General features: G+C 29.6%; 52 protein-coding genes (2 of these 52 cut by a window edge). 39 read left to right on the top strand and 13 right to left on the bottom strand.

Annotated features, from left to right (window positions below):
* The 4 genes from malQ to DB313_RS00815 all read left to right on the top strand — a co-directional run.
* On the top strand, window positions 1-1,199 hold the 3' portion of the coding sequence (malQ, locus tag DB313_RS00830; RefSeq protein ID WP_174220829.1) for a 4-alpha-glucanotransferase. 289 nt of this gene lie to the left of the window's left edge; only the last 1,199 of its 1,488 coding nucleotides appear in the window; its start codon lies off the left edge, out of view; it ends in the stop codon at window positions 1,197-1,199.
* A 78-nt stretch (window positions 1,200-1,277) separates the two neighbouring features.
* Window positions 1,278-3,122, top strand: coding sequence for a putative glycoside hydrolase (locus DB313_RS00825; RefSeq protein ID WP_174220828.1), 1,845 nt, complete (start codon window positions 1,278-1,280; stop codon window positions 3,120-3,122).
* Between the two features lie 23 nt (window positions 3,123-3,145).
* On the top strand, window positions 3,146-4,123 hold the full coding sequence (locus DB313_RS00820; RefSeq protein WP_120103973.1) for a calcium/sodium antiporter: 978 nt from the start codon (window positions 3,146-3,148) through the stop codon (window positions 4,121-4,123).
* A 76-nt stretch (window positions 4,124-4,199) separates the two neighbouring features.
* A complete protein-coding gene (locus DB313_RS00815; protein ID WP_120103972.1) occupies window positions 4,200-5,960 on the top strand; it encodes a hypothetical protein in 1,761 nt (586 codons plus the stop codon).
* Here DB313_RS00815 and DB313_RS00810 read toward each other — a convergent pair whose 3' ends face one another.
* Window positions 5,961-6,128 carry a hypothetical protein gene (locus DB313_RS00810; protein ID WP_120103971.1) on the bottom strand — a complete coding sequence of 56 codons (168 nt, stop codon included), beginning with the start codon at window positions 6,126-6,128 and terminating at the stop codon, window positions 5,961-5,963.
* Window positions 6,129-6,204: 76 nt separating this feature from the next.
* Between DB313_RS00810 and DB313_RS00805 the strand changes: the two genes are divergently transcribed.
* The gene (locus DB313_RS00805; RefSeq protein WP_174220827.1) at window positions 6,205-7,803 is read left to right on the top strand and encodes a hypothetical protein; all 1,599 of its coding nucleotides are present in this window, start codon (window positions 6,205-6,207) and stop codon (window positions 7,801-7,803) included.
* On the opposite strand, the gene alr is transcribed toward DB313_RS00805, so the two are convergent.
* The 6 genes from alr to DB313_RS00775 all read right to left on the bottom strand — a co-directional run bounded on the left by alr (window position 7,795) and on the right by DB313_RS00775 (window position 12,941).
* On the bottom strand, window positions 7,795-8,895 hold the full coding sequence (gene alr / locus DB313_RS00800) for an alanine racemase (RefSeq protein WP_120103969.1): 1,101 nt from the start codon (window positions 8,893-8,895) through the stop codon (window positions 7,795-7,797). The two genes, DB313_RS00805 and alr, sit on opposite strands and share 9 nt — an antisense overlap.
* A 57-nt stretch (window positions 8,896-8,952) precedes the next feature.
* Complete coding sequence (locus DB313_RS00795) at window positions 8,953-9,621, bottom strand: BB0158 famile outer surface lipoprotein (protein ID WP_238614505.1); 669 nt, start codon at window positions 9,619-9,621, stop codon at window positions 8,953-8,955.
* Between the two features lie 363 nt (window positions 9,622-9,984).
* Window positions 9,985-10,710 carry a S2/P23 family protein gene (locus DB313_RS00790; protein ID WP_120103968.1) on the bottom strand — a complete coding sequence of 242 codons (726 nt, stop codon included), beginning with the start codon at window positions 10,708-10,710 and terminating at the stop codon, window positions 9,985-9,987.
* A gap of 228 nt (window positions 10,711-10,938) precedes the next feature.
* Window positions 10,939-11,355 carry a hypothetical protein gene (locus DB313_RS00785; RefSeq protein ID WP_120103967.1) on the bottom strand — a complete coding sequence of 139 codons (417 nt, stop codon included), beginning with the start codon at window positions 11,353-11,355 and terminating at the stop codon, window positions 10,939-10,941.
* Window positions 11,356-11,358: 3 nt separating this feature from the next.
* Window positions 11,359-11,781 carry a hypothetical protein gene (locus tag DB313_RS00780; RefSeq protein WP_120104639.1) on the bottom strand — a complete coding sequence of 141 codons (423 nt, stop codon included), beginning with the start codon at window positions 11,779-11,781 and terminating at the stop codon, window positions 11,359-11,361.
* Window positions 11,782-11,804: 23 nt separating this feature from the next.
* Window positions 11,805-12,941, bottom strand: a complete 1,137-nt coding sequence (locus DB313_RS00775) for an LIC_12708 family protein (protein ID WP_120103966.1) — start codon at window positions 12,939-12,941, stop codon at window positions 11,805-11,807.
* A gap of 62 nt (window positions 12,942-13,003) precedes the next feature.
* Between DB313_RS00775 and secA the strand changes: the two genes are divergently transcribed.
* On the top strand, window positions 13,004-15,700 hold the full coding sequence (gene secA / locus DB313_RS00770) for a preprotein translocase subunit SecA (protein WP_120103965.1): 2,697 nt from the start codon (window positions 13,004-13,006) through the stop codon (window positions 15,698-15,700).
* A 13-nt stretch (window positions 15,701-15,713) separates the two neighbouring features.
* The gene (locus tag DB313_RS00765; RefSeq protein WP_120104638.1) at window positions 15,714-16,325 is read left to right on the top strand and encodes a superoxide dismutase; all 612 of its coding nucleotides are present in this window, start codon (window positions 15,714-15,716) and stop codon (window positions 16,323-16,325) included.
* 90 nt (window positions 16,326-16,415) lie between these two features.
* Here the strand turns inward: DB313_RS00765 and nagB are convergent, their stop codons facing one another.
* Together nagB and nagA are read right to left on the bottom strand one after the other, a co-directional pair.
* Window positions 16,416-17,219, bottom strand: coding sequence for a glucosamine-6-phosphate deaminase (gene nagB / locus DB313_RS00760; RefSeq protein ID WP_120103964.1), 804 nt, complete (start codon window positions 17,217-17,219; stop codon window positions 16,416-16,418).
* A 32-nt stretch (window positions 17,220-17,251) separates the two neighbouring features.
* Window positions 17,252-18,457: an N-acetylglucosamine-6-phosphate deacetylase gene (gene nagA, locus DB313_RS00755; RefSeq protein WP_120103963.1), complete on the bottom strand. Its 1,206-nt coding sequence runs from the start codon at window positions 18,455-18,457 to the stop codon at window positions 17,252-17,254.
* A 180-nt stretch (window positions 18,458-18,637) separates the two neighbouring features.
* Between nagA and fliD the strand changes: the two genes are divergently transcribed.
* The 5 genes from fliD (at window position 18,638) to DB313_RS00730 (ending at window position 24,837) form a co-directional block, all read left to right on the top strand.
* On the top strand, window positions 18,638-20,638 hold the full coding sequence (gene fliD / locus DB313_RS00750; protein ID WP_120103962.1) for a flagellar filament capping protein FliD: 2,001 nt from the start codon (window positions 18,638-18,640) through the stop codon (window positions 20,636-20,638).
* Window positions 20,639-20,752: 114 nt separating this feature from the next.
* A complete protein-coding gene (locus DB313_RS00745; protein ID WP_120103961.1) occupies window positions 20,753-21,763 on the top strand; it encodes a flagellin N-terminal helical domain-containing protein in 1,011 nt (336 codons plus the stop codon).
* Window positions 21,764-21,896: 133 nt separating this feature from the next.
* The gene (locus DB313_RS00740; protein WP_120103960.1) at window positions 21,897-23,015 is read left to right on the top strand and encodes a quaternary amine ABC transporter ATP-binding protein; all 1,119 of its coding nucleotides are present in this window, start codon (window positions 21,897-21,899) and stop codon (window positions 23,013-23,015) included.
* A 6-nt stretch (window positions 23,016-23,021) separates the two neighbouring features.
* The gene (locus DB313_RS00735; protein WP_120103959.1) at window positions 23,022-23,921 is read left to right on the top strand and encodes an ABC transporter permease; all 900 of its coding nucleotides are present in this window, start codon (window positions 23,022-23,024) and stop codon (window positions 23,919-23,921) included.
* Window positions 23,922-23,955: 34 nt separating this feature from the next.
* Window positions 23,956-24,837, top strand: coding sequence for a glycine betaine ABC transporter substrate-binding protein (locus DB313_RS00730; RefSeq protein ID WP_120103958.1), 882 nt, complete (start codon window positions 23,956-23,958; stop codon window positions 24,835-24,837).
* Here DB313_RS00730 and yidD read toward each other — a convergent pair.
* Window positions 24,826-25,119, bottom strand: coding sequence for a membrane protein insertion efficiency factor YidD (yidD, locus tag DB313_RS00725; protein ID WP_120103957.1), 294 nt, complete (start codon window positions 25,117-25,119; stop codon window positions 24,826-24,828). The genes DB313_RS00730 and yidD overlap by 12 nt on opposite strands.
* Window positions 25,120-25,276: 157 nt before the next feature.
* Between yidD and DB313_RS00720 the strand changes: the two genes are divergently transcribed.
* From DB313_RS00720 to DB313_RS00700, 5 genes are all read left to right on the top strand, one after another.
* Entirely contained in the window at window positions 25,277-26,488 is a 1,212-nt protein-coding gene (locus tag DB313_RS00720; protein WP_120104637.1) for a TolC family protein, read from the top strand.
* Between the two features lie 12 nt (window positions 26,489-26,500).
* The gene (locus tag DB313_RS00715) at window positions 26,501-27,463 is read left to right on the top strand and encodes an efflux RND transporter periplasmic adaptor subunit (RefSeq protein WP_120103956.1); all 963 of its coding nucleotides are present in this window, start codon (window positions 26,501-26,503) and stop codon (window positions 27,461-27,463) included.
* 18 nt (window positions 27,464-27,481) lie between these two features.
* The gene (locus tag DB313_RS00710) at window positions 27,482-30,715 is read left to right on the top strand and encodes an efflux RND transporter permease subunit (RefSeq protein WP_120103955.1); all 3,234 of its coding nucleotides are present in this window, start codon (window positions 27,482-27,484) and stop codon (window positions 30,713-30,715) included.
* A gap of 68 nt (window positions 30,716-30,783) precedes the next feature.
* Window positions 30,784-31,017: a PG0541 family transporter-associated protein gene (locus DB313_RS00705; protein ID WP_420808983.1), complete on the top strand. Its 234-nt coding sequence runs from the start codon at window positions 30,784-30,786 to the stop codon at window positions 31,015-31,017.
* A gap of 212 nt (window positions 31,018-31,229) precedes the next feature.
* Window positions 31,230-33,122, top strand: a complete 1,893-nt coding sequence (locus tag DB313_RS00700) for an AMP-binding protein (protein WP_120103953.1) — start codon at window positions 31,230-31,232, stop codon at window positions 33,120-33,122.
* 1 nt (window position 33,123) lies between these two features.
* Here DB313_RS00700 and DB313_RS00695 read toward each other — a convergent pair whose 3' ends face one another.
* On the bottom strand, window positions 33,124-35,001 hold the full coding sequence (locus DB313_RS00695; RefSeq protein ID WP_120103952.1) for a penicillin-binding protein: 1,878 nt from the start codon (window positions 34,999-35,001) through the stop codon (window positions 33,124-33,126).
* A 132-nt stretch (window positions 35,002-35,133) separates the two neighbouring features.
* Between DB313_RS00695 and hisS the strand changes: the two genes are divergently transcribed.
* Window positions 35,134-36,504, top strand: coding sequence for a histidine--tRNA ligase (gene hisS / locus DB313_RS00690; RefSeq protein WP_120103951.1), 1,371 nt, complete (start codon window positions 35,134-35,136; stop codon window positions 36,502-36,504).
* Window positions 36,505-36,547: 43 nt separating this feature from the next.
* On the opposite strand, the gene DB313_RS00685 is transcribed toward hisS, so the two are convergent.
* Window positions 36,548-37,678, bottom strand: coding sequence for a tetratricopeptide repeat protein (locus DB313_RS00685; protein WP_120103950.1), 1,131 nt, complete (start codon window positions 37,676-37,678; stop codon window positions 36,548-36,550).
* Window positions 37,679-37,860: 182 nt separating this feature from the next.
* Here DB313_RS00685 and DB313_RS00680 point away from each other — a divergent pair, with 182 nt between their 5' ends.
* The 16 genes from DB313_RS00680 (at window position 37,861) to rseP (ending at window position 53,204) form a co-directional block, all read left to right on the top strand.
* Window positions 37,861-38,805 (top strand): tetratricopeptide repeat protein, encoded by a 945-nt coding sequence (locus tag DB313_RS00680; protein ID WP_120103949.1) that lies wholly within the window; start codon window positions 37,861-37,863, stop codon window positions 38,803-38,805.
* Between the two features lie 30 nt (window positions 38,806-38,835).
* Window positions 38,836-41,538, top strand: a complete 2,703-nt coding sequence (gene greA, locus DB313_RS00675; protein WP_120103948.1) for a transcription elongation factor GreA — start codon at window positions 38,836-38,838, stop codon at window positions 41,536-41,538.
* Between the two features lie 10 nt (window positions 41,539-41,548).
* A complete protein-coding gene (gene recA / locus DB313_RS00670) occupies window positions 41,549-42,655 on the top strand; it encodes a recombinase RecA (protein ID WP_120103947.1) in 1,107 nt (368 codons plus the stop codon).
* A gap of 114 nt (window positions 42,656-42,769) precedes the next feature.
* Window positions 42,770-43,513: a pseudouridine synthase gene (locus DB313_RS00665; RefSeq protein WP_238614503.1), complete on the top strand. Its 744-nt coding sequence runs from the start codon at window positions 42,770-42,772 to the stop codon at window positions 43,511-43,513.
* Entirely contained in the window at window positions 43,510-44,175 is a 666-nt protein-coding gene (gene cmk, locus DB313_RS00660) for a (d)CMP kinase (RefSeq protein WP_120103945.1), read from the top strand. Before DB313_RS00665 ends, cmk begins: the two co-directional genes overlap by 4 nt.
* Window positions 44,176-44,177: 2 nt before the next feature.
* Window positions 44,178-45,839, top strand: a complete 1,662-nt coding sequence (locus DB313_RS00655) for a 30S ribosomal protein S1 (protein ID WP_238614502.1) — start codon at window positions 44,178-44,180, stop codon at window positions 45,837-45,839.
* Window positions 45,832-46,434 carry a tetratricopeptide repeat protein gene (locus DB313_RS00650; RefSeq protein WP_174220826.1) on the top strand — a complete coding sequence of 201 codons (603 nt, stop codon included), beginning with the start codon at window positions 45,832-45,834 and terminating at the stop codon, window positions 46,432-46,434. Before DB313_RS00655 ends, DB313_RS00650 begins: the two co-directional genes overlap by 8 nt.
* Before the next feature lie 21 nt (window positions 46,435-46,455).
* Complete coding sequence (locus DB313_RS00645) at window positions 46,456-47,217, top strand: hypothetical protein (protein ID WP_120103942.1); 762 nt, start codon at window positions 46,456-46,458, stop codon at window positions 47,215-47,217.
* Window positions 47,218-47,230: 13 nt separating this feature from the next.
* Entirely contained in the window at window positions 47,231-47,509 is a 279-nt protein-coding gene (locus tag DB313_RS00640; protein ID WP_120103941.1) for a hypothetical protein, read from the top strand.
* Window positions 47,499-48,098, top strand: coding sequence for a Maf family protein (locus DB313_RS00635; RefSeq protein WP_120103940.1), 600 nt, complete (start codon window positions 47,499-47,501; stop codon window positions 48,096-48,098). The genes DB313_RS00640 and DB313_RS00635 overlap by 11 nt, the downstream gene beginning before the upstream one ends.
* Window positions 48,099-48,133: 35 nt before the next feature.
* Window positions 48,134-48,907 carry a 30S ribosomal protein S2 gene (gene rpsB, locus DB313_RS00630; protein ID WP_120103939.1) on the top strand — a complete coding sequence of 258 codons (774 nt, stop codon included), beginning with the start codon at window positions 48,134-48,136 and terminating at the stop codon, window positions 48,905-48,907.
* 12 nt (window positions 48,908-48,919) lie between these two features.
* A complete protein-coding gene (gene tsf / locus DB313_RS00625) occupies window positions 48,920-49,756 on the top strand; it encodes a translation elongation factor Ts (RefSeq protein ID WP_120103938.1) in 837 nt (278 codons plus the stop codon).
* Between the two features lie 38 nt (window positions 49,757-49,794).
* Window positions 49,795-50,349 carry a ribosome recycling factor gene (frr, locus tag DB313_RS00620; RefSeq protein WP_120103937.1) on the top strand — a complete coding sequence of 185 codons (555 nt, stop codon included), beginning with the start codon at window positions 49,795-49,797 and terminating at the stop codon, window positions 50,347-50,349.
* Between the two features lie 4 nt (window positions 50,350-50,353).
* Entirely contained in the window at window positions 50,354-51,046 is a 693-nt protein-coding gene (gene uppS / locus DB313_RS00615) for a polyprenyl diphosphate synthase (protein WP_120103936.1), read from the top strand.
* On the top strand, window positions 51,036-51,899 hold the full coding sequence (locus tag DB313_RS00610) for a phosphatidate cytidylyltransferase (protein ID WP_120103935.1): 864 nt from the start codon (window positions 51,036-51,038) through the stop codon (window positions 51,897-51,899). Before uppS ends, DB313_RS00610 begins: the two co-directional genes overlap by 11 nt.
* 18 nt (window positions 51,900-51,917) lie before the next feature.
* Window positions 51,918-53,204, top strand: a complete 1,287-nt coding sequence (gene rseP, locus DB313_RS00605; protein ID WP_120103934.1) for an RIP metalloprotease RseP — start codon at window positions 51,918-51,920, stop codon at window positions 53,202-53,204.
* 2 nt (window positions 53,205-53,206) lie between these two features.
* On the opposite strand, the gene trhA is transcribed toward rseP, so the two are convergent.
* The gene (gene trhA / locus DB313_RS00600; protein ID WP_120103933.1) at window positions 53,207-53,893 is read right to left on the bottom strand and encodes a PAQR family membrane homeostasis protein TrhA; all 687 of its coding nucleotides are present in this window, start codon (window positions 53,891-53,893) and stop codon (window positions 53,207-53,209) included.
* A gap of 248 nt (window positions 53,894-54,141) precedes the next feature.
* On the opposite strand from trhA, the gene DB313_RS00595 reads away from it, so the two are divergent.
* From DB313_RS00595 to rplI, 5 genes are all read left to right on the top strand, one after another.
* Window positions 54,142-55,833, top strand: coding sequence for a PTS transporter subunit EIIC (locus DB313_RS00595; protein ID WP_174220825.1), 1,692 nt, complete (start codon window positions 54,142-54,144; stop codon window positions 55,831-55,833).
* Window positions 55,834-56,055: 222 nt separating this feature from the next.
* Complete coding sequence (gene rpsF, locus DB313_RS00590; RefSeq protein WP_120103931.1) at window positions 56,056-56,448, top strand: 30S ribosomal protein S6; 393 nt, start codon at window positions 56,056-56,058, stop codon at window positions 56,446-56,448.
* A 10-nt stretch (window positions 56,449-56,458) separates the two neighbouring features.
* Complete coding sequence (ssb, locus tag DB313_RS00585; RefSeq protein WP_120103930.1) at window positions 56,459-56,896, top strand: single-stranded DNA-binding protein; 438 nt, start codon at window positions 56,459-56,461, stop codon at window positions 56,894-56,896.
* 12 nt (window positions 56,897-56,908) lie between these two features.
* Window positions 56,909-57,199, top strand: coding sequence for a 30S ribosomal protein S18 (gene rpsR / locus DB313_RS00580; protein WP_120103929.1), 291 nt, complete (start codon window positions 56,909-56,911; stop codon window positions 57,197-57,199).
* 26 nt (window positions 57,200-57,225) lie between these two features.
* Window positions 57,226-57,671 carry the 5' portion of a 50S ribosomal protein L9 gene (gene rplI / locus DB313_RS00575; protein ID WP_120103928.1) on the top strand. Its footprint extends 49 nt past the window's final position, so only the first 446 of its 495 coding nucleotides appear in the window; it begins with the start codon at window positions 57,226-57,228; its stop codon lies beyond the right edge, outside the window.

Here is a 57,671-nt window from a genome sequence, read left to right as displayed (position 1 = left end):
AGCTTAGAAGTGTTAAAGACGCTGTTTTAAAAGAGGCTGCTTTAAACTTTTTACATAGGGCAACTGAGGATGAGATGAAAAAGTTTGAAAAATTTAGAAAATCTGCTTCTTATTGGCTTTTGGATTTTTCAAGCTTTGTTGTTTTTAAAGAGTATTATTCTAAATCCGAATCTTCAGAGACTTTTAATGTTTTATTTAGTAGAGAAATTCTTAAAAGAGATAATAGGGCTTTAGCTAAGCTTAGAGAAGATCTTGATGTTGATATTAAAGTACAACAAGTTTTACAATATTTCTTTTTTTCACAGTTTAGAGCTTTAAAGAGGTATGCTAATGCTGCTGGGGTTAGCATAATAGGAGATATTCCTATTTTTGTTTCTTATGATTCTGCTGATGTTTGGGCTCATCAGAAGTATTTTAAGTTAAAGTTTGATGCAAGTAAAGATAAGGTAACGGGTGTTCCGCCTGATTATTTTTCTAAGGAAGGACAGCTTTGGGGTAATTCAGCTTACAACTGGAAAGCTTTAAGAAAGGATAACTATGAGTGGTGGATTAATCGTATTGATTTTTTACAGAAATATGTAGATATTGTTAGGATTGATCATTTTAGAGGATTTGTATCGACTTGGGAGATAGATGCTAGAGAGTCTACCGCTGTTAAGGGGCATTGGGTTAAGTGTCCTGGGAAAGATTTTTTGAAACATCTTTTAGGCGAAATTAATAATTTGAAAATTTGGGTAGAGGATCTTGGAGAGGATCTTGAAGATACATTTAAATTAAGAGATTATTTTAATTTTCCAGGAATGAAAGTAATGCAATTTGCATTTGATTCTGATGCTAAAAATCCATATCTTCCTCATAATTATATAAGGAATTGTATTGTCTATACAGGGACTCATGATAATAATACTACTCGTGGGTTTATTAGTTCTCTTGATGATAAGCATAAGAGGTATATTTTTGATTATTTTAATACCAATGAAGATTCTGCTGTTTGGGATATGATAAGAGGCGCTATGGCTAGTGTTGCAGATAGTGTTATAATCCCAATGCAAGACTATCTTGACTTAGGGGCTGAATTTAGGATGAATATACCTGGTACAATTTTTAACAATTGGACTTTTAAAATGCTTAATAGTGATTTGACAGATAATTTAAGCAAGAAGATAAGTGATATTACAAAACTTTATGGGAGAGTTTAATAACAACTCCAATTATTTGTTAAAATAGTATTTGTTTTGAAACAGTGCTTATTTTAAAAAAGGTTGGATGTTGTTTGTATGAAGTTTGAGATATATAGAATATTTTTTTGTCTGATTTATTTTTTTGTTTTTTGTTTTTTATTATGCTTTCATTTGTATTCGTTAGACGCTGGGTATTTTAAGAATAATGATTTATTTTTTGTACATAAAGGTGCATTGTACAAGAAGCATAATAATACAATATTTAAAGTTGAGCCGGAGGGGTTGGAGACTAGATGGGTGTATCCTTTTGCAAAACCTGTTCCTAAAAGGATAACTTCGGTTTATGAGGATTTTTATTCATCAAATGCTCTTTTAACAACGAGTGATTCTGTTTATTTTTCTCATAATTATTTTAAAAGCTTTATAAAATTGTTTGGAAGAGATAGCTTTAATAAAAATTCTTATATTACGTCAAGTGCATTATCTCAAGGAGAAAATAAGCATGTTGCTATTGGAACTTCTAATAGCGGAATCTATTTGAGTATGAATGGTAATTTGAATTTTAAAAGCTTAAATTCTTTAATTTCTAAAATTTATTTGAGTGCTGGTTATTATGATATTATTAGTGCAATAGAGTTTTCTAGGCGCAATCAAGGTGAATTATATTGTTCCTATGGAATTTATGGGGATATTATTTTAATTAATGTTTCTTTAGGAATTGTTAAAAAGTTAGAGTTTCCTTTTAAAAAGCAGATAGTTCGAATTATTGATTTGTCTAATTCAAAAGTCGAAAAATTGTTGGTTAGAACTTATGATAATCATTTTTATTCTTATGTTAATGGTAAATGGACTTTTGATGGTCAATTTTCTGTTTACAGAGAAGATTCTTTTGAAAAGTCAAAGAGAATGAATCTTGCTTCTAATAAAGGTTCTATTTATTTAACAGCTTATACTCTTAAAGATAAGTCTGCTGTTGATGCTAGGTTTGAATTTATAAAAAAATTAGGGATGAATGCTGTTATAATTGATTTTAAAGATGATACCGGTATTCTGACTTATTCAAGTGAACTGGTCCTTCCAAATAAGATAAAGGCTGTTAAAAATTTAATTGATGTACCCTATATTTTAAAGAAGGCGAGAGAGCTTGGCATATATGTTATTGCTCGCGTTGTTGTATTTAAAGATAAAAAACTTTATTCTTATAATAATTTTGAGTATGCTCTTTGGAATAAAACAAATAATCAACCTTGGGCAAATATAATAAGGATTGATGATGGTGATTCTTTTAAATATATTCAAAAGGAATATTGGGTAGATTTATTCTTAAAAGATACATGGGATTACAATATATCTATCGCAAAAGAAATTCAGTCTCTTGGGGTTGATGAAATTCAGTTTGATTATATTAGATTCCCAACGGATGGGCCTGTTTCTCTTATATCTTCGAGATTTAATAAGCATAATATGAGAGCAATTGATGCTCTTGAGTCTTTTTTAATTATGGCTAGAGAAAATATTTCTATTCCTATTTCGATTGATATTTACGGAAATAATGGGTGGTTTATTACAAATAGTATTGGACAAAATGTTTCTATGATTTCAGATTATGTTGATGTTATTTCTCCAATGTTTTATCCTTCCCACTATACTAATGATTTCTTAAATAATGAATTGTATTACACTACCCGTGCTTATAAGATTTATAAGGAGGGGAGCAATAGAGCTGCTGTGTTTTCTTTCAATAAAACTATAATTAGGCCTTATGTACAAGCTTTTTTGCTTGGTCAAGAACGATATGTAAGTAAGGAAATATATTTAGGATATTTTTCTAATCAGTTAAGAGGAATTAAGGAGTCCTTAGGCAATGGATTTAGTCTTTGGAATGCATCTAACATTTACTATATGGTTAAGAATGATTTAAGTGAATTCTTAACCAATTAATGTGATTTTAAAAGGAGATTATTTTGGAATACATGCATTTTTTTTATGTAGCATTTGGTATATTTTTATTGTATCTTGGTGGAGACTATCTTTTAAAGAGTTCTGTAAGTATTGCCACTTATTTTAAAGTTCCTAATCTTTTAATTGGTGTTACTATAGTATCGTTCTCAACGAGTGCACCAGAGCTTTTTACAAGCTTAATAGCATCCTTTAAAGGTAAAAATGAAATTATTGTTTCCAATATTATTGGAAGTAATATTATTAATATGTTACTTGCACTTCCCTTAACGGGGATTTTTTTGAGTATTGAAACGGAGTTTAAGAGACTTAAGCTTTCTTTTATAATTTTATTTTTATTAATGTTTCTCCTTTTAGTGCTTTCTTTTGATATAAATGCTTTAGCTTTTTTTAAAATGCCTTATTATAAGACTAGTTCATTAATAATTTTCATTTTCTTTTTATTTTATCTATTTTTATTTTACAGAGAAGAAAGGAAGTACAATTTTGTTTCAAAAGAAACAGAAGAAATTAATTGTAATTATGGTGTCAAATTTTTATTTTTAAATGCATTTTCATTAGTTTTAAGCATGTATTTTTTGTATTTAGGTTCAAAATTATTAGTAGATAGTTCAGTCTATATTGCAAACAATATTTTTAATGTTAGTGAGAAAGTTATTGGGATTATTCTTGTAGCTTTTGGAACTAGCATACCAGAGATTGTTGTTTCTTTATTTTCTGTGGCTAAAAAAGAAACAGAGATTGCTATTGGAAATATTATTGGGAGTAATATATTTAATATTGGATTGATTTTAGCTAGTAGTAGTTTTGTAAGACCAGTATTGATGAGTGATATTTATTTTGTTGACTTTATTATAATGGTTTCTGTATCTTTAATTTTATTATTAATAGTTAAATTTAAAGGAGTTTTTAGCAGGGGACCTTCTATTCTTTTTTTATTTTTGTATGCTTTATATAACATGTTTTTGTTTGTAGGTGTTTAACTCCCTTTAATTATTTTGTTAATGTGGTTATTATATGCTATTATTGTTTTTCATATGAGGAGATTGAAAGTATAAAATGAAAAAATTACCAGAAATTTTCTATCTCAATGATAAAGATCTGGATATTTTAATATCTCAGATAGGAATATCTTCAGATACTCAGAAGATGATTTTAAGAATTATTGTAGAGCATAAGCAAAATGGTATAGATTATGCTGGATTTATAGAGGATTATTCTGTTAAGATTCGTAGCCTTAAGGGAGAGCTTGATTTTTTATTTCGCAAGCTTTATGAGGTGAGAAGAGGAATTATTATTAATAGAGTAACGCCAGACGGGGAGTTTTTGCCTTATCGGATGATCATAACAGAAGAGGGGAGTTATGATTTTTATTATTATGCTATTGAGGATTTATTTTTAAAACATTATGTAGGAATAGAACTTTTTAGTAATTTGCTTACGGTTAAGAATATAGATGCAAATTTATTGGCTTTTGAGGAAAAATTTGTTACTATTTCCAATTCAGATATCAACTTAAGATACTTTCAAGAAAATGCTTCATTAAACAAGATTTTTGTTTTAAATTCTTTAATAGTTCCATCAGGGAAAGCTTTGTATTTTATTGAATTTATGAAGAAAATTTTATTTAGCATTGCTTCCAATAGTATGGTTAAAGATATTTTTGTTAAGGCTAAAAATTTAAAACTTAGCGAGTATGATCGAATTTTAGAAGATAGTATAAGTGGTGTTGGGGTTGTTTATAATCTTCTTTTGGGAATCTTGGAGAATAAGGATGAGATTCTAAATAAGAAGGGAGTTAATATTTCTAAAAATTACTTTACTTTCTTAGAAATATTAAATATTTATATCTCTAATGAAAAAAATTTAGAAGAGCTTAAGACTGTAGAAAGTATTAAGATAGATGAAACTTTAAAATCAATTGAAAAAACAATGGAGTTTAGGCCTGGATTTATTAATATAGATGAATTTAGAAAGATTCTTAAAGAGCATTCTGAGGAATTATCGGAACCTGAGTACTTTTTAAAAGTTGCCAATGAATATTTTTTTGAATCCAAGATTAAGGATGTTTTACCTAAAGTATTTAGCATTAAGTCTGGTATTTATTTATATAAACCATGTGTTTATTCTATGTTTTTAAAAGAATTTGATCGAATTTTAATTGATATTAAGGATGAATTAAGGAGTGAATTGTTTAAAATTCTTAAAAGTGGTAAAAATTCTTCTTCTATTCTTACGGAAGAAGGACTGGATAAAACTTTAAGAGAGTTTATTTCTAATTATGATATTAATGATTACTGTTTTAAAAATAAAGTTTCATTTCTTGATTTTATTGTCTCTCATTATAGGAGAGTTTCTAAAACACAGAATATACAGACGCATCTTAAAGATATAATAAAAACAGAGGCAGCTAAATATTTTAAGAATAGTAATGAATTTTTACCACTTTATAGGATATATAAAATAGACTTGTCTAGTATTTTAAATTCTGCTTACAAGGATTTGGGTTTGCTAAAAAAGATTGTTCTGTTCTTGACAGGGAAACATCAAAGCTATAAAGAGGCTTTATCTAGATTAGATATTAAGGTGGGGGTGAAAAGTGCAGGTCTTTTTGACCCAAATGAAAGAATGCAAAGGCAATTGGACAAGAGACGAAAACAAAGAGAAGATAAAAAAGAACAGATTAGGAATTCTTATGTTAGAAAAGGTAAAGAGAAGGAAAATTTGACTTCTAAGGAAGCAAAATTGAATAAGGACTATAGTAAAACAGAACAAGATGAAGCTTGGACAAAGTTTGGAGATAGACTTAATAAAAAATAACTAAAATAAATCCTTAGGTCTTCTTGCTATGTTCTTTGAAGACTGGCATTCAGCATAATGTCTTACCTTACCATTTTCAAATTTAGATTTCATGATAATTTTCCCACCCCATCTACTTAATAATTCCTTAGAACCACCTCTTTGAGCATTCTTGGAAAGTTTTGCCATCTTAAACTCCTCATCATGATATTAATTGTTGTATAATAAATTTATCAAAATAAGGTTAATTTATCAAGGAATAATTATGTTTTTTATAATGTTTTTTATGGCGTATAATCTTTTTTCCAAAGAAGTTTACTATAGATTTGTTGATTATGATATTAATTATAAAATAAAAGGAAAATATAAGATAAGTAAAGAAGAAGCTGAAGAAGAATGTGGATATAAGTTTACTTATAATAATGAAGGCAAGCTTGTATTTGTAGATTATATTGGCAAGCTCAATATCTTAATACCCTCTTTTTTTTGTGCAAATCAGATTAAAATAGAACATTCTAAGAATATAGAAAGGCGTTTGTTTTTAAATAGAGGTTTTGCTGTGCGGAATGCAAAGGATGTTTATGTTGAGCAAATAGAATATCTTCCAGGGGGCAGAATTAAGAATATTTTTAATTATAATAAATCTAATGAAATCATAAGGGATAAATATGGAGTTTTTTATTATTATTTTGTTTATCATGATAATAATAGCTTTGATGTTTATAGGTTTAGTGAAGCTGGTTTTCAAATTAAGGATTTAAATGATGTGCATTATACTAGGGTTGTCTATGATGATTCTGCTCGTACAAAAACGGTTTTGTATTATGATGATAATAACTATAATATAAAAGCTAAAAATGGAATATATGGGTTTAGATTAACTTATGATAGCGAACATAATATTATAAAGGAAGAATACTTAGACCAGGCATCTTATTTGTATGCAAATCCTTTTTCTGTTGCAATAAAGACATATCGTTATGATGTTGAAGGCAAGATTATTGAAATTTTAAATTATGATCTTAAGCACAATCTGACTCCTGATGAGAATAATGTAGCAATATATAGGTATGATTATAATTTAAAAGAAAAAGATTATTTTCATAAAGAATATAATTATGATCCTAATAATAATTTAACTATTAGTCAAAATGGTTATGCTATGAAGAAAACCATTTTTTATATACAAAATAATGAAAAAAGAGTAATAAATTATAGTAATAAAATAAATAAAAATTATAATAGTGATGTTCCTGCTAATTATGAGGAAAAATATGAGATAATGGATAATTTCAGGGGTATTGCGGTTTATAGTTATAAGTACGATAGTAATTTTTATTTGATTGAAAGCCTTTTTTTTGATAAAAATTTTAATTTAATAAATGATTTAAATGGTGTTATGATTTATAAGTATTCTTATAATGAGGATGGTCTTCTTGCAACCCAAGAGCATTATGGAGATTTTGATAATCCTATAGAAAATGTTGAAGGTGTTTTTAAGTATAAATTTGCTTATGATGTTAATGGAAATATGACTTTTAAGAGTAATTATTCTAAGAATGGAGTTTTGGTTGCGGATCTTAGTTCTGTTTTTGAATATGCTTATGAGTACGATAAACAAAATAGGCTTATTAGTCAGAAAAATTTTGGAAACTTGGGTCAGTTACAAGATGATGTTCATGGGGTTAGTATGTATAAATATGAGTATAATAAATTTGGGAAGATCGCTAAGAAGACAAATCACGGCCCGGACTTAAGATTAAGAGATGACATTGGAGGTATTTCGATTTGTAAATGGATCTATGATAGTAAAGGGAATTTGGTTGATTTTCAAAAATTTGATTCTTTGGGTAATTTAATATAAATATTTTTTGTTCTCGTGTTTTCCCATTGAGCAGAGTATTTCATAATTACTTATTCCAGATGCTCTACTAAGTTCATCTAAGGGTAATTTCTCAGAGACTATTTCTACTTTTTCTCCTATATTGATTTTTAGATCTTTAGGTATTTCGATTATTGTTATGTTCATACATACTTTTCCTCTAATTGGGCATTTTCTGTCTTTTATTAGAAAATAAAAATTGTTAGATGTATTTTGCGGAATACCATCAAAGTACCCAACAGGCACAAGTCCAATTTGTATGTCTTCTTTTGCGGTAAATAGACCAGAGTATGATACTTTTTCTCCTTTACTTATATTTTTCAGAAATATAACTTTTGAATATAAACTTAATACAGGCTTGAGATGTAAATTGTTTTTTGATCTATTTGGATTTGAATGGTATCCATACAAAATAAGTCCAGGTCTTACCATATTAAATTTTTCACATATGGTATAGTTTTCTGTGTGTTCTGAGTTGGATGCATGGATAAATTTGGGGTTTATGCTGTTTTGGTTAAGCTCATTTATGAAACATATAAATTTTTCTGTATGTTCTTTAGTAATTTTTATATCTTCTGTTGTAGGCAAATGAGTACAAACCCCTTCTAATTCTATGAATTTTGAGTTCTGAATTTGTCTAGCTAAGCTTAAAGCATTTTCTATCTTAATGCCATATCTATTCATGCCAACATCAACTTTTAAGTGAACCTTTATTTTTTTATTTTGTCTTAAGCATTCTTGTTCTATTAATGATAAGTATTGAGAATCAGCAACAAAGGGTATAATATCGTACTTTACCAGGTTTTTTATTTCACTTTTATCTGTGTTAATATAGAGTAATATTTTTGCATTTTTGTCAATTTTTTTAAGCTTTAAGGCATCATCTATCCAAAAAAGCCCAAAGTAATTTATTCCTTTTTCTTTTAAAAAGTTAAATGTTTCAATAAGTCCATGTCCATAAGCATCAGCTTTCAGAGTGGCTATTAGTTCTCTCCTTTGAATATGGTTTTTGATTATCATTAAATTATGTTCTAAGTTTTTAAAGTTTATTATGATTTCTTTGTGTCTGTTCATTTTTTATATTATATATTAGTGGGTTTGAAATAAAACTTTTTATGTTTTTAAGTTGATTTATTCTACTGGTATTGGGAAATGTTTGAAATTTTGATCTTTATAAACTGTTCTTAATTCTTTTTGAAAGTCGTTATATATCTTGGGATTGATTCTTATCTTATATTTTTTTTCTATCCCATTTTTTTTATTTTTTACTGTTATTCTTGCAATGATATAGTACCAATGCGGATGCTTATAATATCCAGTAATCGTTTTTGCAAGTGTGGGTGTTTTTATTACTCCAAAAGAATATGCATCCGTGCAGCCTTCTTTTTGTGAATTTTGTTTGCCGGTTGCCATGCTATTTAAGTAATATATAAAATTTCCATCATCAGGAGTTAAGAATTCTAATTGGGTTATTTCATATTTTTGAGAAGCTTCATTCGACAAATCAAATGAAATAGTAGCTGCTGAACCAATAATGACAAAAGCATTTACAAATGAATAAGTTATTCCTTCAAGTTCTTTTATTTTTTGACCTTCAGGGTTTGTTAATTCCATATAAGGTGCGCTAACTGCTACTTCAGCTGGTACAAAAAAGATACTTTGTTGTAATTTTTTAACATCTACTTTTATATTTTCTTTTACAATATATTTAGTACCTTGAAATAGGTCTATTTTATCTGTTGCAAACAGGAATTGACTTAATCCTATAAAGAGAAGAGATAAAATTGATTTTTTTGACACTAGTACTTGTATCCTTTTTAAGTAATTTGTTATTTTAAAGATAAAATTATAAAATTTATCCAATTATATCATATGAAGAAACTTTGATAAATATTATGATCTTAAGGATTAGGTTAGCTCTAGTAGTGATTCATGGCTTTTGTTTAAAGGCTAAATCTTCTGGATTTGGCTTTTTAAGGATATAAATTTTTTGAATTATTATTTAAAAATAATAAGTTAATAATGGGATTATATGAGTATATAAAGTTTAATAAAAATAATATTTCATCGAATGGAAAATTATGTAAGCAATCTAAAGAAAGTATGGATTTTTGTTTTCGATACCGAAACTAAAAGGGCACAAAAAATAATGCGCTATGCACATTATTTTAAGTCATTAAATAAATCAAAAGCTAGTTCTTTAATATCTGGATATAATCTGGCCACTTCTTTTAATAGATCATGTACAAATTTTGAGTTTAAAGATATTTCATAGGTTTCTAATCTTTGAGTTTTTTTGTTTTTTAAAGTTAGTTCAGCAATCATATAGTTCCATTCTCCATTTATATATGTATGGTCAAATGCCAATCTAACTTCATCACTTATTAGCATTCCAAAAGGATAGGATGTTACATAACCGTATTCCCTTGATGGCTCAGGTGGGAGTAACACAGAGTTTTTAATCTCTAGGTCATCACCTGCTGTTTTTAGTTTTAGGTCGTCAACTATGTATTCTAAGTCACCTTTTGCAGTTGTTTCAACAAGAATTAAAAACGATACAGTATCACTCAATTCTCCATTCATCTTAATAGGAGAAACTACATAAGAATAACCTATCTTTCCCCTAAGAGCAGAAATTTGTTTTCCTTGTTTATCAAGAATTGGCATTGCTTTTGTCTTTTTCCAAGACACAGTTGCACTTTTAGATATTACAGGTAATTCTTTTATGTATTTTTCTCCATCGATGAATTCTAGTGTATGATTTCCTGTTTGTATCCCAACTTCTCCACTTAATTTAACTTCCTGATGTTTTCTGAAAAAAGCACATCCTGCTATTAAAAAAAATAACGTGGGAAATACGAAGAATTTTATATTTATTTTGTTTGGCATAATATTTTTCTCCTTTTATGACATATGTCTACCTTTAAGCAATGATGTTAAATATATTTGATGGGAATTACACATGCATAAATTGAGTTGACATATTCTCCTTCTTTTATAATGATATTACCATTTTAAATTTATCCAATAATGTTATCATTTTTTAGTGATATTATTACATGTTTTTAATTATTTTTTAGAAATTAATTAAAATTGTAGATAGTATATTGATTTGAATTATAGTAAAGGTACTTTTGCTGCAAAAAAGTGAATTATTCCAATAATTATTGAAAAGACTCCTATTAATTTCTTATTGCTTTCAAGTAAAGATTTAAATTTTCCATATTCTTTATTGTTTTGAATGTTTGTTGGAATCTTTTGGCTTAAGAAAAAAATAAATCCTATAAAAAATAAACTAATAGCAGGAAGTAAATTTCCAATTATTGGTAAACTATAAGGTGTAATTATTTCAAAGATGCTAGCTACTAGAAATACTGATCCGAAAATGCTTCTTATATTTTTGTTATCATTAATTAAATTTACAAATTCTTCAAATATAATGAAAAACTTAAATTTTTCTCTTAAAAATGGGAATGCTAGTACTATGCCTCCCAATATATTAAGTAAGACTGATATAAAATACATTTGCAACATCGCTCACCCTCCAAAATCTAGTGTTTTACTAAAGTAAGCCTTATTTCCTTTTTGATTTATTAGGATTACATTTAATAAACTCTCATTTCTATATGCAACATTAGTATATAATGTATAGTTAATCTTGTCTATGTAAATCATATTATTTTCAATAAGCTTATTATCTAAGTATACTTCTAAGCTAGCTTTTCCTAAGTCCTTATTTTGACTTTGAATATTGATTTTAAGATGTAAAGTTTTATTTTTTTTTGTGTGTTCTATTACTACTACAGGTTTATAACTTAGTTCAGATTTTGTAAATGCGGGAATTAATGCTATTTTTATAATAAATAGCATTATGACAAAAATTATTCCGACAATTAAGTGTTTAGTTAATCTTTGTTTGTACTTTCTTTGTTTTTTTGTTATGCAATCTTTGTTTCGCATAGATGTTAATCTAATAATAGGGGTCATAATTTAAGCAAGGTGTTTAAATTCCACCAATAAACACTTGCCCCACTTTTTTCTCCATAAAGTATGCTAAGTATTCCATCCCTAGATAGACTTTCAGCAAGAAATGTAAGGTGTGGAGGTTCAATTAAAACCATTTGTTCCTTAATTTGTCCCTTGTTATCCAAGCTCCATATTAAAGTATTAAGCAGATTTTTTATGTTAGTAGATGCTATTATTTTATCTTTTTGAATTCCAATGATATTGATAAAACTTTCTTGTTGGTCGTCTAATAAATTTTTGGGTAAGATAATTTTGTCCTTTATTTCAAATTCTTTATTGTTGTTTAAACTTATTTTGTGGAGATATTGATTTTTAATCCTTACGCCAAGATCGTTAATATTTTCATTAGTTCCAATGTTTTCATAATAGGTTGTCTTTACATAAATAATTTTTTTACTTACTTCAAAAAATACTTTATCTATTGATATGTTATATTTTTTAGTTTCTTCTTCAGGTATTTGTAGCATATGTTTATTAATATAAATCTTGTAAAGAGGCAATAAATTGTTATCATAAGAATATATGATATACCCTTCACTATATATAGTTATTATTGCTATATGATTTCCATCATCAATATTTATGTCATAAACTTGTGGAAATGGTGTTCCATTTTGGCCCTCTTGCCCTAGCACTTCTACAGATAAATCTTTATTTAAAATAAATATTTTCGTAAAGTATGCAATATTTTCCTTCTCATCAAATTTAGCTTTTCTGTTGTCAAGTTTATCTGACACTACAATAAAATCTTTTGATGGATAGATGGCTTGAATGTTTTCAAAATCTACTTTTTTGATTTTAAGGTCATGATTTGTTTTAAATATTCCATTTTGGTAAGCTTGAATTAATTTCCCATAAGAATTAAAAATCATTAATTTGTTTGCTTTTGCTTCTACAATGTACACGAGTCCGTTGTATGTTTTAATATCAAAGCTTGAATTGTTAAATTTGTTCTCAAGTGGTGCAATTTCTCCGGGTAGTGTTCCAAATGGTATTTTAAATTGCTTCTCTCCTAGTTCGTTTAAAGTTTTAGGGTTACATGATATAATTACAAAAAGTAAACTTAGTATGTAAATTTTATAAAACTTTCTCATGTTTTAGATGGTATTATTTTAAATGGTTAAAAGTCAATTATTTGGGAGAATTGATACCTAATATGTTAAAAGCGATATTTGAGACAGCTATTGGTTCGAAAAGCAAGAGAGATTTGAAAAATTATCTTCCTGCTTTAAGAAATATCAATAAGCTTGAATCTTGGGCACTTTCTTTGTCGGACGAAGACTTTAGTAGAGAGACAGATAGATTTAAAAGTGAACTTAAGGAAGGTAAAACTTTAGAAAATATACTAGAGAGAGCTTTTGCTCTTTCTAGAGAAGCTGCTAGGAGGCGCCTTAAGGAGAGACCTTATGATGTTCAACTTATTGCAGGACTTGCACTTCATCAGGGGAAAATAATAGAAATGAAGACGGGAGAGGGTAAAACTCTATCTTCCGTACAGGCTGCATATCTTAATAGTTTAACGGGTGATGGTGTTATTATTGTTACTGTTAATGATTATCTTGCTGAGCGTGATTCAAATTGGATGAAACCAGTTTTTGAGCTTTTGGGAGTTAGTGTTGGTGTTGTGCTTTCTAACATGGATTATGATAGAAGAAAATTGGAATATGGCAAAGATATCACTTATGTTACAAATAATGAACTTGGATTTGATTATTTAAGAGATAATATGCGCTTTGATTTAGCGCAGAAATCTTTAAGAAATTTTAATTATTGTATTATTGACGAAATTGATTCTATTTTAATTGATGAAGCTAGAACCCCTTTAATTATTTCAGGTTCTACTGAGGGGGATACTAAGGCTTATCTTGAAGTTAATTCTTTGGTATCTCTTTTAAAGGAATGTTCTAAGGATCCAAAAACTGGGGATTATCCTTTAGAGATTGATGACCTTGATGGAGATTATACGGTTGATGAGAAGAGTAAGAGAATATCTTTTACGGTAAATGGGTTAAATAATCTTGAGAAAATTTTAGTTTCAAGAGGCATAATTAAGGGGTCTATGTATATTGACTCTAATTTTAATTATGTTCACTATATGACGCAAGCCTTAAAAGCTCATTTGCTTTTTTTAAAAGACAGGGAATATATTGTAGGAGAATCTGGAGTTGAGATTGTTGATGAGTTTACGGGTCGTATTTTAACGGGACGAAGATATTCTGATGGATTACACCAGGCTATTGAAGCTAAGGAGGGTGTTAGGGTTGCTAGTGAAAATAAAACTATGGCAACAATTACATTTCAGAATTTATTTAGAATGTTTAAGAAGATTTCTGGGATGACAGGTACGGCTGATACGGAGGCTAAGGAATTTCATAGAATATATAACCTTGATGTTGTAGTTGTTCCTACAAATAGATTGGTGGCAAGGATAGATGAGGATGATGTTATTTATTATACTGAAGAATTTAAGTTTAATGCGATTACTGAAGAAGTTTACGAGGCTTATAAGAGAGGACAGCCTGTTCTTGTTGGGACGGTATCTATTGAGAAATCTGAGATTTTGTCAAACATGTTTAAAAATAAGGGAATTAGACATGAGGTGCTTAATGCAAAGAATCATTTCCGTGAAGCTTTAATTATTGCTGAAGCTGGTGCAAAGCATTCTGTTACTATTGCTACTAATATGGCTGGTAGAGGTACTGACATTAAGCTTGGGGGTAACCTTGAACACCGAGTTCGTAAGAAAATTGGAACAGGAGCAAGTCTTGAAGAGTTTCAAAAGGCTGTTTGGGAAGAAAGGGAGCTATATCTTAAAGATTATGAGGAAGTGAAAGAGCTTGGTGGACTTTATGTTATTGGTAGTGAACGACATGAGTCAAGAAGAATAGATAATCAACTTAGAGGGCGAGGGGGAAGACAGGGAGATCCAGGACGCTCAAGGTTTTATGTATCTCTTGAAGATGACTTGATGCGTCTTTTTGCAGGCGACAGTTTAAGGTCATTAATGGGAAAACTTGGAATGGCTACAGGAGAGCCTATTGCACATTCCTTGCTAACAAGATCCTTGGTTAATGCACAAAAGAGAGTGGAAGATAGAAATTTTGAAATTAGAAAACATCTTTTGGAATATGATGATGTTATAACAAAACATAGAGAGTTTATTTATTCTCAAAGAGATTCAATACTTGCTGATAATAACATTAAGGAGCGCCTTCTTCTTTCTTTAAGGGAGTATCTTGATTTTTTGTTTGATAAGGTTAAGGGTGATGTGGTTACGGGTTCTGTATTGAGTGAAATAAATTCAATTTTTGCTTACATGATGGAGAATATTGGTTCTGTTGAGGGCATTAGTATTTTAGATTTAAAAGATAAATTAATGGAAATTGCAAAGGCCAATTTAGGTGCAAAAGAAGATTTAATTGGACCTGAGCTTTTAAATGAATTTTTAAGATATGAATATTTAAGAAATATTGATTTTAAATTTCAAGAACATCTTGCAAATCTTGATTCTTTAAGAGAGTCTGTTTATCTTAGATCTTATGCTAATAAGAACCCTATTACTGAATACAAGGAAGAGGGGTTTGCAATTTTTAGTGAACTTGTTAAAGATATTAAGGTTGAGACTTTAAGACGAACTTTGCAGATGAAAGTTGATGTTGATTCTAGTGATTATAAAAATAAACCTCTTAAGAAAATAAATGCTACTCATAAAAAGATTACAGATTTCGTTTCTGGAGAAGGAGATAATGCTAGAGGAATACAAATAGTTAGAAGTAGCCCAAAAATTGGAAGAAATGAGCCTTGTCATTGTGGAAGTGGTAAAAAATATAAAAATTGCCATGGAAAAGGCTAAAGAGGAGGATTTTATGTTTAAGTTGCCAGAACTTGGTTATGCTTATGATGCTGTAGAGCCATATATTGATGCTAGAACTATGGAAATTCACCATAGCAAGCATCATAATGCGTACACAGTAAATTTAAATTCTGCCCTTGAGAAGACAGAAATAAATTATTCTAAAGATATTGAAAGTATATTAAAAAATATCCAGCGTTTTCCTCAGGAATTGCAAACACCAATAAGAAATAATGGTGGTGGTTATGTTAACCATAATATGTATTTTAGAATCTTGAGACCTGGAAATAAAGATAATATTTTAGAAAATTTTGAAGAACATGTGAATACTACTTTTGGAAATCTTGATAAGCTTAAGATGGCTTTAAAAGACTCAGCTATGAAGATATTTGGGAGTGGTTGGGCATGGTTAGTTCTTCATGGAAAAAGGGAATTGCAAATAATAACAAGAGTAAACCAAGATAGTCCTTTAATGGAAGATTATGACCCTATTTTAGGTATTGATGTATGGGAACATGCTTATTATCTTAAATATCAAAATAGGAGAGTAGATTATCTTGATGCGTTCTTTAAGGCTTTAAACTGGGAAGAAGTTTCAAGAGTATATAATGAGATAATAGAATAATATTATTTTAAAAAATTTAAACCAAGCTAGGCAGAAATTAATTGTAGAGCCTAGTTTAGTTTATGTATTGTTAGTTGAAATTGAGTAACCTTATATATCGTTATTAAAATTGTTTTTTTCAATGTCATTGAAGTATTTTACTGTACCAACTTTAAGTTCGTGTGTTGCAACTTCATCTGAGACGATAATTGCTTGTTTATGTAGTTGAAGGGCGCTAATTGTCCACATGTGATTAACTCCGCTCTCAATAGCATGTTTTAGTGCTCTTGCCTTATTATGTCCATTTACAATAATTAGAACTTCTTTTGAATCCATAATGGTACCTACTCCTACAGTTAAGGCACTTTTGGGAACTTTAGTGATATCGTTATCAAAAAATCTTGAATTTGCAATAATTGTATCTTGAGTCAAGGTTTTAATTCTTGTCCTTGATTGAAGAGATGACCCTGGTTCATTAAAAGCAATATGACCATCAGGCCCAATTCCTCCCACAAAGAGCATAATTCCGCCATAAGATTTAATTTTTTTCTCGTAGTCTTCGCATTCTTTGTAAGGATTAGTAGCATTTCCATTTAGAATATTTACATTTTCATTTTTTATATCTACATGTGAGAAAAAATTATTCCACATAAATGAATGGTAGCTTTCAGGGTGGTTTTTATCTAGTCCTATATACTCGTCCATATTAAATGTAACCACATTCTCAAATGAAATTTTTCCAAGTTTATTCATTTCAATTAGGTTTTTATACATTCCGAGAGGTGAGCTACCTGTTGGAAGCCCCAAAACGAATGGGTTTTCTTTTGTTGGTGAAAATTCTTTTATTCTCATGGCTACATGGTTGGCAGCCCATTTTGAAATATCTTTATAGTCGGGTCTAATGATTAATCTCATTTATACATATCTCCTTGTTTTTACGATTAAAATCAAAGTTTATTAAAAATTATTTTTGATTCTATCATCGTTAATTTTAAGTTTAAGTCTTTATCAAGGACATTTATATTTGCATCGTAGTCATGACATATTAATCCTTTTTTTTCAAGATTAATTATTCTTGTTGGGTTGTATGAACTTGTTTGAATGGCTTCGCTTAAGCTATAGCCAAATTCTACTAAATTTTTAACACCTTGTATCATTGTAAGAGATGAACCTGCTATTGTATCATTTTCTACTGTGTGAAATAAACCATCACTCTTAAGGTAAACTTCATCTCCATTAGCGATTAATTTTCCAGTTGTCTGTAGTGTTGGCGTTAAACCGTCGGTTACAAGAATCAATTTGCTTATGTCTTTAAGCTTTCTAAGCATTAAGACAAGTTTTGGATGAATATGGTATCCGTCAGCAATAATTTCACAAGATACATCTCCATGAATTAAGACTGCTCCTATTGCATTTGGATTTCTATGGTCAAGTTTTGACATTGCATTGAAGAAGTGAGTTGTATGAAGTATTCCTACTTGAAAAGCCTCAATCATATTTTCATATTTTGCGTTGGTATGTCCTGCTTGAAGTGTTATATTGTTTTCCATGCAAAACATTGCAAGCTCTCTCATTCCCTTAAGCTCAGGTGCAACTGTCATTGTAGCAATATTTGTTCTTTTTCTTCCAAAAGAATCTATGAAAGTACCACCTGCTGCGTCTATGAATTTTTTCATGATGTCGATGCTTGGTTCTTGAAGATAAGAGATAGGATGAACCCCTTTTTTTTCAGGAGAGAAAAATGGTCCCTCAAGGTGAAGTCCTAAAATCTTAGCACCCTTTTCTTTGCCTATAGCGTTTATACATGCTTTGATAGTTTCAATCATTTCATCAATTGGACGGGGATAAAGTGTAGGCAAGAAACCTACTACTCCATACTCTGCTAAATGCTGTGACATTTTAATTATTGAGTCTGTTGAGCATTGGTCAGTTCCATAGCCACAAAAGCCATGTATGTGATTATCGTAAAGACCTGGCGTTATATAGTTTCCCTTAATATCAATCATTTCATAGTCTTTTAGATCCATTTTGTCAAGTCTTTCGGCTGTTACGATATCAAAAATTTTACCGTTTTTAATAAGGACAGCTGAATTTTCTATTTTATCATTTCCTGTCAGCACAGATTTTGAATTGAATAAACAGAAATTTGCCATATTTACTCTCCTATGAACTTAAATTTTACTATAAGCAGTTGTGTTTTTAAAGGTATTTATTTTCTTAAGTATGTTTTTGATTTTTATGTATTAACCACTTTGTTGGTTTTCTAGTTAAGCTTTATTATTAATGTTTTCATGTCTTCTGTGTTAAACTTTTTTAGTACAGGGGGTATTTTCATGTCTTCTGGATTTTTTGTTCCAGGTGTAGATAGTAAGTATAATACGAAAGAAATACGAGAATCGATGCTTAAGGGTGATAAGGCTAAAATAGATACATCCTTAAAGAAGCTTGAACACTTAGAACAGGAAAAGATCGCTTGGCAGGTGATTAATAGGAAGGTTTCTACTCTAAATTCACTTGCAAAGCAAATTACATCTCTTAACAGTCCTTTTAATCACATGTCAGGGAAGTCTAGTGATAATGATGTACTTTCTATGTCTGCTCGTTATGGAGCTAAGAATGAAACTTATAGGATTAATGTTAATCAAATAGCCAATTCAGATGTTTTTTTATCTGCAAATTTTAAACAAAAAGAGATTACCATTCCTGCTGGAGATTATACATTTTTAGTTGGTACTAAAGAGATTAAGTTTAAGAATAATGGAGATATTGAATCTCTTGTAAGAGATCTTAATAATCGCGGTAAGGGATTTTTAACTGCAAAAGTTGTCAAAAGTGATAATGCTGGGAATAGTAGACTAATTTTACAATCTTTGAAGGAAGGTGAATCTAATAAACTTATTATGAAGGATGAAGCTTTAAAACTTGCTAAACAAATAGGCATTTTAAGTGAACTTGAAACAAATTTTACCCCAAATCTTACAGAAATTATTAATAGTCAACAGAATAGTAGCAATAATATTTCTCTTAATAAGGGTAATATTACAATGGAACCTCTCTCAGAAATTTCAATAAATATTCCAGAAAATATTGAGATTAGCGGTGGAAGTAAAATTAAATTTGAGATTAAATATCATGACACAGATGATGAAGGGGTTTTAAATGAAATTGTTTTTAACCCCGGTAAGGCTACATTTGAGGATGCTAAGGTTGAGGGTGAAGATAGCATAATTAATCTTGGCCCTGATCATAAACCTCCTTTAAGGGAAAAAAAATATATTCAAATGAATATGGTAAAAATACACGGTAATTCGGGTTCTTTGGAATTACCTCCAATAAATGTTTCAAGTGAATTTGAAAAAGTTGAGGTTGAAATTGGGGCACTTTTGGATTTGAAAGAAATAAATATTGAAAATAAAGTTAATAACAAGGTATTCACTATTCGTAATATTGAGATTTTTGATCCAAGAAATAGAGATGGTTATTTACCAATAAATGCAAAAAGCTTTGCTGAGAATGCAAAGGTAAGATTTGATGGAGTTGATGTTGAGCGTGATTCAAATACCATTAATGATTTAATTCCTAATGTTACATTAAATTTGAAGAAAGCATCGGAAGAAGTTATTATTGCTCAGGTTGAGCCTGATTATGAGGGAATTAAAAAACTTTTATTAGATTTTCTTGTGGCTTATAATGAAGTTCTTGCTGAGATTAATATTGTAAGTTCCAATGAAGATAATACGGAAGGTAAAAAGTCAGATGTGCTAGAGGAATTGACTTATTTAAGTGAGGAGAGTAAGGAAGAGGCATACAAGAATTTGGGGATTCTTAGGTCGGAATTTGCATTAAAAAATCTTAAGGCAAGACTAGAGTCAATTATATTTAATAGTTATAGGACTAATGATCCTAATTTTTCAATAATAAGCCAAATAGGAGTATTTACTAATTCTATATCTTCTTCTGGTGGGCTTTCTCGTTATTTGCAACTTGATGAAAAAAAATTTAATGAAATAATACAAAATAATATTAGCTCAGTAAGAGAACTTTTTGCGTTTGATCTTAATGAGGACCGACTTTATGATGATGGACTTGCTAAGATACTTGGGGACTATCTGTTTCCTTTAGTAAGTTCTGGAGGGTTTATTTACAATAAAGTAAGGAGTTATGATCTTAAGATTCCTAATCAAAAGAATGTGGTTGAGGATTATAGGAAGAAATATGAGGAACGAGAGAGAAAAGTTGAGGGAGAACTTAATACTTTAGATTTCACTGTCAAGAGAATGAAGGAGCAAGAGGAAGTTCTTAAATCTTTTGATTTACAGAGACAAAATAAGTAATGAATTTAATTTAAATTGGTGTTTTATTTATTTTTTTCTTGTTTTTGTGATATCCTTTTTAAAAGGCGAAGGGATTTGCCAAAATTATAGAATATAATCATGGAGGAATGATATATGATCATAAATCATAACACTTCAGCTATTAATGCTTCAAGAAATAATGGCATTAATGCTAGTAATCTTAGTAAAACTCAAGAGAAGCTTTCTAGTGGGTATAGAATTAATCGTGCGTCTGACGATGCTGCTGGTATGGGTGTTGCTGGGAAGATTAATGCTCAAATTAGAGGATTGTCTCAGGCATCTAGGAATACTTCAAAAGCTATAAATTTTATTCAAACAACAGAAGGGAACTTGAATGAAGTAGAAAAAGTATTGGTAAGAATGAAAGAGCTTGCAGTTCAATCTGGTAATGGTACATATTCAGATGCAGACAGAGGTTCTATTCAGATTGAAATTGAGCAACTTACAGATGAAATTAATAGAATTGCTGATCAGTCTCAATATAATCAGATGCACATGTTATCAAACAAATCTGCTGCTCAAAATGTAAAAACAGCGGAAGAGCTTGGAATGCAACCTGCAAAAATTAATACACCAGCATCATTGTCTGGAGCGCAAGCTTCATGGACATTGAGAGTGCATGTGGGTGCAAATCAAGATGAGGCTATTGCTGTTAATATTTATGCAGCTAATGTTCCTAATCTTTTTGCCGGTGAGGGTGCACAGACAGCAGCGGCAGCTCCAGCTCAGGCAGGAACTCAGCAAGAGGGGGCACAAGAACCAGCGGCAGCGGCAGCTCCAGCTCAGGGGGGAGTTAATTCTCCGGTTAATGTTACAACTACTGTTGATGCTAACATGTCACTTGCAAAAATTGAAAATGCTATTAGGATGATAAGCGATCAGAGAGCAAATCTTGGGGCTTTCCAAAATAGACTTGAGTCTATTAAGAATAGTACTGAATATTCTATTGAAAACTTAAAAGCATCTTATGCTCAAATTAAAGATGCTACAATGACAGATGAAATTGTTTCATCTACAACTAATAGTATATTAACACAATCTGCTATGGCGATGATTGCACAAGCAAATCAAGTTCCACAGTATGTACTATCACTTCTTAGATAAATTTGATTCTTTAAGTAAGAAAGGGTCTTTATAAAGACCCTTTCTTTTTTGCTTACATCAGGGAAAATATTGATGTTTTAGTATAATTGATATTAATGTATTTTAATTACAATGTTTTCATTAGGAGTGCGCTTTGTATAAGGCTAGCGTTAGAGTCAGGAACCTTTATAAAACATTTTCTTATAGTAATAATAAAAAGCAAATAGTTAAAGCAATAAATAGTTATGAGGCGGGAAAAGATAGAGCAGAAATTTATAGGGAGTCTTCCATCTTTATTGCAAATGCTAATATTAGCCTTGATGTTTATGAAAATGAGATTTTAGTTATTATGGGAATGTCAGGCTGTGGTAAGTCTACTTTTGTTAGATGTCTAAATGGTATATATAAAATAGATTCTGGGTCTATTTTGGTAGATAATATTGAGATGAATGATATTAATCAAAAGGATCTTTCTGCTTTAAGAAAAGATAAATTTGCCATGGTATTTCAAAATTTTGGACTTTTTCCACATATGAATGTTTTAAGAAATGTGACTTATGGACTTGAAGTTAAGGGTATTTGTAAAAAAGTTAGAATACAGAAAGCTCTTGATGTTTTAAGACTTGTAGGACTTGAAGATGCTCAATATAAATATATAAATGAACTCTCAGGTGGAATGAAACAAAGAGTGGGCATAGCACGAGCTTTGGTGGTTAATCCAGATATACTTTTAATGGATGAGGCTTTCTCAGCTCTTGATCCTTTAATCCGGGGAGAAATGCAGGATGAACTTTTAAGATTGGTAGATAAATTAAAGAAGACAGTTGTATTTATTACACATGATTTAATTGAGGCTTTTAAGTTGGGTAATAGAATAGCTTTTATGAAAGATGGAGAAATTATTCAAGTAGGGAACCCTTTGGAGATATTGGAAAATCCTAGTACAGATTTTATAGCTAATTTTATTAAAAATCTTCCTGTTTTAAGCATTTTAAAGATTAAAGATATTATTAAGATGGATTTTGCTATTAGTGAGGATTCTGATGGATTTAATGTTATTATTAAAAAAGAAGACAATGAGTTTAGCTTATACAATACAACTAATAAAATAAGATATAGTAATCTTGTTTCTTTGAAATTAGGGTTGGATGATGAGATAAAAAGTATTGTTCAATATTTAAATAAATTAAATTATTTAATAATAACTGATGATCAAGACAATATTATTGGATATATTGATTTAGGGGAAATTACTGGCTTGTTGTCGAAGTAGTGATTTATGGATAGAGATTTTGTAGTATCTAGTATAGATAAATTTTTTAACTTTTTGGTTGACAATTTTGCGGATTCGAATGGTATAGGATTTTCAAGGATTGTTCTTTTATTTTACGAAAATTTAAAAAATTTATTTCTTTTTATTAATCCTATTCTTTTTATTGTTATTATTTGTGTTTTTAGTGTCTTATTTTTAAAGAAAAGATTAGCTTTGTTGATTATGTTAGGGTTTTGTTTCATTTTATATTTTAATCTTTGGGAAGTTTCAATGGATACTGTATCAATTATTTTTGTGTCTGTGCTATTTTCCGTAATTTTGGGAATTCCAGTAGGTATTTTAGGTGGATATTATTCTAAGTTTTATGTATTTTTAAAGCCAATACTTGATTTAATGCAAGCAATGCCTCCTTTTATTTATTTAATACCGGCTATACCTTTTTTTGGCATGGGAACATCTTCGGCTATTTTTGCTACAATAATTTTTGCAATGCCTCCAGTTATTAGATATACAAGATTAGGAATTGTGCAGGTACCAGGGGAGGTAGTTGAGGCTGCAAAATCTTTTGGGAGTAGTAATTTTCGTATTCTTTTCCAAATTCAGTTACCATTGGCTCTTCAAAGTATAATAGAGGGAATTAACCAATCGATAATGATGGCAATATCTATGATAGTTATTGCAGCGATGGTTGGATCATCAGGATTAGGTAGGACTGTAATATATTCTGTTGAAAGATTGAATTTTGGTGAAGGTTTAATATCGGGATTAGCTGTTGTTGTAATAGCTATTATTTTAGATAGGATTATGCAAACCATTTTTATTAAATTTAGTTATTTAAATACTGACAATTATGGAATCAAGAAAGAAAATAAGTTTAAGAGATTTTTGGAAATGTATAATAAATAATATTATTTGTGTGAATAGGTGGAGAGTTTTTTTGATGAAAAGGTTATTTATCGTTATTTTAATAATTTTTATTTTTACCTTACTTTCTTGTGACAAAAACGATGATTTGGAAATTTCAAAAACAGTCAAAATTGCGTATGTTAATTGGATAGGCGAGACAGCTGCTACTAATGTTATTAAGGTTGTTTTTGAGAGAATGGGATATAAGGTGGAGATATTCCCCGTTACAGCATCTGTTATGTATCAGTATTTGGCATCAGGTCAGATAGATGGGATGGTATCTGCTTGGATTCCAACTGCGGATAAATTTTATTATGAAAAGCTCAAGGATAAATTTATTGATCTTGGAGCTAATTATGAGGGGACATTACAAGGATTTGTGGTACCTAGTTATGTTACAATCTCTAGCATTGCTGAGCTTAAGGGTAGAGGAGCTGAGTTTGGGAATAAGATAGTAGGCATAGATGCTGGGTCAGGTACTCAACTTTCTGTAGAAGAAACTCTTAAGCGTTATGAATTAGATAAAGAATATGAGCTTATTCCTTCAAGTGAGAGTGTAATGCTTGCAAGTTTAGAGTCTGCTATTAAGAAGAATGAGTGGATTGTGGTTCCTTTGTGGAAACCCCATTGGGCATTTGCTAAATATGATGTTAAATTTTTAGATGATCCTTTATTATCAATGGGTAAATCTGAAAGTGTTCATACTCTTGTGAGACTTAAACTTAAAGAGGATGATCCTGATGCATATTATCTATTTGATAATTTTTATTGGGATGATAGCTTAGTATTGCCTTTAATAGATAAAAACTATAAAGAGCCCGGACGAGAATATAAGAATGCTATTGAATTTGTTGATAAAAATAAAGAACTTGTTAAAAGCTGGGTACCGGATAAATATAAAAATTTATTTGATTAATCTTTTTCTAAATTCCTTTAATGAGTTTAATATTGGTTTTTCGGTTGGTAGTGATTCGGATCCGCCTTTGAATAATGCATTGCATCGCAGTAGTCTTAGTATGATTAAAAATAATGCTGTTAGAATGTTGTATTTTCTTAGGCATTCTAATGCATAATTTGAACAACTAGTTTCATATATGCAATGAAAACCAACAATTTTGGAAAAAGTTTTTTGATATATTATAACTAATAAGATAGCTATTAGATTAAATATCAGGAAAAATCTTTTTAAGATACACATGTTTAAAATTATATTATGTTATTATTATTCAATAAATGATCTTAAGTAATAAGTAGTGTATGTAAAATAGGATAGTTATATTTTTGTATTTTAGGGGGATAACATTAAAAGATTGGTATTAATTTTTGTTTTAGTATCTTCGTCTTATGCAGAAATTATGCAAATATCTCCTGAAGATGCTGTTCGTATGGCTTTAGACAGTAATTTAGACGCCAAGAATGCCGAGTATAGAGAAAAGATAAAAAGATTATATAAAGATAATGCTTGGAATGTTTTTGTTCCAAGCTTAGGTGTTAATGCGGGACTTTCAAGAGTACCTTCTTCCATGCCTAATTCAGAAGAGAAGGATTATTGGGGCGTGGGACTTGGAGCTTCTGCTAACCTTGCATTAAACCCATCCGTTTTTAAGAAACTTCAACTTACCATTCTTGATTATGAGAGGGCTAAAATAGATAGAGAGAAGGCTATTAGGAATATTAGGCTGGGCGTTCTTAAAATGTATAATGAGTTGATAGCTTTAAAGATTACTTTAGAAGTTTTGGAAAGCCAGCTTAAAAATAGTAAACTTAAATATGACCAAGCTAGCATTGCGTATAATAATGGACTTTTATCTGAGTTAGATTATCTTGATGCTAAGCTTAAGTATGATAAGTCCCAACCCGCTTTAGATGAACAAATTATTAATTTTGAAAAATTAAAAGAAACATTTAAATTGTTAATAGGATTGGATGTTCTGCAAGATTTTGAGACTGTAGGAGAATTATCAGACGAAATACTAGATTTTTCATTGCTTAGTGAAGTCATAGATGTAAACGAATTGCCAGATATCAGAGCTCTAAACAATTCTTCTAGGAGCATACAAAAATCTCTTGATGCTATTTGGTTAGATACTTTCTTGCCAAGTTTTTCTTTTGGAATCTCCTATTCTGCGTCTATTCCTTTTAGTGGTAGTTCAGTTGGTTTATCAAAGAATGGGTTTTCTGCTTCATTGGGCTTGCAGTATAATTTAACGGGAATGTTACCATTTTCAGGTAACTTTACAAATATATGGGATAAAGACTATCAATTAGAAATATTAAAAAATCAAGCTTCAAATGAAATCCGCAAATTTAAATCTAGTATTGTGCATAAGCGTAAAGATGTAAGAAGATATAAATCTATTTTAGATGCTTCAAAGATGAATTTGGAGTTGTCTAGAAAGAATTATCAAATGGCTTTTGATGCCTTTAATTCAGGTGGAATAGATCTTTTAAAATTAAATGACATTGAAGTTTCTTACAAAAAGAGTGATTTACAGTTTATAAGAGATAAATTAAATTATGCTAATGCAATCCTTGAATATAAAGATTTAATAAATGCATTAGACTAATAGGGATGTTTTATGAATTTAATTTTTAGTATTAGGTTTAGTGTTAAGTATTATTTATTGTGCTTAAGTGTGTTACTTCTTTTTTCATGTAATAGGAGCTCTGGAAAAGAGACTCAAGAAGCTATGACTGGGAATGATGCTAATGAACCTTATAAATTTCCAGTTATTGCTATGAAAGCTAGAAAAGGAACTTTAAGTAATTATATTGCGCTAAATGGTGATATAGATACCAAGGTTAAAACAGATGTATTTCCAGATGCTACAGGTAAAATAACAACTCTTAATGTAAGACTTGGGACTTATGTAAATAAGGGACAAGTGATTGCAACACTTGATCCTTCAAAGCCAGGCGCGCTTTATTTAAAGAGCCCAGTAAAAGCTCCAATTTCTGGATATGTTTTAGCTGTTAATCGTAAAATTGGTGAAACGGTTGGACCTCAAACGAGTATTGCTTTAATAGGTAGAGTAGATACAATTCAAATTAGGGCTTATGTATCTGAGAGGTATATTTTGGATGTTAAACCTGGCAACAATGCAGTTATTGAGATTGAATCTTATCCTGGTGAGAAATTTAAAGCGAAAATTTCAGAAGTATCTCCTGTACTTGATTTTAAGAGTCGTGCAGCTGAAGTGTATCTTGAACCTGTGGGAAATAATGCAAAAAAGATGGTTATTGGGATGTTTGCAAAAGTCAAAATTGTTACTAATCATTTAAAAAATGTAATAAAAATTCCAAGTAGCGCTTTTGTAGAGAGGGAAGGAAAGAGGTTCGTTTTTAGGGTAAATGAAGATACGAAAACAGTACAGATGTTATTTCCTGTAATAGATTTTGAAGTAGATAATATTGTGTCTGTTATGGATGGAATTAATGAAGATGATTTAATTGTTATTGAGGGCATGTCGCCTCTTTCTGATGGAGCTTATGTGAATATAGTAGAAATTAGAGAAGGGCTTACAAGTGAAGATAATGTGTAATTTTTATTGGAGAAAGGTATGCTAGTAAAGAGGGTCGTTGATAAGCCAATAACTATGTTAATATTGTTTTCATTAATAACTATGATAAGCTTTTATACCTTTACAAGGCTAAAAATAGATTTATTGCCTACAATGGAAAACAGTGTACTTACTATATATACAGCATATCCAGGAGCTTCTCCAAAGGAGGTTGAAGAAAAAATATCTAGTGTTCTTGAGAGTGGTCTTACTTCGGTAAAGAATGTAGAGAAAATAGATAGCACATCTTCTAAAGGGGTAAGCATTATTGTTATTAAATTTTATCATGGATCTAATTTAGATTTAGCTTTAAATGAAATAAGAGACGTATTTGAATCCTTAAAAGATATTTTACCCAAAGAAGCTAGTTCACCTAAGATTATGAGATTTCGTTCAGGTGATATACCCGTATTGAAATTTGTTATTTATTCAGATAGGTCTGTTTCAGAGCTTAGAAGATATGCCGTTAGCATTGTCAAGCCTAAATTAGAAAGTCTTAATGGGGTTGGTCTTGTAGAGGTTTTGGGTGGTAGTGATAGAAATATTTTGATTGAAATTTCTCAAAATAAACTAGAATCATATGGGCTTACTTTGTCAGAGATAGCAGCAGCAATTTCTTCTCAAAATTTTGAAATGTCGGCTGGTAATATAATAGATAATGGAATAGAGTACTTGGCACAAGTGTCTGGAAAATTTGCTTCAATTAGTGATTTGGAAAATGTAGTTGTTTCTTATAGAAACCCAAATACTTATTCTTCAAGTAATACTTCTCTTGTTCAGGTAACGCTTAAAGATATTGCAAACATTAAGAATACTTTTAAAGAATTAGAAAATTATACTTATTATAATGGTAAGCCCTCTGTTATTTTGGAGGTGAAGAAGCATAGCGATGCAAATTCTATTACAGTTTCCAATACAGTGAATGCAGAAATTGATAAAATCAAGCGTTCACTTCCAAGAGATATATCTTTAGATCTTGTATCAGATACTTCTGAATTTATTAAAGACTCTATTTCTTCTGTGAAGGATTCAGCTTATTATGGGGCATTACTTGCAGTATGTATTATTTTTTTCTTTTTAAGAAGCTTTAGGGCAACAATTATTATTGGAATTTCAATACCATTGGCTGTGGTTATTACCTTTTGTTTAATGTATTTTGCAAATATTTCACTGAATTTGTTAAGTCTTTCAGGACTTGCTTTGGGTATTGGTATGCTTGTCGATTGTTCTATTGCTGTAATAGATAATATATATAAATATAGACAGAAGGGAACAAAACTTATTCCAGCTGCGATTCTTGGAACTCAAGAAATGATGCTTCCAATTGTGTCCTCAACTTTAACATCAATTTGTGTGTTTGCTCCTGTTCTTGTTTTTAGGTCTGAAGTTGGGTTTATTGCCGATATAGTTAGAGATTTTGCTTTTACTATTGTTATATCTTTAGTAGCCTCTTTATTTGTTGCAATTTTTTTAGTTCCTATTCTTGCGACTCATTATGTTGGACTTTATACTACTTTTCAAAAACCTATCAAGAATAAATTTATTAAAAGAGTTGATGATTTTTTTTATGGAGTTTATTATGTTGGAGAAGTATTTTATGTTAAGTTGCTAAAATATGTTTTGTCTCACAAAATAATTTTTTCATTCATTATTATCTTTAGTTTTATTTTAAGTATATTTTCGTTTGTATTTTTAAATGTATCTTCTGGGCCTAGTGTGAGGTATCCTGAAATTAGCTTTAATTTTCAGTTCCCTAATAAGATAGATTTAGAGAGTTCAAAATTTTATGCGGATAAATTTTTAGAAATTATGAAGGACGAAATTAAGGTTTACAAGAGTGTCATTACTGAAGTGTATTCAAATCAAGTGATTTTTCATTTTAGATTACTTTCAGAGGAAGAAACAAGTGAAAAATTTGTTACAGATCCGGAAATTCTTAAATATAGAATTTATGATCGTATTGGAGAGCTTTATCCTGATTTAAATACTAAAGCTTCTACGGGAGGAGGGGGATTTTTTCAAGGTTCTCCCATTGATATTAGGATTGTTGCTTCTGATTTTGAGGTCGCAAGGGATTATGGAAACTTATTGGTTAATGCTTTAAAGAAGGAATTTCCTAAGCTTGTAAATCCTGTACTTAATGTAAAAGATGAAGAACTTCAAATTGATATAGACATAGATAGAGACAAAGTTTATTCTTATGGAATTAATATGAATACTCTTTCACGAGAGATTAAGGCTAATATTGATGGAATTTCTGCAGGGAAATATACTGAGAGTGGTTTAAATTATGATATTTTACTTAGACTTGATAGACGTGACATTACTAACTTAAAGGACTTAGATAAGATTTTTGTTAAAAATACATCGGGAGTTAAAATTCCTCTTTCTTCAGTAGCTAAGCTAAAGAAGACAAAGGGAGTTGGGGCTCTTTTTAGGGAAAATCAATCCTCAGTAGTTCGTCTTGGAGCAGGTATTCCTCCAGGTGAAAATTTGGCTTTAATTACATCAAAGGTAACGGATTTTGTAACTAATAAATTTCCCCAAAGAGATGGCATATTGATTGATTTTAAAGGAGAGTATAATGAATTTACTAAGAATATGGAACAATTTAAGTCGATAATTTTTATGGCTATTTTACTTGTATTTGGAATAATGGCATCACAATTTGAATCTCTTTTAAAGCCATTCATTATTTTTTTTACAATTCCATTAACTGTAGTGGGTGTTGTACTTATTCATTTTATAACAAGAGAGGATATTTCTGTTTTTACAGGTATTGGTATGCTTATGCTTGTTGGAGTTGTTGTTAATACTGGTATTGTGTTAGTAGATTATATTAATTTATTAGTTAAGAGGGGTTTTATCCTCAGAGAGGCAGTACTTGAGGGTGGAAGATCTAGGTTTAGACCCATTTTAATGTCTGCATTAACATCAATAATAGGGCTTATTCCCATTGCATTCTCAGAATCTAGTGGAGGTGCTCTTGTAAAACCTATTGCTATTACCTTTATTGGTGGAATGACAGCCAGTACATTTCTTACTTTACTTTTTATTCCTATGATTTTTGAAATTTTTTCTAAAATATCTATAAAAAATTTCATCTTTTCAAAATCATTAAAATTTGCTAGTAAGAATTCTTCACAGAAGAATGAGGTAAACACTAGTGATGTTAAGAATAATAAGGCCAATGACAATCTTAATAATTTTTTTATTGAAGATGATGAGGATTAGTAGGAGTTTTTGTGTATAGAGTAGAAATAATTTCCAACTTATCTTTAGAGCATGATCTTTATGAATGTATGCATGAAATAGAAAAAGATTTAGGTGAGCCTATATATTACTCTAAGATATATAATGTTCATGGGAAAGGAAGAAAGGGTGAAAAACAGGCCAATGGAGTTTGGCCTGAGGAGAATTTTATTCTTATAGTTTATACTGATAACTTAATTGTTATGGAAAGATTAAAAGTTGCCGTGGAGATGTTGGATAAAGAATATCCTACAGAAGGAATTAGGATTTTTGTCCTGGGTTGATATCTTGGTATTTTTGTAATGAGTAGATTTTAAAAATAATATGTACTAGCTTTTATTAAATTTATTGTCTTTTTTTGTCCGAAATTGTTAATAATGATTATTTTATATGGTATCATTCTATGTTACAAAATGGTTCAAAAATGAAGTTGTGATTTAATAATTTAAGATGGTATAATTTAGAATATAACACTATGAGTGTTGAGTGAGATTGTATGTCAATAGTAAAAACATTTTTTGAAGTTGCCGATAGGCGTGGCGATGAGATTGCTCAAATATATAAGAGCAATAAGAGCTACTTTAGGGTTACTTATAAAGATTTAAAAAATGATGTTTTAAAATTTGCATCATTCTTACAAGAGATGCATTTAGGATATCAGGATAAGGTATTTATTTGCTCTGAGAATAGAATTGAATGGACTGTTATAGATTTTGCAATTTTATCTTTAGGGGCTGTAGATGTACCTAAGGGGGCTGATGTTACCCTTTTTGAAGCTGAAGTAATTATTAATTCTGTTTTGTCCAATATAGTAATAGTTGAGAGTTTGAATCTTCTTAATTTAATTTCTCAAGTTAAGTTTAAGGTAAAGCCTATAATTATTATTATTGATGATTTGTCGGATAAAGATAGAGAGAAATTTAGTGACTTTAAGATTTATTCTTATAAAGAATGTATTGCAATTGGAGATAAGACAAGGAAAGATGAGTCTATTATTAAGGCTTTAAATAGCGTTAATATTCATGATATGGCGACTATAATATACACTTCTGGTACTACAGGAAATCCTAAAGGGGTAATGCTTTCGCACTCCAATTTTCTTTACCAGGTATCTAGTTTTAGTCGGATGATTAATACTATCGAAGGTCAAATATTTATGTGTATTTTGCCAATTTGGCATTCATTTCAGAGGTCGTTTTCTTACAATATTTTTCTTAAAGGAATGACTTGTTTATTTTCAAGTATTGTACCTAGAAACATGCTTGATGATATTAAAAGTATTAATCCTCATTATATTGCTGCTGTACCTAGACTTTGGATTGCAATAAGACAAAATATTTATAAAGAAGTTGCAAAGAAATCATTTTTAGCAAAGTTATTATTTAAATTTTTTGTTAGTGTAGCTTGTTTGAATGATATATGTTATCGGACAACTTTGGGGCTATATCCTGATAATGGATTTAATTTATTAATACCTATAAAAAAAATATTAGGAGTATTGGGTTTAATTATTTTATTTCCTCTTAAAATTTTGGGTAATTCAATTATCTTTAAAAAGATAAAGAAAGTTTTAGGTAATAATTTTGTTGTAGGCATTACTGGTGGTGGTAGCATGTCTTTATCTGTTGTTAGATTTTTTAATTCAATTGGGATTGAGCTTGCTAATGCTTATGGGTTAACAGAAGCATCTCCTGGTGTTGCATCTAATGAGCATGGGAAAACAATACTTGGAACTTGTGGTAAAATATTGCCTGGAACTATTGCTGAGATTAGAGATGAGGATGGTAATAAACTTAAGAAACCAGGTAAGGGTATTTTATTTGTTAAGGGCCCTCAAATTATGCTTGGATATTATCAAGACGAGGAGGCTACAAGGCAAGTTATTGGTTCTGATGGATTTTTAAATACGGGCGATATTGTTAAGTTATCAAAGGATGATGTTGTTCAGGTTATTGGAAGAGAAAAAGATACTATTGTGTTAAATAATGGAGAGAATATTGAGCCTGCTCCAATTGAAGTTAAACTTGAAGAGTCTTTATTAATAGAAAAGGCTGTTGTTGTGGGACAAGACCAAAAATTTTTAGGAGCATTAATTCTTCCTAATTTTGAAGAGATAAATAAATATTTGGAAAGTATGGGTCAGAAGATTCTTGATTATGACAATAGGCGTCAAATTATTGCTAATAATGTTGTGCTTAAGGCTATTAATGACGAGATAAAAAAGCTTATTAATAAAGCCAATGGATTTAAGCCTTTTGAACAGATATTAAAATTCACTCTTTTAGAAAAGCCATTTGAGGTGGGTAAAGAGATGTCAATTAAGATGGATGTTAAGCGTAATTATATTTTAAATCTTTATAGGAATGAAATAAAAAATTTGTTTTCTTAATTTATTTGAGATTTATTTCAAGATTATCTATATCTTCTAGTTTTGTATTAGGGGAGTGTGATTGTTTATACACAAAACCATTTCCTTTTACCTTTATTTTTATATTTGTATAGTTTTTTAGTATTTTCATTAAATCTCTTTTAGAAATTCCTATAAGGTTTGGTAGATATTCTGTTTTGTCATATTTTATTGTGGGTTTTGGTAAACTAATTTTTGAGGGAAATTTAATTTTATTATATTTATCTTTATTGTTGCGATATTCAATTAATTCTATTATTTCTTTTGCCATTGGTGCAGCGATTCTTGTACCATATATTATCTTTTTAGGATATCTGTATACAATATATATAATGTATTGTGGTTCTTCTGTGGGATATATGACTAATATTGATGAGGTATAGTCTTCTTCTGAATATTTTCCAGTGGCTTGATCAATGACTTGTGAAGTTCCACTTTTTGCTGAGATATTTAGATTTTTTATCTTAAGTCTTGGTATTCCACCTTTATTTACAACTTCTCTCATCATTTTTAAAACTTCTTGTGCTGTACGACTAGAGATTACTTTTCTCGTTTCTTCTTTTTGAAATTCTTGAATTGTATCTTCCATTTCATTACTGATTTTTTTTATGATTTTGGGTTTTATCATAATTCCATTATTGCTTAGTATGCTAGCAGCTTGCAGGATTTGAATAGCTGATACTCCTATCTCTTGTCCAAATCCGATTGTGGGTTTGCTTCTTCCTGACCATTTAGAGTAGTGTTTTAAAAGTCCTTTTGTTTCTCCGGGAAAAGGAAAGCCAACTCTTTCACCAAATCCAAAATCGAGAAGCTTTGTATAAAAATATTCATTACTTACTTTGTCTGTAATGTGAGCTATTCCTACATTTGATGAGTGAATTAAAATTCCACTAGAATCAATATACCCATAGGGGGGATTTAAGGTTTTTATTGTGATTACCTCCCCCGATTTAAATTTTTTTTGATATATGCCGTTATCTAAAAATTTTTCATTTAGTTTTAGTTGCCCACTGTCTAATATAATTGCAACTGTAAAAATTTTATTAATACTTCCAGGTTCATAAGTTAAAGAAGAGGCAAAATTATTCCATATGTCTTTAGGATATTTTGAATAATAATTGGCATCATATTGTGGAAATTGAAGCATAGATAGAATATCTCCATTCTTAGCATCCATTACCATAGTAATCATACTTTCAGGATTATTCTCTTTAAAGTATTTTTTAGCTATTTGATTTATGCTTCTTTGTAAATCTATGTCTATTGTCAGGTATATATTGTTTGTACTTAAATATTCGTTTATAGATTGTTGTTTGGTGAGGTCTTCGTTTAGTGTACTATTTAGAGATAATTCAATCCCGTTAAGTCCAATATTGTCAGTTCCTACAAATCCTGTAATATTACTTGCTAGCTCTCTGAAAGGATAAATTCTTGTATAGTCTGGGTAAAGAGTAATTTCTTTTAATCTTCCTTCTGATTGAATTCTTTTAATTAAATCAGATTCTTCTCTTGTTACTTTTCTTTTTATGTACATGAATCCTTTTTTTTCGGATAATTCTTTTTTAAGTATTTTAGGTTCAATTTTAAGAATTGCGCCAAGAGTTTCTGAGATATTTACAATATCTTTTATTCTATTTATATCCGTTCCAACTGAATATGATTGTGAGGAAAAGGCCATTACTTTGCCATTTCTATCATAAATGATTCCTCTTTTTGAAGTATTGTTTATATTTTGAGAGAAATAAGTGGTGTTTTTAAAAGACATTAGAATAAAATATTTATAAATTGGTATTATTGTGATTATTAAGAAAGTTATAAGAACTATATTTAATCTTGATTTGCTAGTAGAATTTTTAGACATTAAATATTGTTAGCAACTCCTTGCATATAATAAACATTTAGTTGTTAAGAATTTAAATGTTAAGTTTTTCTAGTATTTATAATATTATATTATGAAAAGATTAAATTTGAAATTGATAGAGGTTTAAATATAGTGGATGTTAGAACTTTAAAAGGATTTAAAGATTATTTACCAAAGGAAGCGTTAATACGTACTCATGTGATAAAGCAAATATATAGTGTTCTTATGTCATATAATTTTGATTTAATAGATACCCCCATTCTTGAATATTCTGAATTTCTTTTTAGAAAAGGTGGAGATGAGGTAGAAAAGCAAACTTATAGATTTAAAGATAATGGTGATAGAGATGTTTCTATGCGTTTTGACTTAACGGTTCCTTTTGCAAGATTTATTACTACTAATAGGTCTAAACTTAAGTTTCCTTTTAAGAGATTTCAGATAGGAAAGGTGTTTAGGGGTGAGAATACTCAGAAGGGCAGATATAGAGAATTTATGCAATTTGATTTTGATATAGTAGGTGAGGACACTTTTCAAAATGATGCTGAAATTTTATCTATTGTTTATTGTGGACTTGAGGAGGTTTTTTTAAATTTTATAGAAGGTATTGATAGAAAGTTTATTATACATTTTTCTCATATTGGAATATTGAATTCTTATATTGATAAGTTAGGACTAAAGGATAAAAGTATCTTTATTTTAAGAAATGTGGATAAGTTGGATAAAATTGGAATTGAAAATGTCAAGAAAAGTTTGCTTACAGAACTAAGTGAAGATCATGTTAATTTGATATTAGAATTTATAACCTTGCAAGGAACTTTTTGGGATAAAATGGAAGCTTTAAGAAATATTTTAGGGGATAATGATGCCATTAAGAGAATTGAGAATGTTTTTGTGCGTCTTAGTTCACTAGGGATTCAATATTCTTTTAATTTTAATCTTAAAATAGTACGCGGGCTTGATTATTATACTGGTCTTGTATTTGAAGCTGAGATGTTGGGGATTAATATGGGAAGTATTTGTAGTGGTGGAAGATATGATAATTTAATTTCATCATTTTCTAGTTCTTTGCAAAAGGTTTCAGGCGTAGGGGGTTCTTTTGGAGTTGATAGGATTAAAGATATAATTGAGCATGAAAAATTTAGTTATATCAAACTGTTTGTTATTAAAGCTAGTTCTAGAGTATTGATTGTTAATATAGAGAGTAGTTTAGAAAATTATTACTATAAACTTGCGGATAGGTTTAGAAGACATGATTATTCTAAGGTGAATAATATTGCTTGTGAGGTGTACCCAAGAAGCAAAGAGGGCAAAAATATTAAGGAACAAATTGAATATGCTCTTAATAAGGATATAAGGTTTTTAGTTTTTGTTGGTCAAGAAGAGTATAGAGAAGATAAAATGAGAGTAAGAGATTTAACTAAAAAGGAAGAACTGTTATTATCTTTCAGTGAGGCTATAAAAATTATTAAGGGGAATGATAAATTTTTATGCACACCTTTTTAATTTAAAAGAATTTAAGTTTGTTTTAATAAAGTAGCATAAAAAATTAACTTTTTGTCTTCTCTATTGTTCGAATTGTAATTGCATTTAAGGTAAGTTTTCCTTTAGTGTAATCTATTTGTCCAAGAATTTCGACTGAGTCTTTAAAATCAATGTCAATATCAAAAGTTGTTTTTGTTGTGATGATACCTTCAAGAGCATTTTTATTATACCCTACATAAAAGTCAAAATAAATTATGTTGTCTTTTTTCTCAATATTATTTACAATCCCTTCCCATTTTACATATGCGTTTGAATAAATTAATGGAGTTTGTTTAATTTTTTTTAAATCTAAATAATCGTCAAATGTAATAAAATCTGGCCTTGAGATAAAACTAGCAAGATTTTTAGCTTTTAGTTTAATTGATTCTGATGCGTTTGAATTTAGTATTTTATTTATTTCAATTCTTGCAAAGTTATCTTTATTTTCCTTTAGGTGATTTTTTATTTTTTGAAATGAATTTTTAATTTCAGTTTCAGTTAGTATGAATACAAATTGTCCTTCATCGTTTTCGATCTTTTCTTTGTCGTTTATTTTAATGTCGTCAATGTATGCTGTGATATTGTTGATAGCTTTTTTATTTTTTGATTTTGAGCTGAATTGCAATGTAATTATTTCTTTGGAATTTATAAATAAGAATATTACTAACACTAAGGATATAAGACCTACTGTTGTTAATACTATTCTTATTGAGTTAAATAAATTTTCTCCTGTTTTTGCTTTTATTTCTGGAAATAGTTTATCGTATGTTTTTTTTTTGTTAAAAAATAATGTTCCTTGAATTGGATTCTTTCTGATAGTTTCTAAAGAAAGTTCTGACCGTTTTATCTCTTGATTTTCTTCTATCATTTTAAGCCATATCCGTATGGCCTTATCTTCTTTACCTTGAGCTACTAATAGTATTGCAATTGATTGCTTGACATCTGGTTCTGTTGGATTTAAAGTATAGGCCTTCTTTAGATATGTATGGGCGTTTGTTAAATTGCCCATTTTAAGATAAGCCATTCCTAAAATATAATGATAAAAGTAGTAATTTTTATATAAGAATATTTCCTTTTCTAAGAGCTTGACTACTTCTGAATATTTATGAGAGTTGTAATAGTAAATAGATTTATTAATAATTTTATTAGGTTTCATAAAGTAGAAGTTACCCTCATGATTTTATTTTTAATATCATTACATATAGATTTTATCTTAAAAAAATAATAAATAAAATATTGTGTTTTGTTTAAAAAAGGCAGGTTTGACTAAAGGTTGATTAATGTTATAATTTACATAAGTTCTTTTGGGATTTATGTAAATTATAAAGTGGTAGGAATGTGTCATCAGAAAAAATCACGGAATTAATTAAGGAGATTTACTTAAACTTCAGAAAAGGTGACTTTAAGGTAGCTTTGATGAAATCGGAAGAAGCACATTCTCTTGATTTTGATAATATTGAAATTTTAACAGCTCTAAAAAGTTCTGTATATTGGAATGGTCAGGTTGAAAGCCTTGATAGAATAGGTAAGGATTATGAGAAAGCTGAGTTTTTAATAAGGGAATGGAACAATTTTGCAAGAAGATATTTAAAGAAAATGAATTTTGATTTTATTCAAGGGCGTAATTCAATTAAGTATTTTGTATTTCAGTTGTGCCTAGAAATATATAAAAATATATATAAATTACAACCAGAAAATTTAGACATTTTAATAAAGATTGCTAAATCTTACAAGGGGATGGGCAATTATGAGAAAGCTATAGCCGTTTTTTTGCAAATACTAGGAGACGCTAAAGAAAATTCAGATGTGGTGGCTGAGCTTGCAGATTCTTATGCTCTTATTGATGAGATTAAGGAAGCTAAAGTATTGTTTAGAGAAGCTTTTTTTATTAATCCTCAAAAGATAGATATAGATGCGCTTGAATCTGAGATGATACTTAAATTAATAGAAGCTATTAAGGGCGAGAGAAATGTATCCGATACTCTTATTAAGGAATGGATACCTGTTTATGGGACATTGAATGGTGTTTTTAATATAAAAAGAGAATTAAGACCTATTGAACTTGGACATTTGAAACAGTCTGTTTATAGTTTGCGCAATGAACTTAAAGCAAAGTCATATAGGTCAATAAATGAGAGCATATTGCTTCCAAGACTTATTAATAAGTATTTTTGGCTGATTGATCATTACGTGAGGATAAAAGAAGATCGGGCTCGAATTGATGAAATTTTATCTTATATTAAAGAAATAGATATAGGAATATATCAGCAATATGTAAATTAGTTTTAATAAAATTGATATTAGGAGAGTTTAATGTCTAATATTACTATAGAAAAATTAGATAATGTTTTGCAGGAAGATAAGTGGACAAGAATAGTTGTTAATAATTATTCGCTTACCAAGATAAAGGAATTAGATGAGTTAATAGAAGATATCATTTCTGAGAATTTAACAGAAGAGGCTTTAGATATTTGTGGTAAGCATTTAAAAGATGTTAAGAAGAGTATTGCTGGTCTTTATGTTTCGGGTATGCTTATATATAGTAGGAGGCCTCTTAATGATATGAGTTTGCTTACGGTTGTAGATTTATTTTCTCAGAATTTAAAGTGGTCTCTTGTTGAGCATATATGTAATAAAATGCTTTTGATTTCTGAGAATAAACATGCGCTTTATACTCTTGCAAAGATATATGCTCAAAATAATGAAAATGATAAACTTCCAGATATTTGGGTTCGTATTGTTGAGGCTGATGTTGATGATACTACTTTTGTAAGACAACTTGCTACTCATTATGAAAATATTGATCTACAAAAATCTATATATTTTTTTAGGAAAGCTATTTATCGTTTTATTGAAAAAAAACAGATGTCAGGAATTAGGGAAGTATGGACTAAACTAACTCGATATGTATCTGATGATTTTGATTCTTTTCTTCTTATACTGGCAAAGGTTGAAAAAGAACTTGGCTTTAAAAAAGTTGTAGTTCTTTATGAAGATTTATATGAGCACTATTCTGCAAGCGGAAAAGTGGATGAGACAATAGAAATTTTAAAGGGAATATTAAAGCTTGACAATAAAAATCAGAAAGCAAGAGAAAATTTAGTTATTTTTTTAAGAGAGAAGTATAAAGATATTAAAAATATTGAGGAGTATCTTGAAAAGTCGGATATTGAAAACTTAGATAAAAATTTTGTTGATGTTTATTCTGATTTTGAAAAATATTTATTTTTTGCTAAAGGCAATTTTGTATATCATCAAACTTGGTCTGTTGGGATAGTTAAGGAAGTAAATGAACAGGGTATTGTGGTGGATTTTGTATCTAAGCGGGGGCATTTTATTAGTTTTGATATGGCTATATCTGCTCTGTCCCCCCTTGAAAAAGAAGATATACGAGTTTTAAAGGCTATTAAGCCAAAGGAAGAACTTATAGAAAATATTAAAAGAGATGTTGAATGGGCATTAAGGGTTATTATTAAAAGCTATAAATCAATCGATCTTAAGGGAATAAAAAAAGAGCTTGTTCCAAGTTTAATGACTCAAAATGTGTGGAATGCTTGGAGTATTAAAGCTAAGCAAATTTTAAAAGATAATCCTCATTTTGTAATGGCATCTGGCAAAATTGATTGTTATATATATAACGAGAGAGCTTCTAATTTTAATGAAAAAGTTTATGATAAATTTAAAGTAGAGAAGGATTTTTATAAGAGATATGAAATTTTTATGAACTATTGCAATGTCAGTGGTGTTGAAAGGAATTTACATGTTGAGGAGGAAATGCTTAATTATTTTTTAATTTATGTAAATAATTTTACAAAAGTTGATCATCATGTTATAAGTTCTTATGTAATACTTAAGTCTTTAAAAAATTCTGAGAGTGAACTTGCTTTGAAGGTTAATATTGAGAAGGATATTAATTTGGAGGTTCTCTTAAGGGAATACTCTAAGGATATAGTAGATCTTTTTGATTCAATTTTAAATGCAGAAATTAAAAGAGAGTTAGTATCCTTAATTAAGGAAGAGTTGGCTAATTGGGTTGTTTATTATAAAAGACTTTTTCCTTATGCTGTTAACAAAAAATTAATTGATGCTCTTTATAAGGAAGATATAGGAGAGGCGGAACAACTTTTTAATTATGTTATAAAGAATTATAAAATACACAAAGACGCATACATTTGGCTTTTAAAACACCATAGTTCTTACTCTCTTAATTTAGAATATACTGATTCAGAGCTGTTGATAAATTTAGTTAAGATTTTAACAGATAGTATTATTAAGATTAATAATAAAAATAATTCTGTTGCTAATAAGAGAACTTATAAGATGGTAATTAATCTTTTGATTAAGGATAAATATCTTAGTACAGTTTTAAGTGAAATTATGGATGAAGAACTTGCTAAGAGATTATATATGACTTGTTTTTATATAAAAGATTTTCCACCAAAGGATCTCTTAGCCATTAAGACTGCAATAAGGACTGTGTTTGATGATATTGAATTTGAAGATGAGAAAATTCAGGTGTCAGGGGATAAAGTTGAAGTAGGGTTTTTAACTATTTTGAGCTCTTTAAATAGAAAACAAAAGGAGTTGCAATATTTAAAGGATGTGGAGATACCGGAAAATTCGAAAGAAATTGGGAAAGCTCGTGAACTTGGTGATTTGAAGGAAAATGCGGAGTATCACTCTGCAAAGGAAAGACAACAATTTTTAACAAAGAAAATGAATTCTCTTATGTTAGAAATAGATGTGGCTAAGGTTATTGATACTAAGGAGCTTCAAAGCTCTGTTGTTGGATTTGGAACAAAAGTTACCATTTTTAACAAGGATACAGAGGAGGAAGAATCTTATTTAATATTTGGACCTTGGGAGTCAAATCCAGATGAGGGTATTATTTCTTATAAGTCTCCTTTTGGCGAAAATTTATTAGATGCTAAGGAAGGCGACCATCTTGATTTTGTGATAAATGATACTCATTTTAGGTATTGTGTAAAAAAAATAGAGGCTGCTAGAATAAATTAGAAGAGATAAAATGTCAAAGTTAAAGAATCAAAGAGAAGCTAGTGAGAATGGTATGAGTAGTGATAAGTTGAATAAAGAGAAAGCTATTGAGCTTGCTAGGATTCAAATAGAAAAAGATTTTGGAAAGGGAAGTCTTATTAAGATGGGAGAATCTCCTGTGGGCAGGGGAATAGAAAGTATATCGAGTGGTTCTATTTTGCTTGATGAGGCGATGGGTGTTGGAGGATATCCTAAGGGGAGGATAGTAGAGATATTTGGGCCTGAATCTTCTGGTAAGACTACTTTAACTCTTCAAGCTATTGCTGAAGTTCAAAAGGGTGGCGGTATAGCGGCTTTTATTGATGCTGAACATGCTCTTGATCCTGCTTATGCAAGAGCTTTGGGTGTGAATATTGATGAACTTTGGCTTAGTCAGCCCGATACAGGAGAACAGGCGCTCGAAATTGCTGAATATTTAATTAGAAGTGGAGGAGTTGATTTAATTGTTATCGATTCTGTTGCAGCTTTAACACCACAGGCAGAGATAGATGGAGAGATGGGCGATGCTCATATTGGACTTCAAGCGAGGTTGATGAGTAAGGCTTTAAGGAAGATTACGGGAATACTATCTAAGTCTAATTCTTGTATTATGTTTATTAATCAAATAAGAATGAGAATAGGTGTTATGTTTGGGAATCCAGAAACTACTACTGGAGGTAATGCTTTAAAATTTTATTCTTCACTTCGCCTTGAGGTTAGGAAAATTGATCAAGTTACGGGAAATTCTTCTGATGATGTTATTGGCAATAAAATAAGAGTTAAAGTTGTTAAGAATAAAGTAGCTCCTCCGTTTCGTAAAGTAGAGCTTGTTATTTATTTTGGGAAAGGTATTTCTCGTGAAGCTAGTATATTAGACGCTTCAGTTAAATATGGTTTGATACAAAAAACGGGTTCTTGGTATTCTATGGGAAATGATAAATTAGGACAAGGAAGAGAGAGTGTTGTTAATTATCTTGTTAAAGAAAAAGATCTAGTTAATGAACTTGATAGTAAGCTTAGAAAGATAATTTTTGAAAATTTTACTGAAGATTCTTTTGGAGTTAGAGAATTGAATGTTAAGCAAGAAAAAGAGAATTAGTTTAAATTTTTATTGATATCTTAAAGAGATTTTTTTGAGACCTCTTTAAGGTATCTTTATTACATATTGATTTATATGGTTAAATAGAAAGTTTAATTTTAAATGAGGAAAGTATTGACAGTAGGGATTGAGGAGCTTAGAGTTCATGTTTTTTTGGCGGGAAAAGGAGTAGATTCAAGAAGGTGTTGCGAAGATCTTGTAAGAAAAAATTTTGTGAAAATCAATGGAAAGCTTGCAAAGCTTGGAGATAAAGTAATTTTAGGAGATAGAGTAGAGTGTAAGGGTCGTGTGTTTATTTTTAAAGAATCCAGAATTGAAAGTAAACTTTATATAGCGCTTCATAAACCTAAGAATTATTTATGTTCTAATTTTGATCCAAGTGGAAGAAAATTGGCAATATCTTTGGTTCAGCCTTTATTTAAGGAGAGGCTGTTTTCAATGGGTAGGCTTGATTTTAAGAGTTCTGGACTTTTGCTTTTTACTAATGATGGGCAGTTTGCAAATAATATTGTTCATCCAAGAAATGCAGTAGAAAAGGAATATGTTATCGAGTCAAAAAAGGATATTAATGAGGATTTACTTATTGATTTTAAGCGTGGAATAAGAATAGACGGAGAAACTTTTAGATTAAAATCTTATGTAATGCTTAATAAGAATTCTGCTAAATTGGTTTTAACAGAAGGTAAGAATAGAGAAATTCGTAAAGTTTTTTTAAGTAGAAATATTTTTTTAAAAAAAATTCATAGAATTAGAATAGGGAATATTAAATTAAATGATTTAAAAGAGGGACAAATTAGAATTATTCCTTTAATTAAAGTTGATAAATTAAAGACGGAACTTTTAAGGAGTGTGAAATGATTGTAGCAATTGATGGTCCTTCGGCTTCAGGGAAAAGTTCAATTGCAAAAGAATTAGGAATGAGGTTAGGTTTTAAGTTTATTAGTTCTGGCTATCTTTATAGAATAATAACTTTAATTGCTCAACAGTTTACTCTAAATGAATACGATTTACTTAGTGAGAGCAAAATTTTAGAACTTATTTCTCAAAATGATATCAAGTTTGATGGTGTTGATTTTTTGCTTAATGATAAAAGTGTTGTAAAGCATATTTTTAATGAGAGGATAGATTTGCAAGTTTCACTTTATTCTTCTTATATAGGTGTTAGGAAGATTGTGAATAAAAAATTAAGAGAAATAGTTAAATTAGGGGATGATAATTATATAATAGAAGGTAGAGATATTACTACTGTGGTTTTTTCAGAGGCAGATTTTAAGATATATGTGGATGCTTCTGTTAAAGTTCGTGCTTTAAGGCGACATAAACAAAGAAATGGAGATATGGCTTTGAATGAGTTAGAGCATGCACTAGAAAGACGAGATGAAATTGATAAGAATAAAGAGTATGGTAGATTGAAATTAGCTAAAGATGTTTTTTATATTGATACAAGTTATAAATCCTTAGATGATGTATGTGATAGTATTATAAAGACTTTGAATTTGAAAAAATGTATAGAGAGGTGAGCATGGAAAATCAAGAAGATTTACAAGAAAATTATCTGAAGGTTCTTGAAAGGGTGGATCTTGGAAGTAATGTTTCTGGTATTGTTGTAAATATTATGAAAGATTATGTACTTGTGGATATTGGTTATAAATCTGAAGGTTTTATTAGGATTGATGAATTTGAGAATATTCCAAATATTGGAGATAAGATTGATGCGGTGGTTACTAGAATAGGGGGAGAATTGGGCTTGATTCTTAGTGTAGAAAAGCTTGACTCTCTGAGTTTTCAAGACAAGGTTGACGAATATATTACAAATAGAAAAGTAATTAAGGGTAAGGTTTTATTTGAGATGCCAAGTGGATATAAGATTCAGATTAATGAAAATACTACTGGATTTCTGCCATTGTATTTAAGTTCTAAGTCTAGAGACGAGAAATTAAAGAGGGGTTCAATTATTGAATTTTATGTTATTGAGGCAAGTAAGACTGATGGTTTGAGACTTATACTTGATAGGCGGACTTTAGAACGGGAACGAGAGATTGAAAAGAGGAAGGAGTTTGTTAGTTCTTATAATGAGGGCGATGTGGTTGATGGGGTTGTTGAGAAAATCATAGATTATGGAGCTATCATAAGGGTTAATGAATTTGTTTTAGGAATATTGAATAAAAGGAATATTGCCTTTACTCGTGTTGAAAATATTGAGGATTTTGTTCATGTTGGTGATAAATTAAAATTGAAAATCATCAAGCTAAACTTGAAGACAGCAAAGATGGAATTGTCTCTTAAAGCTTTAAAGACAAATCCTTGGGATTCTATTGAATCTAGATATAAGGTTGAAAGCATTGTAAAGGGAAAGGTTGTCAAAATATTACCCTTTGGTGCTGTAGTTGAGCTTGATAGTGAGGTATCGGGATTTCTGCATGTAAGTAATTTTTCTTGGGTAAGAGTAATAAAGAGTCCTCAAGAAGTGGTTAAGATTGGTCAGATTATAGAAGTTAAGATTTTAGAGATAGATAAGGAAAATCAAAGAATATCTTTAGGTATTAAGCAAGTTAATGGAAATCCTTGGGATAATTTGGATGAGAGATTTTCTGTTGGAAAAGTTATTCAAGGTGTTGTTAAGAATATTACAAAGACAGGTGCTTTTGTTAATATTGAAGAGGGCATAGATGCATATATTAGCAAATTTGATATTTCTTGGGTAGATGACATTAATCCTGAGGATTACTTTAAATTGGGAAGCTCTATTAGTGGAAAAGTTATTGAGTTTGATGCAAGGAAACAAAACATTAAATTGGGAATTAAACAACTGGAAGAGAATCCTTGGGATGATTTTGCTAGGAGTTACAAAAAGGGTGATTCTCTTGAGGTAGAAGTTGTTGAGAAAAAATCGAAGGGACTTCAAGTAAGAGTTTATAATAAAATAATGGGATTTATTAGTAAAATACAACTTGGAGATACTAAAGAATCTAGCATGGATACTTTTGACAATTTGAATGTTGGAGATAAACTTAAAGTTATATTAACAAATATTGACTCTAAGAATAAATTGGTTTTGCTTTCTTATAGGGAATATAAGAGTCAAAAATCAAGAGAAGAAATTTCTTCTTACTTGTTTAAGGAAGATGACGAGGAGTCTTATAAGCCATTTGAAAATCTACTGAAGAGGAATGCGGATGTTTAAGGGTAGGGTTTTTATAGGAATTCTTGCAGTTATTGTTTTTGTGGGTATTATAGCTGTTTTTTATAGTTCTATGGATGTGGATTATGTTAAGACAGGAGGAGAAATAGTAGAAAAGCTTGAGAGTGATTTAAATCTTTATTTAAGGGAAAAAAATAGTGAGGGAAAAAATAAGATAGAGCTTAGAATAGAGGAATCTATAAATAAGGTAACGGATGTTGCATATGAATTTTTGCCAAGATTTTATCTTGCAAGGTCTACTTATTTTCAGAGCAAGAATTTATATAAGGAAGCTCTTGATGATTTAGATATTGTCCTTAAGTCAAAATGGATTGAAAGAGAGATAGCTTATATTAATAAAGCTGTAATTTATGAGAAAATGGGACAAATAGAGGATGCTTTGTTGGTGTATGATGGCATTATTAAACAGACAAAGTTTGAATTTATTAAGGTTAAAGCTTTGCTTGGTAAAGCTTTAATAGTTGAAGGTAGAGATAAAAATATGGCTATAGATATATATGATCAAATTTCTAAATTTTCTTATGAAAATAATTTATATGTGAATATAGCTAAGAATAAGCTTTTACAGCTTAAATGATTCAGTTTTATTTATTGTAAAATGATAAAAATTTTTGGGAGTATATTAAGTTTTTTTTTATTTTTAGGATGTGGAATCGAGGATATTGCGATAGTTGACTCTCCTATTAAGGTCGATAGTAGAGCATCTAGGGATACTCTTGCTTTTTTGTTACCTTCTGGATATTTTAATAAACCAAATACTTCTAAAGTTAGAGGATTTGATATCTATTATAAATTTTATCCTGAAGGGTCAAATTATCACTCTGATAGTTTTTCAAAGACGGTTCAAAAGGATTTTGATGCTTTGAAGGGAGTTTTTAATAATGTCACTGAGTTTAATAATAGAGGATTTTATAAGATAAATTTACATGATAAGCGTTTTTCAGGGAGACCAACTGTGAAATTAGATAAAAGTTGGATTGATGGAAAATTTCCTTTATATTTTGAACTTAATTTTGAAGATTTAAGAAAAAGCACTCCTGGGTCAGCTTTTATTAGTATAAGGAAGGGTAGTGATTCTTCTGCACCTCTTATTTCTGATATTAGAACTATATATAGATCTTATGTTGTTGATGGCTTATATGCTGAATTTTCTGAAGCTCTTAAAAAGAGTAAAGTTTTAGATGTTGATCAGAGGCCTTTGGATCTTAAGCATATTAGCAATGATTTTTTCACAAGAGATGTTTCTCCTAAGTATAACTTAGTAATTTTTGTTATGGCAGTGGGTAATGTTATAGAAGATGATTTTTATAGTGTTATTTTAAATATAGGTAGCTTAGATAGTTTTAGATTAGAGACTTAGTTAAAGGTGAATCATGATAACATTTTTTTTTCATTTAATTTTGACTAATATTGTTATATCTTTTGTTGTGAGTTTTTTTGTTGTTTTTTTTGGTGTATTAAAGTTTGGATTTTTATTAGTTTATTTTATAAGTTTTCTAGGAGGCATTTTATTTTTATTTTTTATATCTCTTTTTTATTCTGATTATTATAATAGACAAATAGATTTTTTGTTTTATTTATTTCCAATTATTGGTTCAATAGTTTTTGTATCTTTATTAAGATTTTCTGAGAGAAATAAAAATGATTTATAAGGAGAACTTTGAGATAGTTCTTGTATCGAATTCTCTTGCTAGAGCAGAGTTTTTAGAAGCTTTAAAAATTAATTTTTTGTCTCTTAGTGTTGAAGTTGATGAAGATTTAATAATAAAAAGTAAAGAGAAGGATGCTACGGAGAAAATAGCTACTCTTAAGCTTTCTAGTGCCATTGAAAAATATGGTAAGGAAAAGTGTTTAATTACGGTTGATACTTTGTTAAGAGATGAGTTTGATTATATTGGTAAAATAAAAGATGAAAAAGAAGCTTTTAGTAAAATAATGGGATATAGTAACAAACTTGTTGAGATAGAAACTAGTTTTTGTATATTTATTCCAGTAAAAGAGACAATAGTCAAGGCCTGTGAGGTTTCATTTATTAAGTTTAAAGAATTAACTCCAGATGTTGTTCATCATTATGTTGCACTTGGATATTGGAGAAATAAGTCGGGGGGAATCAGTCTTAAGAATGGTGTTGCAGATATTTTAATTGAATATATTAATGGTAGTTATTCAAATATAATAGGCTTACCAATTGGTTTATTTTATGATATTCTTATTAGAGAAAAAATAATATCCGCTATTTAGGTAGTGAGTAAAAGAGAAGGATTTAGGAGGTTGTTTTGGCAGTTATTACTATGAAGAGTCTTTTGGAGGCTGGAGTTCATTTTGGACATCAGGTAAAAAGGCTTGATCCAAGGATGAAGAGGTTTATCTTTTCTGAGAGGAATGAAATACATATTTTGGATTTGCAAAAAACTTTGCAAGGAATTAAGGATTCTTATGAACTTGTTCAAAGCGTGATAAAGAGTGGTAAGAAGGTTTTGTTTGTTGGAACTAAGAAGCAAGCAAGTGAAATAATTGAACAAGAAGCTAAAAGAAGTGAGATGCCTTATGTGAATAATAGATGGCTTGGGGGGATGCTTTCAAACTTTAATACTATTAAGAAATCAGTTCAGAAGCTAAAAAAATTAGAGAAGATGGAAATTGATGGTACTTTTGATATGATTAGCAAAAAGGAAGTTTCTCAACTTAATCGTGAAAAGTTAAAATTAGCTAAGAATTTGACGGGGATTAAGGATATGGAGGATCTTCCTGGTGCGGTTTTTATTATTGATCCTAAAAGAGAACAAATAGTTATTAATGAGGCTAGAAAACTTGGTATTCCTATTATTTCAGTTGTTGATACAAATTGTAATCCAGATGTCATTGACTGTCCGATTCCAGGGAATGATGATGCAATTCGTTCTGTTGCGTTATTTACCAAAATCATATCTGATGCCATCCTTGAGAGTGATAAGGAAGTAGGGATTCAAATAGTTGAGAATTTAAATGAAGAAGATTTGATGAATGAAATTGAAGTTAAGAATGGTACTGAAAAAGAAATAGAAGAGTAGAAGGAGAATAATATGAGTGTTAATCCTCAAGAGGTAAAAAAGCTTAGAGATGCAACTGGGGCTGGATTTGGTGATTGTAAGAAAGCTTTAGAGGTTGCTGGTGGTGATTTTGAATTGGCCAAGAAAAAACTTAGAGAGATGGGAATAGCATCGGCCGATAAGAGAAGTGATAGAGACGCGAAAGAGGGTCGAGTATTTTCTTATGCAAATAAAGAGAGAGCAGGTCTTTTACTTATTTCATGTGAAACAGATTTTGTTGCTATGAATAGTGATTTTGTGGCTTTTGGAAATTCTTTAATAAAAAATTTAGTTGAAAATGGCAAAGATTCTTTAAATGAAGAACAAGAACATGAAATTAAGAATTTAGCAGCTACGATAAAAGAAAATATTCAAGTAAAGAAGATTTATATTACAAATATTTCATCTAATGAACTTGTTAAGAATTATCTTCACGGTGAACAGTCTAAAATAGGTGTGTTTGTTAAATTAAGAGTTGATGATGCTGTGAAAATAGGAGATGAGAGGTTGAATGGTCTTGCTATGGATTTGGCTTTGCATGTGGCAGCTTTTGCTCCGCTTTATTTAAGTGTTGATAATATTTGTCCTGATTATATTAAGGAGCAGGAAGAGGTATTTATTAAACAGATGGAAAATAGTGGAAAACCTGAGAATATAATTAAGGGAATAGTGTCTGGAAAACTTAAAAAGCATTTGGGAGAAATTTCTCTTTTAGAACAGAGTTTTGTAAAAGACGATAAATTGACTGTTAAAGAAAAGGTTGAAGAAATTTCAAAGTTAATTTTAAGCAGGGTAGAGATAATTGATTTTAAATATTTAGGTGTTGGGTAATAATTTGATATTGTCCTTTTAGGTTTAAGGAGGCTTGAGTGGAGGAATATAAGGCTTTATTGGACGAAAAAATGAATAAAGTTCTTTTGTCTCTTGAGAATGAATATAAATCTTTAAGAACAGGTAGGATAAGCAGTGTTCTTTTTGATAAAGTATTGGTTGATTACTATGGAGAAAAAACTCCTTTAACTAGAGTTGCTAATATTAGTATTCCAGAAGCAAGGCTTGTTGTAATCCAGCCTTGGGATAAGAGTTTATTGGGTAAAATAGAGCAGGCTATACTTAATTCAGACCTTTCTATGAATCCTTCAAATGATGGATCTGTACTTAGAATTAAAGTTCCTGCGTTGACTGTTGAGAGACGTAAAGAGATAGTAAAACAGGCAAAAAAGATAGCTGAGGAATATAAGGTTATGGCTAGAAATGTTAGGCAGGAGTTAAATAGTAAGGCAAAAAGTCAAGAAAAAGACTCTGAGATTACGGAAGATGATTTACGGCGAATTTTAGATGATGTGCAAAAAGGTATTAATTCTTATATTAAAAGAATAGATGAAATTTTAGATTTAAAAACAAAAGAGATCATGGAAGTTTAAATTTATGGACAGAGATTCTCTTCCGATGCATATTGGAATCATCATGGATGGTAATAGGCGATGGGCTTTAAAGAGAGGTATTTCTTTACTTGAAGGACATAAAGAAGGTTTAAAGAGAGCTAAGGACATAATTAAACATTCTGTTAAACTAGGTATAAAATATTTGTCCCTTTATGTATTCTCTACAGAAAACTGGAACAGAACAAAGTATGAAATAGAGTATTTAATGTTTTTAATTACTAATTACTTAAGCTCTGAATTTGAATTTTATAGTGAAAATAATATAAAAATAGTAGTTTCCGGAGATATTGAGGCTTTAGAAGGGAGAGTAAGGGAATCAATTATTGATGCTGTTGATTTTACTAAAAATTTTAATGGGCTTATTTTAAATTTAGCCATTAATTATGGCGGGCGAAATGAAATAGTTAGGGCTGTTGAAAAAATACTGAAGAGTGATTTAAAACTTAGACCTTTAAATGAAGTTGAATTTGAAAAATTTTTAGACAATCCAGAGCTTTGTGAACTTGATCTTTTAATACGTACGGGAGGGGAGATGAGAATAAGTAATTTTTTTTTATGGAGAGTTGCTTATTGTGAATTTATTTTTTCAAATATTTTATGGCCAGAGTATTCTATTTCTCATTATGATAAAGATTTAAGATGTTTTAAAAAAAGGAAAAGAAATTTTGGGAGATAGAAATTTGTTTAAACTTAAGGCTAGAAGGTTAGCATTCATTAAGCGACTTGGAACATTTTTATTTTTTGTACCCTTAGTTTTGTTTTTAATATTTTTGGAGTTTAAAAATTATTTATTTATTAATATTTTAATTTTTATTTTTAGTGGGATTTCTGCTAAGGAAGTTAATGATTTACTTAAGGCTAAGTCTTCTTCTATTTCAAATACTTTAGCATTCTTTTTAGGAATATCGCCTCCAATTTTGACATATGTACATTTTAATATTTTTGATTTAGGTATCAACATAATATTTTATTTAGTTATAACTTTGGTTTTTAGCAATTGGATTGTGAATTTAGCTTTCATTAAGGAGCATGAACTTGTTAATTTTTTATCGCAGGCCACTTCAATAATTTTTATACTTATATATCCTGGTATTTTAATATCATTTATTGTTGCTATTACGACTTTACCAAAAGCTCCTATTCTTTTATTAATACTTTTCTCTATGGTGAGTGGCAATGATACTTTTGCTTATCTTGTTGGATACTTTTTTGGAAAAAATAGCTATAGACCCACAATTATTAGTCCCAATAAAACGATGATGGGATTTTTGGGTGGAATATTCTTTTCCGTTTTTGTTGCAATAATTGTAGTATTTTTAGGAGTAATAAGTTTAACATATGGAGAAGCTGTTATTTTTGGTATTTTAATGGGATTTTTTACTATTGTAGGTGATTTGTTTGAATCTGGCCTTAAACGTAGTGCATCAGTTAAGGACTCTGGAAATATTATCCCTGGTAGAGGTGGTGCTCTTGATTCAATTGATTCATTTCTTTTAGCGGGTCCTATATTTTATTTATGCTTGGCATAGAGCTTTTTGGAGGAATTTATGTATATTTTGCTTAGTATTTTGGGTTTTACTTTAATAATATTCATCCATGAATTAGGTCATTTTTTATTTGCAAAGCTTTTTAAGGTTAAAGTTGAAGTTTTTTCTATTGGAATAGGCCCTAGCATTTTTAAGTTTAAAATCAAGGATACAGAATATAGATTTTCTCCTATTTTTTTGGGAGGATATTGCAAACTTAAGGGAGCTGAACACTTAGAAAATGAGCTTAAATTAAACAGGGAGATTGAGGCAGATAAAGACTCTATTTTTGGTATTTCTAATTTTAAGAGAATATTAATATATTTTGCAGGCCCTCTTTTTAATTTAATTATGGCATTTATTATTTTTATTGCAATAGATATGATAGGAATTGTATCTCTTGATTATGCTAACAAAATAACTGTTGTAAATAACAATGCTTTAAGTAAATTTAGAGATGGGGATATTATTTTAAGTGTTAATAATAGCGATATAATTTATTTTTCCGATTTAAAGCGAGTGATTCCTGTGGAGGATGCTAGAGTAGCTTTTACGGTTTTAAGGGAAAATGAAAAAGTTAATTTTGAAGAAAATTTAAATCTAGAAAAGTTTTTCAAGGAAGTTAGCCCTTGGGTAGATCTTGTTATTTCTAAGGTTGAACCAAACTCTCCAGCTGAAGTTGCAGGTTTGAAGGCATATGATAAGATAGTAAGCATTAATGATGTTATTTTAAGTAATAATAAGCAGTTGCATAATTTCATTATGAATCTTGATGTTGATATGGTAGAGATTAAATATGATAGAAATGGAGAGATTTTGGCTTCAAAATTGGTATTTCAGGATACGAAAAAAATTTTAGGAGTTTATTTCTTGCCTAGTTTGGAAAGAATAGTTAAGACAGATAATATTGGGATTGCTATTGTAAATTCTTTTAATAGAGTTTTAGGGATTTTAGGTGATATTCTATATTCTATAGTTGAATTATTAATGAATTTAAAAAAGAACTCTAAACATGTTGTAGGACCTGTTGGGATTATTAATATTCTTTCTAGCTCCTCTTCTCTTGGAATCTTATATTGGCTTAATACTATTGCTCTTTTTAATTTGCTAGTTGCTGGGATGAATTTATTTTTTGTTGTAATTCCAATATTTGATGGAGGTCAAATTTTAATTGCCTTAATTGAAATTTTACGTGGAAAAAGATTTAAAGCAAAATTTATTTATTATTTTTACGGCATTGGTATTTTTTTGGTATTGGGGCTTTTTATTTTGGGACTTTTTAATGATGTGAGTAATATTTTAAGGTAAACTTAAATAGGCAGTACATAATTTAACATGAACCAAAAGTGAGAAAATGAAGCTAGTAATATTAGAATATGGAAAACATCATGTATTCTCATATCTATTATTGGATTAAATTTTTTACTTATTGCATATATTATCCCTCCTACTGTATAAAGAATACCTCCAAGAACTAGCCATAAAAGTCCTTTGAAAGGAAGAGCATTGTAAATAGATTTGAACCCAAACATAATTACCCATCCCATAAGTATGAATATTAGTCCATTAAACCAGCCAGGACTGTTTATGTAGATTGATTTAAAGATAATGCCTGAAATAGCAAGTAACCAAACAGTCAAAAGAATTATTTTTCCATAAATATTTGGTATAAGAATTAGACAAGGTGGAGTATAAGTTCCTGCTATTAATATAAATATGGAGATATGATCAAGTTTTCTAAAAATTTTTTTTATTTTACTACCCTTTAAGAAAATATGGTAAAGAGTGCTCATTGTGTATAGTAGTATCATTGAAAGTCCATAAACAAAAAATACTACTGCATAAAAATACTTTTTTGAGATAATTGATAGAGTAATAAGAATAGTAGTTCCTATTATTGATAAAATAATTCCAAATAGATGAGATATTGCACTAAATAATTCATTTTGAGGCACTTGATATCCATGCAACTTGGGGATTTTATCTTTTACAAACATGAATCTATTCCTTCTTTTTATTCTTTTATAAGAGTGAATTTGCATTCCATTCAGTCATTATTAATTCAAAAAAAATATAATTCAAGTGAAAAGCATAAATAAAAATAGCTGTTTGGTTGAAAGGTAACATTGAGGTTTTTGTCATTTGTATAAGTAATTTTATTCTTGAATTTTTGTAAAAATATAACTTTTTTCCAAAAAAGTTATATAATGATATTGTTTTAAATTTTTGAATGGAGAGGATTGAGGTGATAAATTTTTTAAAAATTCTTAGATTTGCAAAGATACAGAAGTTTGCAAATGCAATAAGTTTGCCAATTTCTGTTTTGCCAATTTCTTGTTTAATGCTTGGAATTGGATCTGTGATGTCAAATCCTTCTAATTTATTTTACATTGATAATAGTATTTTACAGAGTATTTTAGGTCTTATGAAGACTGCAGGGAATATTATTACCTTAAATATTCCTTTGATTTTTGTTGTAGGAATTACTGTTGGAGTTGCAAGAGTTCAAAAGGGTCCTGCTGCACTTTCAGCACTTATTGGATATTTGACTTTTAGTGTTACTGAAAATTATATTCTTGATATGTTTTCAGAGCTTGTTGATCCCAGTTTGATGTCTTCTATTGGACAAGTCAATGTGCTTGGCATCCAAACTTTAAATACGGGTATCGTTGGTTCTTTACTAGTTGGACTTTTAGTTGGGTATTTACATAATAGATTTTGTGGAGTTCAGTTGCCATTACCTTTTAGTTTTTTTTCTGGGTTTAGATTTGTTCCTATAGTAGTTTTCCCCTTTTGTATTTTATTAGGAATAATATTTTCTTTTATTTGGCCAAATCTTGATGAAGTAATTACTTCTTGTGGATTTTTTATTTCTAGGTTTAATTATTTTGGTAGTTTCCTTTATGGGATGTTAAACAGAATACTTGTTCCCTTAGGCCTGCATTCTATTCTTACATTTCCTTTTAATTTTACTTCATTGGGGGGAACGGAAGTGATTAATGGCCAAACTATTGGTGGTATTCAAAATATATTTTATGCTCAGTTGTCAGACCCACAGCTTACTAAATTTTACTCAGGTCTTGCTAGGTATAGAAGTGGATTTTATCTTTCTATTATGTTTGGATTACCTGGAGCAGCATTTGGGGTTTATAGGGGAATTATTCATGACGACAAGAGTAAAATTGCATCTCTTCTTTTTTCAGGTGCTCTTACTGCTTTTTTAACAGGAATTACAGAGCCTTTAGAGTTTTTATTTGTTTTTACGGCACCTTTACTTTATTTTGTTCATGCTATCTATACGGGACTTGCGTTACTAATTGCCAATATGTTTAATATTGCAATTGGGTCTACATTTTCTACTGGATTTTTTGGTTTCTGTATGTTTGGGATATTGCAAGGACATGATAAGACAAATTGGATTTATATATTGCCTTTAGGAGTTGCGTTTTTTGGTTTATATTATTTTACTTTTAAATGGCTTTATAATTATTTTGATTTTCAGCTTTTTGGTGTTGATGAGCCATTTTTTGGGGGAAATGAAGGAAAAGTGGAAGGGATTGGAATGGCACATCTTATAGTACAAGGGCTTGGAGGTCTTGATAATATACAAGAACTTGATATTGTATCAACGGATCTAAGATTTGTTGTGTTTAGTCCAGAACTTGTATCTCAGGATTTACTTAAAGAAACAGGAGCTTTAAATATTATTACAAATGATAATACGATTAGAATTGCTTATGGAACTCATGTTTATTATATAAAACAAGCAATTGAAAATTATTGTCCCAAAAGCCTTTTTAGAGCTAGTGTTGTTGTTGCTTCTGATCATGTGAAACAGGGAATTAAAGCTTATATTGAAATGAAAGAAGATGACAAGCTTGAAAAGAAAGGTGGGACAGGAAAACTTTATAAACTTAATAAGGAAGATGATGACTAAAATTTATGTTGAATGTATTTAAAATATTGATTTCTTAGTAGATTTATTTATTGTAATTAACAAAAATAGTAAAGGAGAGTCTTTTAATTGTTTTGGAAAATTTCTTTAAAGAGATTTTTCTTCAATATTGAAAAAAGTTAAACACTCTTATATACTACTTAAATAACCTTTATCACAAGTATGTAAAGATTTGTGATGCGATTAAGACCATAAGGAGTTAGGATGATAAGAAAGTATGAATCTTGCTTTTTGTTTAAGAGTGAAGAACTTGAATATAAGGCGGCTTTAGAAGAGGTTCGTAAGCAGTTAGTAGCTTTTAATGCTAGTGATATTGTTGAAAGTTCTCTTGGGGAGAGAGTATTAGAATATCCTATTAAGAAGCAAGAGCGTGGTAGATATGAAATAATAGAATTTAAAATGGAAGGGGATAATTTAAGAGAGCTTGAAGTACAATTGAAGCTTATTAAAAATTTGTTAAGATATATGATCTTGGTTAAGATTAATAAAAAGATTAATACTAAGAAAGTTAAGAGAAGAAATTATAGAGAATTTAGAGATAATAGAGAGAAGGAGTCACTAGAAACTAATGTTAATGCTGAGCTTAAAGAAGTTTGAGGAAATTTAGATGGCAGATATTAATTCATTAGTGTTATCTGGTAGACTTACTAGGGATTCTGAGCTTACTTACACTGAAACAGGAATGGCTATTCTTAAGTTTGGGTTAGCTAATAACAGAAGAATGAAAAGAAATGATGAATGGATTGATCATGCTCAATTTTTTGAGTGTGTTATTTTTTCAAAGAGAGCAGAGAGTCTTAGTGCTTTTCTTAAGAAGGGAAAGCAGGTTGTAGTAAGTGGTTCTTTAAAATATGAGAGTTGGCAGGATAGAAATACTGGAGATAAGAGAAGTAAGATTAGTGTTTTAGTAGATGATCTTCAAATGTTTGGAGCTTTACCTGCTACTCAGAATACAAATAATGTTGGATTTGAAGGTTATAAAAAGTCAGATACGTTTAAGGATATTGACTTTGATGACAGTTTTAATGAGGATATACCTTTTTAGGAGTTTTAGTTTATGTATAAAGATAGAGAGTACCATCAGAGGGATTCACGGTCTGATGGACATCAGGATGGTTTTAAAAAAAATCCTAATTTTAGATTTTTTAAGAAAAAAGTATGTAAGTTTTGTGATATGGACAGAGTTCCGGATTTTAAAGAATTTGATTTCCTTAAGAAATTTATTACGGAACAAGGGAAAATATTGCCTAGAAGAATTACAGGTACTTCTGCTAAACATCAAAGGCGACTTGCATTAGAGATAAAGAAAGCTAGATATATGGCATTACTTCCTTTTGTGAAGAGATAAGAGATAGATATAATTGAGGAGAAATCATGAAAGTAATTTTAAAGGAAGATTTTATTAATCTTGGCAAAGAAGGCGATACTGTTGATGTAAAGGATGGTTTTGCAAGAAATTATTTATTGCCAAAAGGGTTTGCTGTTTTTTCAAATAAACATAACATTGATATTTTTAATCAGAAGAAGAGGTCAATACTTAAGAGACAGGATACTAAGAGAAGGGTAGCTCTTGAACTTAAAGAAAAGCTTGATTCTGTTAAGTTAGAATTTGTAATGCAATCTAGTGAGGGTGGAAAGTTATTCCACAGTATTAATAGTTCAAATATTTCTGATGAACTTTTGAAGCTTGGATTTGAAATTGAGAGGAGAAAAATCGATGTACATCATGGTATGTTAAAAACTTTTGGAGTCTATGATGTAACTATTAAGCTTTATGAGGGTATTAATGCTACTATTAAGGTTGAGATAAAGAAGGAAGA

It is taken from the genome of Borrelia turcica IST7 (genome assembly GCF_003606285.1).
Classification (GTDB): Bacteria; Spirochaetota; Spirochaetia; order Borreliales; family Borreliaceae; genus Borrelia; species Borrelia turcica.
The sequence above is the reverse complement of the archived record's forward strand: the minus strand, read 5'-3'. Positions and strand labels throughout refer to the sequence as shown.

Coding starts and splice junctions, on each gene's coding strand:
- DB313_RS00825 (WP_174220828.1), top strand. CDS start 1,278: ATGAAGTTTGAGATATATAGAATATTTTTTTGTCTGATTTATTTTTTT.
- DB313_RS00815 (WP_120103972.1), top strand. CDS start 4,200: ATGAAAAAATTACCAGAAATTTTCTATCTCAATGATAAAGATCTGGAT.
- DB313_RS00810 (WP_120103971.1), bottom strand. CDS start 6,128: ATGGCAAAACTTTCCAAGAATGCTCAAAGAGGTGGTTCTAAGGAATTA.
- DB313_RS00805 (WP_174220827.1), top strand. CDS start 6,205: ATGTTTTTTATAATGTTTTTTATGGCGTATAATCTTTTTTCCAAAGAA.
- alr (WP_120103969.1), bottom strand. CDS start 8,895: ATGAACAGACACAAAGAAATCATAATAAACTTTAAAAACTTAGAACAT.
- DB313_RS00790 (WP_120103968.1), bottom strand. CDS start 10,710: ATGCCAAACAAAATAAATATAAAATTCTTCGTATTTCCCACGTTATTT.
- DB313_RS00785 (WP_120103967.1), bottom strand. CDS start 11,355: ATGTTGCAAATGTATTTTATATCAGTCTTACTTAATATATTGGGAGGC.
- DB313_RS00780 (WP_120104639.1), bottom strand. CDS start 11,781: ATGCGAAACAAAGATTGCATAACAAAAAAACAAAGAAAGTACAAACAA.
- DB313_RS00775 (WP_120103966.1), bottom strand. CDS start 12,941: ATGAGAAAGTTTTATAAAATTTACATACTAAGTTTACTTTTTGTAATT.
- secA (WP_120103965.1), top strand. CDS start 13,004: ATGTTAAAAGCGATATTTGAGACAGCTATTGGTTCGAAAAGCAAGAGA.
- DB313_RS00765 (WP_120104638.1), top strand. CDS start 15,714: ATGTTTAAGTTGCCAGAACTTGGTTATGCTTATGATGCTGTAGAGCCA.
- nagB (WP_120103964.1), bottom strand. CDS start 17,219: ATGAGATTAATCATTAGACCCGACTATAAAGATATTTCAAAATGGGCT.
- nagA (WP_120103963.1), bottom strand. CDS start 18,457: ATGGCAAATTTCTGTTTATTCAATTCAAAATCTGTGCTGACAGGAAAT.
- fliD (WP_120103962.1), top strand. CDS start 18,638: ATGTCTTCTGGATTTTTTGTTCCAGGTGTAGATAGTAAGTATAATACG.
- DB313_RS00745 (WP_120103961.1), top strand. CDS start 20,753: ATGATCATAAATCATAACACTTCAGCTATTAATGCTTCAAGAAATAAT.
- DB313_RS00735 (WP_120103959.1), top strand. CDS start 23,022: ATGGATAGAGATTTTGTAGTATCTAGTATAGATAAATTTTTTAACTTT.
- DB313_RS00730 (WP_120103958.1), top strand. CDS start 23,956: ATGAAAAGGTTATTTATCGTTATTTTAATAATTTTTATTTTTACCTTA.
- yidD (WP_120103957.1), bottom strand. CDS start 25,119: ATGTGTATCTTAAAAAGATTTTTCCTGATATTTAATCTAATAGCTATC.
- DB313_RS00720 (WP_120104637.1), top strand. CDS start 25,277: ATGCAAATATCTCCTGAAGATGCTGTTCGTATGGCTTTAGACAGTAAT.
- DB313_RS00715 (WP_120103956.1), top strand. CDS start 26,501: ATGAATTTAATTTTTAGTATTAGGTTTAGTGTTAAGTATTATTTATTG.
- DB313_RS00710 (WP_120103955.1), top strand. CDS start 27,482: ATGCTAGTAAAGAGGGTCGTTGATAAGCCAATAACTATGTTAATATTG.
- DB313_RS00705 (WP_420808983.1), top strand. CDS start 30,784: ATGCATGAAATAGAAAAAGATTTAGGTGAGCCTATATATTACTCTAAG.
- DB313_RS00700 (WP_120103953.1), top strand. CDS start 31,230: ATGTCAATAGTAAAAACATTTTTTGAAGTTGCCGATAGGCGTGGCGAT.
- DB313_RS00695 (WP_120103952.1), bottom strand. CDS start 35,001: ATGTCTAAAAATTCTACTAGCAAATCAAGATTAAATATAGTTCTTATA.
- DB313_RS00685 (WP_120103950.1), bottom strand. CDS start 37,678: ATGAAACCTAATAAAATTATTAATAAATCTATTTACTATTACAACTCT.
- greA (WP_120103948.1), top strand. CDS start 38,836: ATGTCTAATATTACTATAGAAAAATTAGATAATGTTTTGCAGGAAGAT.
- recA (WP_120103947.1), top strand. CDS start 41,549: ATGTCAAAGTTAAAGAATCAAAGAGAAGCTAGTGAGAATGGTATGAGT.
- cmk (WP_120103945.1), top strand. CDS start 43,510: ATGATTGTAGCAATTGATGGTCCTTCGGCTTCAGGGAAAAGTTCAATT.
- DB313_RS00655 (WP_238614502.1), top strand. CDS start 44,178: ATGGAAAATCAAGAAGATTTACAAGAAAATTATCTGAAGGTTCTTGAA.
- DB313_RS00650 (WP_174220826.1), top strand. CDS start 45,832: ATGTTTAAGGGTAGGGTTTTTATAGGAATTCTTGCAGTTATTGTTTTT.
- DB313_RS00645 (WP_120103942.1), top strand. CDS start 46,456: ATGATAAAAATTTTTGGGAGTATATTAAGTTTTTTTTTATTTTTAGGA.
- DB313_RS00640 (WP_120103941.1), top strand. CDS start 47,231: ATGATAACATTTTTTTTTCATTTAATTTTGACTAATATTGTTATATCT.
- DB313_RS00635 (WP_120103940.1), top strand. CDS start 47,499: ATGATTTATAAGGAGAACTTTGAGATAGTTCTTGTATCGAATTCTCTT.
- tsf (WP_120103938.1), top strand. CDS start 48,920: ATGAGTGTTAATCCTCAAGAGGTAAAAAAGCTTAGAGATGCAACTGGG.
- uppS (WP_120103936.1), top strand. CDS start 50,354: ATGGACAGAGATTCTCTTCCGATGCATATTGGAATCATCATGGATGGT.
- rseP (WP_120103934.1), top strand. CDS start 51,918: ATGTATATTTTGCTTAGTATTTTGGGTTTTACTTTAATAATATTCATC.
- trhA (WP_120103933.1), bottom strand. CDS start 53,893: ATGTTTGTAAAAGATAAAATCCCCAAGTTGCATGGATATCAAGTGCCT.
- rpsF (WP_120103931.1), top strand. CDS start 56,056: ATGATAAGAAAGTATGAATCTTGCTTTTTGTTTAAGAGTGAAGAACTT.
- ssb (WP_120103930.1), top strand. CDS start 56,459: ATGGCAGATATTAATTCATTAGTGTTATCTGGTAGACTTACTAGGGAT.
- rpsR (WP_120103929.1), top strand. CDS start 56,909: ATGTATAAAGATAGAGAGTACCATCAGAGGGATTCACGGTCTGATGGA.